Annotated in this window: 47 protein-coding genes, 3 tRNA genes and 2 pseudogenes; 18 read left to right on the plus strand and 34 right to left on the minus strand. The window is 51.8% G+C overall.

Features of this window, described 5'->3' with window-relative positions:
* Positions 1-3: 3 nt before the first annotated feature.
* A complete protein-coding gene (gene fabB, locus JSN25_RS20570; protein WP_085047802.1) occupies positions 4-1,218 on the minus strand; it encodes a beta-ketoacyl-ACP synthase I in 1,215 nt (404 codons plus the stop codon).
* Positions 1,219-1,377: 159 nt separating this feature from the next.
* On the opposite strand from fabB, the gene mnmC reads away from it, so the two are divergent.
* Positions 1,378-3,378, plus strand: a complete 2,001-nt coding sequence (mnmC, locus tag JSN25_RS20575; protein WP_199965605.1) for a bifunctional tRNA (5-methylaminomethyl-2-thiouridine)(34)-methyltransferase MnmC2/FAD-dependent 5-carboxymethylaminomethyl-2-thiouridine(34) oxidoreductase MnmC1 — start codon at positions 1,378-1,380, stop codon at positions 3,376-3,378.
* Positions 3,379-3,504: 126 nt separating this feature from the next.
* Here the strand turns inward: mnmC and JSN25_RS20580 are convergent, their stop codons facing one another.
* The 6 genes from JSN25_RS20580 to prmB are packed head-to-tail and all read right to left on the minus strand — an operon-like array spanning position 3,505 to position 8,055.
* Positions 3,505-3,780: a YfcL family protein gene (locus tag JSN25_RS20580; RefSeq protein ID WP_038642363.1), complete on the minus strand. Its 276-nt coding sequence runs from the start codon at positions 3,778-3,780 to the stop codon at positions 3,505-3,507.
* A 32-nt stretch (positions 3,781-3,812) separates the two neighbouring features.
* Complete coding sequence (locus JSN25_RS20585; protein ID WP_204525307.1) at positions 3,813-4,361, minus strand: elongation factor P hydroxylase; 549 nt, start codon at positions 4,359-4,361, stop codon at positions 3,813-3,815.
* Positions 4,361-5,170 (minus strand): sulfite exporter TauE/SafE family protein, encoded by an 810-nt coding sequence (locus JSN25_RS20590; protein ID WP_038642367.1) that lies wholly within the window; start codon positions 5,168-5,170, stop codon positions 4,361-4,363. The genes JSN25_RS20585 and JSN25_RS20590 overlap by 1 nt, the downstream gene beginning before the upstream one ends.
* Entirely contained in the window at positions 5,170-5,994 is an 825-nt protein-coding gene (mepA, locus tag JSN25_RS20595; protein WP_038642368.1) for a penicillin-insensitive murein endopeptidase, read from the minus strand. Before mepA ends, JSN25_RS20590 begins: the two co-directional genes overlap by 1 nt.
* 3 nt (positions 5,995-5,997) lie before the next feature.
* Positions 5,998-7,083, minus strand: a complete 1,086-nt coding sequence (gene aroC / locus JSN25_RS20600) for a chorismate synthase (protein WP_038642369.1) — start codon at positions 7,081-7,083, stop codon at positions 5,998-6,000.
* Positions 7,084-7,122: 39 nt separating this feature from the next.
* Positions 7,123-8,055 carry a 50S ribosomal protein L3 N(5)-glutamine methyltransferase gene (prmB, locus tag JSN25_RS20605; protein ID WP_038642381.1) on the minus strand — a complete coding sequence of 311 codons (933 nt, stop codon included), beginning with the start codon at positions 8,053-8,055 and terminating at the stop codon, positions 7,123-7,125.
* Positions 8,056-8,221: 166 nt separating this feature from the next.
* On the opposite strand from prmB, the gene smrB reads away from it, so the two are divergent.
* Positions 8,222-8,773: an endonuclease SmrB gene (gene smrB / locus JSN25_RS20610; protein WP_006683613.1), complete on the plus strand. Its 552-nt coding sequence runs from the start codon at positions 8,222-8,224 to the stop codon at positions 8,771-8,773.
* A gap of 74 nt (positions 8,774-8,847) precedes the next feature.
* On the opposite strand, the gene sixA is transcribed toward smrB, so the two are convergent.
* From sixA to JSN25_RS20630, 4 genes are all read right to left on the minus strand, one after another.
* On the minus strand, positions 8,848-9,333 hold the full coding sequence (gene sixA / locus JSN25_RS20615; protein ID WP_038642383.1) for a phosphohistidine phosphatase SixA: 486 nt from the start codon (positions 9,331-9,333) through the stop codon (positions 8,848-8,850).
* Between the two features lie 209 nt (positions 9,334-9,542).
* Positions 9,543-11,690, minus strand: a complete 2,148-nt coding sequence (fadJ, locus tag JSN25_RS20620) for a fatty acid oxidation complex subunit alpha FadJ (RefSeq protein ID WP_204525308.1) — start codon at positions 11,688-11,690, stop codon at positions 9,543-9,545.
* Positions 11,690-13,000 (minus strand): acetyl-CoA C-acyltransferase FadI, encoded by a 1,311-nt coding sequence (fadI, locus tag JSN25_RS20625; RefSeq protein ID WP_087857348.1) that lies wholly within the window; start codon positions 12,998-13,000, stop codon positions 11,690-11,692. Before fadI ends, fadJ begins: the two co-directional genes overlap by 1 nt.
* A 176-nt stretch (positions 13,001-13,176) precedes the next feature.
* Positions 13,177-13,461 carry a YfcZ/YiiS family protein gene (locus tag JSN25_RS20630; protein ID WP_038642389.1) on the minus strand — a complete coding sequence of 95 codons (285 nt, stop codon included), beginning with the start codon at positions 13,459-13,461 and terminating at the stop codon, positions 13,177-13,179.
* 371 nt (positions 13,462-13,832) lie between these two features.
* Here JSN25_RS20630 and fadL point away from each other — a divergent pair, with 371 nt between their 5' ends.
* Positions 13,833-15,113 carry a long-chain fatty acid transporter FadL gene (gene fadL / locus JSN25_RS20635; RefSeq protein WP_038642391.1) on the plus strand — a complete coding sequence of 427 codons (1,281 nt, stop codon included), beginning with the start codon at positions 13,833-13,835 and terminating at the stop codon, positions 15,111-15,113.
* A 62-nt stretch (positions 15,114-15,175) separates the two neighbouring features.
* Here the strand turns inward: fadL and mlaA are convergent, their stop codons facing one another.
* A complete protein-coding gene (mlaA, locus tag JSN25_RS20640) occupies positions 15,176-15,931 on the minus strand; it encodes a phospholipid-binding lipoprotein MlaA (RefSeq protein ID WP_038642393.1) in 756 nt (251 codons plus the stop codon).
* Between the two features lie 297 nt (positions 15,932-16,228).
* On the opposite strand from mlaA, the gene JSN25_RS20645 reads away from it, so the two are divergent.
* Positions 16,229-17,161, plus strand: coding sequence for a formate/nitrite transporter family protein (locus tag JSN25_RS20645; RefSeq protein WP_204525755.1), 933 nt, complete (start codon positions 16,229-16,231; stop codon positions 17,159-17,161).
* Positions 17,162-17,236: 75 nt separating this feature from the next.
* Positions 17,237-17,308, plus strand: a tRNA-Arg gene (locus JSN25_RS20650).
* A gap of 431 nt (positions 17,309-17,739) precedes the next feature.
* Here JSN25_RS20650 and JSN25_RS20655 read toward each other — a convergent pair.
* The 4 genes and pseudogenes from JSN25_RS20655 to JSN25_RS20670 form a co-directional block, all read right to left on the minus strand.
* Positions 17,740-18,267, minus strand: a complete 528-nt coding sequence (locus tag JSN25_RS20655; protein ID WP_204525309.1) for a hypothetical protein — start codon at positions 18,265-18,267, stop codon at positions 17,740-17,742.
* A gap of 1,694 nt (positions 18,268-19,961) precedes the next feature.
* Positions 19,962-21,278 (minus strand): annotated as a pseudogene (locus JSN25_RS20660) (DUF2345 domain-containing protein); the annotation flags it as partial.
* Positions 21,275-21,469 (minus strand): annotated as a pseudogene (locus JSN25_RS20665) (type VI secretion system contractile sheath small subunit); the annotation flags it as partial. The pseudogenes JSN25_RS20665 and JSN25_RS20660, both read right to left, overlap by 4 nt.
* A gap of 1,005 nt (positions 21,470-22,474) precedes the next feature.
* Entirely contained in the window at positions 22,475-23,107 is a 633-nt protein-coding gene (locus tag JSN25_RS20670) for an ECs1377 family protein (RefSeq protein ID WP_085047793.1), read from the minus strand.
* A gap of 282 nt (positions 23,108-23,389) precedes the next feature.
* Between JSN25_RS20670 and JSN25_RS20675 the strand changes: the two genes are divergently transcribed.
* Entirely contained in the window at positions 23,390-23,998 is a 609-nt protein-coding gene (locus JSN25_RS20675) for a DUF1062 domain-containing protein (RefSeq protein ID WP_204525311.1), read from the plus strand.
* Between the two features lie 75 nt (positions 23,999-24,073).
* Here the strand turns inward: JSN25_RS20675 and JSN25_RS20680 are convergent, their stop codons facing one another.
* A complete protein-coding gene (locus tag JSN25_RS20680) occupies positions 24,074-25,972 on the minus strand; it encodes a methyl-accepting chemotaxis protein (protein WP_204525312.1) in 1,899 nt (632 codons plus the stop codon).
* Positions 25,973-26,353: 381 nt separating this feature from the next.
* Between JSN25_RS20680 and JSN25_RS20685 the strand changes: the two genes are divergently transcribed.
* Entirely contained in the window at positions 26,354-26,893 is a 540-nt protein-coding gene (locus JSN25_RS20685) for a DUF2058 domain-containing protein (protein ID WP_204525313.1), read from the plus strand.
* A 100-nt stretch (positions 26,894-26,993) separates the two neighbouring features.
* Here the strand turns inward: JSN25_RS20685 and pgtA are convergent, their stop codons facing one another.
* From pgtA to pgtC, 3 genes are read right to left on the minus strand one after another with little or no spacing between them, the layout of a single operon-like run.
* On the minus strand, positions 26,994-28,241 hold the full coding sequence (gene pgtA, locus JSN25_RS20690) for a two-component system response regulator PgtA (protein ID WP_204525314.1): 1,248 nt from the start codon (positions 28,239-28,241) through the stop codon (positions 26,994-26,996).
* The gene (gene pgtB, locus JSN25_RS20695; RefSeq protein WP_204525756.1) at positions 28,231-30,222 is read right to left on the minus strand and encodes a two-component system sensor histidine kinase PgtB; all 1,992 of its coding nucleotides are present in this window, start codon (positions 30,220-30,222) and stop codon (positions 28,231-28,233) included. Before pgtB ends, pgtA begins: the two co-directional genes overlap by 11 nt.
* 11 nt (positions 30,223-30,233) lie before the next feature.
* Positions 30,234-31,427, minus strand: coding sequence for a phosphoglycerate transport regulator PgtC (gene pgtC / locus JSN25_RS20700; protein WP_121530023.1), 1,194 nt, complete (start codon positions 31,425-31,427; stop codon positions 30,234-30,236).
* A 421-nt stretch (positions 31,428-31,848) separates the two neighbouring features.
* Here pgtC and pgtP point away from each other — a divergent pair, with 421 nt between their 5' ends.
* A complete protein-coding gene (gene pgtP / locus JSN25_RS20705; RefSeq protein WP_038642412.1) occupies positions 31,849-33,240 on the plus strand; it encodes a phosphoglycerate transporter PgtP in 1,392 nt (463 codons plus the stop codon).
* 108 nt (positions 33,241-33,348) lie between these two features.
* On the opposite strand, the gene JSN25_RS20710 is transcribed toward pgtP, so the two are convergent.
* Entirely contained in the window at positions 33,349-33,591 is a 243-nt protein-coding gene (locus tag JSN25_RS20710; RefSeq protein ID WP_038642414.1) for a DUF2545 family protein, read from the minus strand.
* A 440-nt stretch (positions 33,592-34,031) separates the two neighbouring features.
* Between JSN25_RS20710 and lpxP the strand changes: the two genes are divergently transcribed.
* Positions 34,032-34,952, plus strand: coding sequence for a kdo(2)-lipid IV(A) palmitoleoyltransferase (gene lpxP, locus JSN25_RS20715; RefSeq protein ID WP_038642416.1), 921 nt, complete (start codon positions 34,032-34,034; stop codon positions 34,950-34,952).
* A 41-nt stretch (positions 34,953-34,993) separates the two neighbouring features.
* On the opposite strand, the gene JSN25_RS20720 is transcribed toward lpxP, so the two are convergent.
* Positions 34,994-35,608 carry a lysozyme inhibitor LprI family protein gene (locus JSN25_RS20720; RefSeq protein WP_204525315.1) on the minus strand — a complete coding sequence of 205 codons (615 nt, stop codon included), beginning with the start codon at positions 35,606-35,608 and terminating at the stop codon, positions 34,994-34,996.
* 342 nt (positions 35,609-35,950) lie between these two features.
* Here JSN25_RS20720 and ypdK point away from each other — a divergent pair, with 342 nt between their 5' ends.
* Positions 35,951-36,022 (plus strand): membrane protein YpdK, encoded by a 72-nt coding sequence (gene ypdK / locus JSN25_RS20725; RefSeq protein ID WP_010723117.1) that lies wholly within the window; start codon positions 35,951-35,953, stop codon positions 36,020-36,022.
* A gap of 67 nt (positions 36,023-36,089) precedes the next feature.
* Here the strand turns inward: ypdK and alaC are convergent, their stop codons facing one another.
* On the minus strand, positions 36,090-37,328 hold the full coding sequence (gene alaC / locus JSN25_RS20730) for an alanine transaminase (protein WP_042306985.1): 1,239 nt from the start codon (positions 37,326-37,328) through the stop codon (positions 36,090-36,092).
* A gap of 386 nt (positions 37,329-37,714) precedes the next feature.
* Here alaC and JSN25_RS20735 point away from each other — a divergent pair, with 386 nt between their 5' ends.
* From JSN25_RS20735 to JSN25_RS20750, 4 genes are all read left to right on the plus strand, one after another.
* The gene (locus tag JSN25_RS20735; RefSeq protein WP_071888159.1) at positions 37,715-39,412 is read left to right on the plus strand and encodes a sensor histidine kinase; all 1,698 of its coding nucleotides are present in this window, start codon (positions 37,715-37,717) and stop codon (positions 39,410-39,412) included.
* A gap of 14 nt (positions 39,413-39,426) precedes the next feature.
* On the plus strand, positions 39,427-40,161 hold the full coding sequence (gene ypdB, locus JSN25_RS20740) for a two-component system response regulator YpdB (RefSeq protein ID WP_085047785.1): 735 nt from the start codon (positions 39,427-39,429) through the stop codon (positions 40,159-40,161).
* A 15-nt stretch (positions 40,162-40,176) separates the two neighbouring features.
* The gene (locus tag JSN25_RS20745; RefSeq protein WP_038642425.1) at positions 40,177-41,040 is read left to right on the plus strand and encodes an AraC family transcriptional regulator; all 864 of its coding nucleotides are present in this window, start codon (positions 40,177-40,179) and stop codon (positions 41,038-41,040) included.
* Positions 41,041-41,141: 101 nt separating this feature from the next.
* Positions 41,142-41,330, plus strand: coding sequence for a hypothetical protein (locus tag JSN25_RS20750; RefSeq protein WP_071888160.1), 189 nt, complete (start codon positions 41,142-41,144; stop codon positions 41,328-41,330).
* A gap of 77 nt (positions 41,331-41,407) precedes the next feature.
* Here JSN25_RS20750 and ptsP read toward each other — a convergent pair whose 3' ends face one another.
* From ptsP to glk, 6 genes are all read right to left on the minus strand, one after another.
* Positions 41,408-43,903 carry a phosphoenolpyruvate--protein phosphotransferase gene (gene ptsP / locus JSN25_RS20755; RefSeq protein WP_204525316.1) on the minus strand — a complete coding sequence of 832 codons (2,496 nt, stop codon included), beginning with the start codon at positions 43,901-43,903 and terminating at the stop codon, positions 41,408-41,410.
* A gap of 23 nt (positions 43,904-43,926) precedes the next feature.
* Positions 43,927-44,967 carry an aminopeptidase gene (gene ypdE, locus JSN25_RS20760; RefSeq protein WP_150345272.1) on the minus strand — a complete coding sequence of 347 codons (1,041 nt, stop codon included), beginning with the start codon at positions 44,965-44,967 and terminating at the stop codon, positions 43,927-43,929.
* The gene (gene ypdF, locus JSN25_RS20765) at positions 44,967-46,052 is read right to left on the minus strand and encodes an aminopeptidase (protein WP_204525317.1); all 1,086 of its coding nucleotides are present in this window, start codon (positions 46,050-46,052) and stop codon (positions 44,967-44,969) included. The genes ypdE and ypdF overlap by 1 nt, the downstream gene beginning before the upstream one ends.
* A gap of 17 nt (positions 46,053-46,069) precedes the next feature.
* The gene (locus tag JSN25_RS20770) at positions 46,070-47,317 is read right to left on the minus strand and encodes a PTS fructose transporter subunit IIC (RefSeq protein WP_038642433.1); all 1,248 of its coding nucleotides are present in this window, start codon (positions 47,315-47,317) and stop codon (positions 46,070-46,072) included.
* A gap of 20 nt (positions 47,318-47,337) precedes the next feature.
* On the minus strand, positions 47,338-47,664 hold the full coding sequence (locus JSN25_RS20775) for a PTS fructose transporter subunit IIB (RefSeq protein WP_003028254.1): 327 nt from the start codon (positions 47,662-47,664) through the stop codon (positions 47,338-47,340).
* 954 nt (positions 47,665-48,618) lie between these two features.
* A complete protein-coding gene (gene glk / locus JSN25_RS20780; RefSeq protein ID WP_042306971.1) occupies positions 48,619-49,584 on the minus strand; it encodes a glucokinase in 966 nt (321 codons plus the stop codon).
* A gap of 204 nt (positions 49,585-49,788) precedes the next feature.
* Between glk and JSN25_RS20785 the strand changes: the two genes are divergently transcribed.
* A complete protein-coding gene (locus JSN25_RS20785; protein WP_085047780.1) occupies positions 49,789-51,024 on the plus strand; it encodes an ion channel protein in 1,236 nt (411 codons plus the stop codon).
* On the opposite strand, the gene JSN25_RS20790 is transcribed toward JSN25_RS20785, so the two are convergent.
* Positions 51,025-52,677, minus strand: a complete 1,653-nt coding sequence (locus JSN25_RS20790) for an alpha-keto acid decarboxylase family protein (protein WP_204525318.1) — start codon at positions 52,675-52,677, stop codon at positions 51,025-51,027.
* Between the two features lie 184 nt (positions 52,678-52,861).
* Here JSN25_RS20790 and mgrA point away from each other — a divergent pair, with 184 nt between their 5' ends.
* Both mgrA and ypeC read left to right on the plus strand, forming a co-directional pair.
* Positions 52,862-53,851 carry an L-glyceraldehyde 3-phosphate reductase gene (mgrA, locus tag JSN25_RS20795; RefSeq protein WP_204525319.1) on the plus strand — a complete coding sequence of 330 codons (990 nt, stop codon included), beginning with the start codon at positions 52,862-52,864 and terminating at the stop codon, positions 53,849-53,851.
* A 137-nt stretch (positions 53,852-53,988) separates the two neighbouring features.
* Complete coding sequence (ypeC, locus tag JSN25_RS20800; RefSeq protein WP_003834889.1) at positions 53,989-54,315, plus strand: DUF2502 domain-containing protein YpeC; 327 nt, start codon at positions 53,989-53,991, stop codon at positions 54,313-54,315.
* 32 nt (positions 54,316-54,347) lie between these two features.
* Here the strand turns inward: ypeC and JSN25_RS20805 are convergent, their stop codons facing one another.
* Positions 54,348-55,586 (minus strand): Nramp family divalent metal transporter, encoded by a 1,239-nt coding sequence (locus JSN25_RS20805; protein ID WP_038642443.1) that lies wholly within the window; start codon positions 55,584-55,586, stop codon positions 54,348-54,350.
* Positions 55,583-55,657, minus strand: coding sequence for a hypothetical protein (locus JSN25_RS22525; protein ID WP_422678879.1), 75 nt, complete (start codon positions 55,655-55,657; stop codon positions 55,583-55,585). Before JSN25_RS22525 ends, JSN25_RS20805 begins: the two co-directional genes overlap by 4 nt.
* A gap of 273 nt (positions 55,658-55,930) precedes the next feature.
* On the opposite strand from JSN25_RS22525, the gene nupC reads away from it, so the two are divergent.
* On the plus strand, positions 55,931-57,133 hold the full coding sequence (gene nupC / locus JSN25_RS20810; RefSeq protein ID WP_038642445.1) for a nucleoside permease NupC: 1,203 nt from the start codon (positions 55,931-55,933) through the stop codon (positions 57,131-57,133).
* A 150-nt stretch (positions 57,134-57,283) separates the two neighbouring features.
* On the opposite strand, the gene JSN25_RS20815 is transcribed toward nupC, so the two are convergent.
* Both JSN25_RS20815 and JSN25_RS20820 read right to left on the minus strand, forming a co-directional pair.
* A tRNA-Ala gene (locus tag JSN25_RS20815) sits at positions 57,284-57,359 on the minus strand.
* A 42-nt stretch (positions 57,360-57,401) separates the two neighbouring features.
* Positions 57,402-57,477, minus strand: a tRNA-Ala gene (locus JSN25_RS20820).
* Between the last annotated feature and the right edge of the window lie 194 nt (positions 57,478-57,671).

A 57,671-nucleotide genomic window follows, 5' to 3' on the forward strand; every position in this document is an offset into this window, starting at 1 on the left:
CGCTTACAGCTTACGCATGACCAGCGTCGCGTTAGTGCCGCCAAAGCCGAAGCTGTTGGACATCACGGTGGTCAGCGCCTGCTCGGTCGGTTTGGTCACGATGTTCAGACCTTCCGCCTGCTCGTCCAGCTCTTCAATGTTGATGCTCGGCGCGATAAAGCCGTGTTCCAGCATCAGCAGAGAGTAGATAGCTTCCTGTACGCCAGCCGCGCCCAGAGAGTGACCGGTCATGGCTTTGGTTGCCGAGATTGCCGGGCTCTTATCGCCAAACACTTCACGGATTGCGCCCAGCTCTTTCACGTCGCCTACCGGAGTAGAAGTACCGTGGGAGTTCAGGTAGTCGATAGGCGTGTCTACGCCGTGCATCGCCATCTGCATGCAACGTACTGCGCCTTCACCTGACGGTGCAACCATGTCTGCGCCATCAGAGGTTGCGCCGTAACCGACGATTTCCGCGTAGATGTGCGCGCCACGAGCCAGAGCATGTTCCAGCTCTTCAACCACCACCATACCGCCGCCGCCCGCGATAACAAAACCGTCGCGGTTTGCATCATAGGTACGGGAAGCTTTCGACGGGTCGTCGTTATATTTGGTAGACAGCGCGCCCATTGCGTCGAATTCACACGCCATTTCCCAGCACAACTCTTCGCCGCCACCAGCAAACACGATGTCTTGTTTGCCCAGCTGAATTTGTTCTACTGCGTTGCCGATGCAGTGCGCAGATGTCGCACAGGCAGAGCTGATGGAGTAGTTTACGCCGTGAATTTTGAACGGCGTTGCGAGGCAGGCAGAAACACCGGACGCCATCGCTTTGGTGACCACATACGGGCCAACCGCTTTCAGACCTCGCGGGCTACGCATTGCGTCAGCGCCGAACACCTGAAAACGCGGGGAGCCGCCGCCGGAACCTGCAATCAGGCCAACGCGCGGGTTATTCTGGTAATCTTCTGCAGCAAGACCGGCATCCGCCACAGCCTGCTCCATGGAAAGGAATGCATAGATGGATGCGTCGCTCATGAAGCGCACTACTTTGCGGTCAATGAGGCCAGTGGTATCCAGTTTTACGTTGCCCCATACGTGGCTACGCATGCCGGAGTCCTTCAGCTCCTGAGAGAAAGTGATCCCTGAACGTCCTTCACGCAGAGATGCCAGGACTTCCTGCTGGTTATTACCGATGCTGGAAACGATGCCCAAGCCAGTAATCACTGCACGTTTCATTCAATACCTCTGTAAGTCGCACTATTTTAAAGTTTCGAGTGGCACAATAGCGTACACTTGTACGCCGAACAAGTCCGATCAGCCATTTAATGTGGAAATTTGCGCAGCCAGGCACTCATCGCTAAGATCGGGGCACAGCCTGCCAGACGAGTAACTTACGTGAAACAATACGCTATACAACCTGCCAACCTTGAATTCAACGCTGAGGGTACACCTGTTTCCCGAGATTTTGATGATGTCTATTTTTCCAATGATAACGGGCTGGAAGAGACACGTTACGTCTTCCTCGGCGGGAATCATCTCGCACAGCGATTTCCTGCGCATTCACGTCCCCTTTTCGTGGTGGCTGAAAGCGGGTTTGGCACCGGGCTTAACTTCCTGACGCTCTGGCAGGCATTTGCCGATTTTCGCGATACCCACCCTGACGCTACCCTGGAAAGATTACATTTCATCAGTTTCGAAAAATATCCGCTGACGCGTGAAGATCTGACCCTGGCCCATCAGCACTGGCCGGAGCTTGCTCCATGGGCCACGGCACTGCAAGAGCAGTGGCCGCTGCCGCTGGCGGGATGCCATCGTCTGCTTCTTGATAATGGGCGCGTCACGCTGGATCTGTGGTTTGGCGATATTAATGAACTGACCAGTAAACTGGATGACTCTTTGAATCAAAAAGTGGACGCCTGGTTCCTGGACGGTTTCGCACCGGCGAAAAATCCGGACATGTGGACGCCAACGCTGTTTAACGCGATGGCCCGACTGGCTCGCCCCGGCGGCACGCTGGCCACCTTCACATCGGCAGGCTTTGTGCGACGGGGGTTGCAGGAAGCCGGGTTTACAATGCAAAAACGCAAAGGCTTTGGCCGCAAACGCGAAATGCTTTGTGGCGTCATGGAACAAACTCTGGCGCTCCCTTCATCGGCTCCGTGGTTCACGCGCACGGGCACAGATAAGCGCGAAGCCGCTATCATTGGCGGTGGCATCGCCAGCGCATTGCTGTCGCTGGCGCTACTGCGCCGCGGCTGGCAGGTCACGCTCTATTGCGCGGACGCAAAACCTGCCGCAGGCGCATCAGGTAATCGTCAGGGCGCGCTCTATCCGTTACTCAGCAAGCATGATGCGGCCATTAATCTCTTTTTCCCCACCGCGTTTACCTTCGCCCGCCGACTGTATGACGCCCTTCCGGTTGAGTTCGCACATGACTGGTGCGGCGTGACGCAGCTCGCCTGGGATGAAAAAAGCCAGCAGAAAATCACTCAAATGCTGTCTCTTGAACTGCCAGATGCGCTCGCCGTCGGCGTAGACGCACAGCAGGTGTTGCAAACGACAGGCGTGGAAACCGGATGCGGCGGGATTCAGTATCCAGCAGGTGGATGGTTGTGCCCGGCGCAGTTAACCACCGCCGTACTGGACTATGCCACAACGCTGGGATTACGTACCCGCTACCAACACACGTTGGTCTCACTGACGCGCCAGACAGCAAGCTGGCAATTGCAGTTTGCCTGTGGAGAAACCGCCACTCACGAAGCGGTGGTTCTGGCTAACGGCCATCGCATTAACCGCTTTGAGCAGACGCAGTCGTTACCGGTCTATTCCGTTGGCGGTCAGGTGAGTCATATCCCCACCACGCCTACGCTGTCAGCGCTGCGCCAGGTGTTGTGCTACGACGGTTACCTCACGCCGTATGACCCGCAAAACCAGCAACACTGCATTGGCGCCAGCTATCATCGTGGGTGTGAGGAGACTGAGTATCGCGAGGACGACCAGCAGCAAAATCGTCAGCGTTTAATCGACTGCTTCCCGCACGCCGCATGGGCAAAAGAGGTGGACGTCAGTGCGCATGCCGCCCGCTGCGGGGTCCGCTGCGCTACGCGCGATCACATCCCGATGGTGGGCAATATCGCGGACTATGACGCCACGCTCAGCCAGTACGCCACGCTTGCCGAAGACAAAGCGCACGCGGTAAGCGCCCCGGTGTATGTCGATCTATTTATGCTGGGCGCGCTGGGGTCACGCGGGTTGTGCTCAGCCCCGCTGTGTGCAGAAATTCTGGCAGCGCAAATGAGCGATGAACCTATTCCTATGGATGCCAGTACGCTGGCGGCACTGAACCCGAATCGGTTGTGGGTCAGGAAGTTATTGAAGGGTAAAGCGGTGAAATAAAATACTCTCTCATCATTGCCTGATGCGCTGCGCTTATCAGGCCTACAAACTGAACCCGAATCGTCAGTCCACGTAGGCCGGATAAGACGCCTTAGCGTCGCCATCCGGCACAATCCACTGCAATTATTATTGCGTTGCCTTTTGAAATAAAGCGTCCCACATCTCTTTCACTAACGCCTGATCACGCGGCGAAAGTTCGCCTGCGCTAATCGCTTTTTCCAGGCTGCTGGTCACATTGGTGTACAATGCCTCAGCGGAATGGTCCTCGCCAGCGTCCAGCTCTGCTACGGCCAGCGTCAGGTGCCCACGCAAATAGCCACTGGCAAACAACTCATCATCGCTGGCGTGCTCTACCATATCGTCGATTAATGCCAGAATGCGTGATTCAAACTCCGCGATCATCTTCTTTCCTCATTGTAAACGTGGCGGCGGCTTCAGTTGAGCGCTTTGGGCCACGGGAATTGTTCCGCCTTAAGTTCAGGCGTGTGATAATAATTCTGTAACGCGTTAATAAAGCGCGCTGGCCGCTCCGGGATCCCCTTTTCCAGATATTCCATCACCTGGGCATGAACACGACGTTGGAATACCACGCGATCCGGTTCAAAGTCGCCGTTCAGATTGTCGCAACTGACGTTAAACGGATAACCCGCCGCCATGCAGAACAGCCAGTCAAACGCCTGCGGCTTCACTTCCACATCTTCAAACTGGCATTGCGTGTTCGCGTCGCGTCCGTCCGGGCAGTACCAGTAACCAAAGTCAACCAGTTCACGACGCGCTTTACCCGCAATACACCAGTGCGAAATTTCATGTAACGCGCTGGCGTAATAACCATGCGCAAAAACGATACGGTGATACGGTACTTCCGCATCAGCAGGAAGATAGATCGGTTCGTCATCGCCTTTAATCAGACGGGTATTAAATTCATCGGCAAAGCAGCCGTTAAAAATCTCAATTAACTGTTCGTAGTGATGGGTGTTATTCATTAGTTCATCCCCAGCCAGTGGAGAATCTCCTGTCCATGATTATCGTAAAGTAGCTTGGCGCTCATCACGGCGGAGACAATGACGATCATTGGCCGAATGAGTTTTTGTCCTTTGCTGAGCACCAGTCGCGATCCCATCCGTGCGCCAATGAACTGGCCAATGAGCATCACAAACCCGGTCGCCCAAATCACTTTGCCGCCGAGGGCAAACAGCAACAGTCCACCGATATTCGAGGTGGCATTTAATACTTTGGCGTGGGCCGTCGATTTTGCCAGGTTATAGCCGCACAGCATGACAAAAGCCAGCGCGTAGAACGAACCCGCCGCCGGGCCAAAAAAGCCATCGTAAAACCCAACACAGCCCCCGGCCACCAGCGCGAAAGGCAAACCGTGCAGCCGACGCTGCCGGTCTTCTTCGCCCACTCTGGGCATCAACAGAAAGTAGAGGCCAATACAGATAACCAGCACCGGCAGGATCTGGCGTAATATGTCGGACTGCACATGCTGGACCAACAACGCGCCGCTCATGGAACCGACAAAAGTCATGAAGATGTTGAGCTTCTGATCCGCCAGATTCACCACGCCCCGGCGAATAAAATAGATCGAGGAAGAGATGGATCCCCCGCAGGCCTGTAGCTTATTGGTGGCCAACGCTTGCGCGGGCGGCATTCCGGCCGCCATCAATGCCGGGATGGTGAGTAAACCGCCGCCTCCGGCCAGAGAGTCAATAAAACCTGCCAGCATTGCCACAAAAAAAAGCACACCTAACAGCAGTGGCGACACCATAAACAGAGAGACAAAATGATCCATTAGAGTACATGCTCATCCAGTAGCGCCTGGCAGGAAGGCGGCAACGGCGGCGGTGTCTTCTTCTCAGGCTTGGTGGTTCCAGGTTTAGGAGGTTCGAACCAGCTTTGCAGCTCTGCGCCACAGCCATCGCCTGGAGGAGGCAACGGTTGATCTTCGCACTCAAGGCTGTCAGCAGGACAACGTAATCGTACGTGCATATGCGCACGATGCTGGAACCACGGTCGCACTTTACGCAACCAGTCCCTGTCAGTCCCTGCATCCAGACACAGCTGCTGCTTAATCGCCGGATTCACAAAAATGCGCGTGACTTCATTATCTTTTGCCGCCAGCCTAATCAGGCTGAAAATCTCCGGCTTCCACAGCGACGGCACGACATGTTTGCCATCCCGTGAGACCAGATCTAACGCCTGAGGACGCAGCAGTTGCGACTGGGTCCAGCGCGTTTTCGGCAACTGCAGGAAAATATCGACATCCAGTCCCGTCTGGTGGCTGGCGTGACCGCCATTGAACCGCCCACCGGCCGGCATACCCATATCGCCGATTAACACCGTGCCCAGCCCCAGATTATTCGCCTGATTACTCAGACGCTGGATAAACATCACCAGATCCGGATGACCAAAATAACGTCGCTGATCGGTGCGCATCACCTGATAGTGTTCAGACTGTACAGGCAGCGTCTCGGCGCCAACAATACAGCCATTGGCGAATGCGCCGATAGACTGCGGGCTGCCCGCCACCGGATGGGTAATTTTCTGCCAGGGCGTCGCCGCCAGGCAGGCGGTGCTGGCAAAAAGAGCCAGCGCCGCAAGTGCCGTTTTTTTCATGTCTTACCAGCGTGGAATGTCAGTCTTCACGTCCGCGTTTTGCGCCCGCTGACGCAGCAGGTGATCCATTAATACGATCGCCAGCATAGCCTCTGCGATCGGCACGGCGCGGATCCCAACGCACGGATCGTGGCGTCCTTTGGTGATCATATCGACTTCTTCGCCAAAGCGGTTAATCGTGCGTCCAGGAACGGTAATACTGGACGTCGGTTTCAGCGCCATATGTGCAACAATTTGCTGCCCGCTGCTGATCCCGCCCAGAATGCCGCCCGCATGGTTACTCTGGAAACCGTCTTTGGTGATTTCATCACGGTTTTGGCTGCCGCGCAGCGCGACAACGTCAAACCCGTCGCCAATCTCTACGCCCTTAACGGCGTTAATGCTCATCAGCGCATGGGCAATGTCGGCATCCAGGCGGTCAAATACAGGTTCACCGAGACCCGCAGGTACGCCGCTTGCCACCACGCTGACCTTTGCTCCGATGGAGTCGCCCTCTTTTTTCAGGCCGCGCATCAGTTCATCGAGCGCCTCGATTTTATCCGGGTCCGGGCAAAAGAACGGGTTAAGCTCTACCTGAGACCAGTCTTTAATCTCCAGCGGGATATCGCCCATCTGCGTCAGACAGCCGCGAATTTCAACGCCGAATTTTTCCGCCAGATATTTTTTGGCAATCGCCCCGGCCGCCACGCGCATTGCTGTTTCACGTGCGGATGAGCGTCCACCGCCACGATAGTCGCGCAGACCGTATTTTTGCTCATAGGTATAGTCGGCGTGGCCAGGACGAAAAACATCCTTAATCGCGCTGTAATCCTGTGAACGCTGATCGGTATTTTCGATCAGCAGACCAATGCTGGTACCGGTGGTCACGCCTTCGAACACACCAGAGAGGATTTTCACCTGATCCGGTTCACGGCGCTGCGTAGTGTAACGCGACGTACCTGGGCGACGTCTGTCGAGATCGTGCTGCAGGTCAGCTTCTGTCAGAGAAATGCCCGGCGGAACACCATCGACAATACAACCGAGCGCCAGCCCGTGTGATTCGCCGAATGTGGTTACGCGAAAGAGTTGCCCAATTGTGTTTCCTGCCATCACGGCTCCGTTATGAGTGTTGTGTTTGTGCGCGTGTATTTAGTCTTTATAAATGCTGAAGTGCTCGCGAGCAGCAACTAACTGTTCTTTGGTCAGCATGAATACACCGTCACCGCCGTTGTCAAACTCCAGCCAGGTAAACGGTACATCCGGGTATTGCTCTATCAGATGTACCATGCTGTTTCCGACTTCACAAATCAGAATACCGTTATCTGCCAGGTAATCTGGAGCGTTCCCCAGAATGCGGCGAGTCAGTTTCAGCCCATCGCTACCGGACGCCAGACCCAGCTCAGGTTCATGACGATATTCGTTTGGCAGATCGGACATATCTTCCGCATCGACATACGGCGGGTTGGTCACAATCAGGTCATACTGCACTTTCAGCAGATCGCGGAACAGATCGGAGCGGATCGGCGTCACGTGATGGATCAGACCATGTTCTTCAATATTGTGCTCAGTCACCGCCAGCGCGTCAGTGGAAATATCCACCGCATCCACTTCGGCTTCCGGGAAAGCATACGCGCAGGCAATAGCGATGCAGCCGCTGCCGGTACACATATCGAGGATATGCTGCGGCTGCTCATTGATGAGGCCCGCAAAACGATTATTGATCAGTTCGCCAATCGGTGAGCGTGGAACCAGCACGCGTTCATCAACATAAAACTCATGCCCGCAGAACCAGGCTTTATTGGTCAGATAAGCAACCGGGATACGCTCGTTGACGCGGCGAATCACGCGTTCAACAATACGATGGCGCTCGCTGGAGGTCAGACGCGCGGTGCGCATATCTTCAGGTATATCCAGCGGCAAATAGAGCGACGGCAGCACCAGTTGTACGGCCTCGTCCCATGGGTTATCCGTGCCATGGCCATACCAGATATTCGCCGCGCTAAAACGGCTGACCGCCCAACGCAACATGTCCTGAATGGTATGCAGTTCACTCACTGCTTCATCGACGAAAATTTTATCCACGTATTCCTCCAGGGCATGCTCGTATTAATTTCGGCGGCTAGTTTGCCACGAAGACGGCGATAAATCAGCATCCACACCGGGCCTGAACGCGAAAATTGCGTTTTAAGCGATCGGATGCCCATCGAGTCGGGTTAAACTAACGGAAAATAAAAGATGAGACTCTCGAATGAAAAAGAAAACATCGCTCAGCGAGGAGGATCAGACGCTGTTTCGCCAGCTGATGACCGGCACGCGTAAAATTAAGCAAGACACTATTGTTCACCGACCGCTACGTAAAAAAATCACCGAGGTCCCGGTTAAAAGGCTGTTGCAGGAACAGGCTGATGCCAGCCACTATTTTTCTGACGAATTTCAGCCGTTGCTGAACACAGACGGCCCGGTAAGATATCTACGTGCCGACGTCAGCCATTTCGAACTCAAGAAAATGCGCCGTGGCGACTACTCCCCGGAGCTGTTTCTTGATTTGCATGGACTGACCCAGCAACAGGCCAAACAGGAATTAGGCGCGCTGATCGCCGCCTGTCGTCGTGAGCATGTGTTTTGCGCCTGCGTTATGCATGGCCACGGAAAGCATATTCTTAAACAGCAAACGCCTCTCTGGCTGGCACAGCATCCGCACGTGATGGCCTTTCATCAGGCACCAAAAGAGTATGGTGGCGACGCCGCACTGCTGGTGCTGATTGAAGTGGAAGAGTGGCTGCCGCCAGAACTTCCCTGATGCAGAAAAACAGAAAGAGCCGCGTTTGCGGCTCTTTTATTTTCCGGATGGCGGTTGTGCCTTATCCGGCCTACTTATATCGCTTTCGCCATTTTGAGATTACACGGGCTCATCTGCCAGTTGAAAACCCCTTTTCCGCTTTCATCAAGCGTAACGCTGGCAATCGCTGACGTGGTAAACATCGGCGGAGTTTCGCCTGGGCAAAGCTCAGACACCAGATACCCCACTAAAGGTAAGTGAGAAATCACCAGCGCCGTGGTGATACCTTCATTGGCCAGAGCCTGTAAATAGGCGCTGACCAGACCAACATCGCCGCAGGGAGTCAGCTCCGGCAAAACATCCACGCCGCTTGGCAGGTTCATGCATTCCCCCACCACATCCAGCGTTTGTTCGGCTCGCAGGAACGGGCTCACCAGAACACGTTCGATATCCACTTTTTGACCTTTCAGCCAGTTCGCCATCAGGCGAGATTCGTCACAACCACAAGAGGTTAAAGGACGAACCGAATCACTGGCGGCATCGAGGGCCGCGTCGCCGTGACGCATGATAAAAACTTGCATATTGCACCGCTTTTGTTAACCAGAATCACCAACACCAGTTAATCACGGCCCCTATTGACCGTGGTAACGATATGGTGGCCGGCATTGTGCCTTATCCATTCACCGAATGAAACGCTGTTTTTTACCTCAACGGCGTAAGTATAGTCAATCTCTGTTTACATTTTGAGCATGAGCCATACATTCAGTGCGGATTCATCCTACCTTTGACCTCATGAATTCAGGTCAGTTTCCCTACTATTCCAGAATCTTTCACCGCGTTCCGCCATCAGCAATAACTGCTCACACGGCGTAAACCGCGAGCCATATTGTGTTGATAGCCGTTGCAGAACCGCAACTACTTCACCCGCGCCGAGGGAATCCATATACCGGAACGGGCCGCCGAGGAATGGCGGAAAACCAATACCAAATACAGCGCCGATATCGCCATCACGGGCGCTGCGGACGACCTTCTCGTCGAAACAGCGAGCTGCTTCATTGAGCATTAACATGACACACCGCTCAGCAATTTGCGTGGCGGTGAGTCGAGCCTGGCCCTGAGCGCTAATAAGCGTATAAATTGCAGGGTCGACCTGTTTTTTGCTTTTACGCCCTTTCGCCCCATAAAGATAGAAACCACGACCATTTTTTCTACCTTTGCGATCGTCATTCAAAATTGAAGCAACAACATTTGCAGGCGCGCTAAAACGTTCTCCATACGCCGCTTCAAGCACAGGTATAATTTTAGTGCCCGTATCAATTCCGACCTCATCCAAAAGTTGGATTGGCCCAACCGGAAAACCAAACTTAACCAGCGCGGCGTCAATGGCTTCAACCCGCTCGCCTTCGGTTAACAGGCGTATAGCTTCATTGATGTAAGGCGCTAAAATGCGGTTAACGTAAAATCCGGCCTTATCTCTGACGACTATCGGTGTTTTACCCTGTTTTTTCGCCAACTTGACGGTTGTTGCAATAGTTTGCTCAGAGGTCGTTGCATGCGGAATGACCTCAACCAGCGGCATTTTTTCCACCGGGCTAAAAAAGTGCAAACCAATCACTTGTTCAGGTCTGGCAGCCTTAGCCGCAATATCACTAATTGGTAAAGATGAGGTGTTGGAAGCAAAAATAGTGTGAGGTGCGCAATTTTGTTCAACTTCTGCCACCATCTGTTGTTTTAACGCCAGATCTTCGAACACGGCTTCAATAACCAGATCGCGATGCGCAAAACCGCGATAATCGGTAGATCCAGAAATTAACGCCAGCTGTTTATCGCGCTCGCTGGCTTTGATATGACGGCGACGAACTTTCGTTTCAAGCTGATCCCAACTGTACTTCAGCGCGTGGTTGATTCCCTTAGCAGTAATATCCTTGATACGTACTGGCAAGCCACCTTTACAGGACGTCACATAGGCGATACCTCCGCCCATCAGACCGCCACCCAGAATGCCGACACTGTTTAGCGGACCGGGCTTTGCATCACTACCAGGATCCTTTTTCACGTCGGTATTGGCAAAAAAGATGTGTCGCAGCGCCTGAGACTGGGGTGTCATCGCCAATTCCCCAAATGCGCGGGCTTCTGCGTCATAACCGCTACTGCTTCCCTGGGCAAGGCCGGTTTCAATGACCTCAAGGATACGTTCCGTCGCGGGATAATTTCCCTGCGTTTTTTGCGCCGTCTTTTTACTGGCCATACGGAATAGCAGCGCTCGCCCCAGCGGCCCCGCTAATACCCGCTCACGTACGGGCAGACTCCGATGTGAGGAATTGTCTTTTTTAGCCAGTTCAACGGCAGCTTCCAGCAATATGGACTGCGGCACGACTTCATCCACCAGCCCCACTTTAAGCGCCTGTTTTGCGCGCAATTGTTTCCCTGTGAGGATCATATCCAGCGCAGTACTGACGCCAATAAGGCGTGGCAAGCGTTGCGTGCCGCCGGAGCCGGGCAACAGACCAAGCTGGACTTCCGGCAAACCCAGTACGGTTTTAGCATCATCGGTACAAATACGGTTATGGCAGGCCAGCGCCATCTCCAGGCCACCACCCAGACATGCGCCATGAATCGCGGCGATAACCGGGATCGGCAACGCATGGATTTCCGCCATAATCTGCTGCCCCTGGCGGGCCAGCGTTTCGGCTTCCTGCGCGCTGCGGCAGCTACCAATCATGTTGATATCTGCTCCGGCGATAAAATTATCGGGTTTCGCTGAAATGAACACCACACCGCGCAGCGCTTTGTTGTCGCGAATTTGTTTCAGGATGGCCCGAACCTGAGAAGCAAACTCCGCTTTCAGGGTATTCATTTTCTCTCCGGGCACATCAATAGTGACAACAGCAATGTTATCCAGACGCACGTTTAGCGTAAAAGCCGATGTCATTTCCATTATTCCGCCTCCAGAACCATTGCCGCCCCCAAACCACCTGCCGCACAGGCGGTGACTAAACCAAAGCCGCCGCCACGCCGGCGTAATTCATTGAGGGTTTGCGTGATCATTCGCGCACCGGTAGCAGCGAAAGGATGTCCATAGGCAATAGACCCACCCAGCACGTTAAATTTACTGTCATCAACCTCGCCAGTGGCATGTGCCCTACCCAACACTTCGCGGGCAAAACGTTCGCTGCCCAGCAACTGAAGATTCGCCAGCGTTTGTGCGGCAAAGGCTTCATGCATATCGATCAAGGTTAAATCCGTCATCGTCAGTCCAGCTCGCTCCAGCGCAAGCGGTGTTGACCACGCCGGTCCCAGCAGCATGTCCTGCCAGACATCAATTGCGGTGAAAGCATAGCTGCGTAAATACCCCAGCGGCACCAGTCCCAGCTCTTTCGCACGCGACTCCGTCATCAATATCACGGCGGCTGCGCCGTCCGTCAGCGGGGTACTGTTCGCCGCAGTAACGGTGCCGTGCTTTCGGTCAAACGCCGGACGCAGTTTGGCGTAATCGGCCAGCGTAGAGTTGCCGCGAATATTGTTATCTTCGGAAAGAGGATCTTTAAACGGTGGCGCGTAGGTGGTCATCACCTCATCGGCGAGCTTTCCTTCAGCCCATGCCTGAGCGGCACGTTGGTGAGAACGATGCGCCAGGGCGTCCTGCTGCTCGCGCGTAATGCCATAGGTTTTCGCCATTTGCTCGGCCGTATCCCCCATGCGCAAGCCGGTGGAATATTCAGCGACAGCGGGGGGTACAGGCATCAGGTCACGTAAACGCAGCCGGGAAAACAGTTTCAGGCGTTGCCCTGTTGTGCGGGCTTTATTGACATCCACCAGCACGCGCGCCAGCTTTTTGCTGACGCCAATCGGCAGGACAGACGACGAGTCCGCCCCGCCGGCAATTCCGGCGCGAATTGTCCCCGCCATCAGGCTTTCCGCGACATTCACTACTGCCTGGAAACTGGTAGCGCAGGCTCGGCTTACGCTGTAGGCATCCGTGTGCACATTCATACCGGTTCCCAGTACGATTTCACGAGCAATATTGGGGGCTTCAGGCATTTGTACCACCTGGCCAAAGACCAGTTGCTCGATCACATCAGCGGGTATTTCGCTACGCGCCAGCAGTTCACCAACAACCATTTTCCCCAAATCTACGGCGGGAATGCCATGAAATGCGGTTGCCTGACGGGCAAATGGCGTACGCAATCCGCTTACAATGGCGATGCGATCGCCCTGGCGGGTAACCAGCGGTAAAGCCTGACTCATAACACTCCCCTGTAAAAAATAAAAATAAGTGGTCTGACCTGATCACAGTCTTAACCAATTTTTTACATTTAGCCAAGCGGAGAGAAAAGAAAGTGGGAGCTAAGACACAGTGAATAATCACTGACTGTTACGAAAATACCCTTGCTACCAGGCAGCAAGGGTATAAAGAGAAGGGATTAACGCAGGCCCAACTGGAAAATCAGCGTTTCAGCTTCACAAGCAAAAACAAAGTCAATATCCAGACGCACACCATCTGATTCTTCGGTAAAGGTAGAGGTGATTTGGCAAGGCTCAGATTCCACGCCACGCGCCTTTTCAGTCAGAGCGGCCAGCGTTTCTTCTGCCTCTGCGCGATTCGCGAACACACGGCTGTATGACGCGGTGCAATCGGAGTTGTCCATGATGGTGCCAACATCCATACAGCAGCAAACCGGGGTTTCATCAGCACTGCATTTACTCATTGTAGATTTCCTCTGTATTCGCACCTGAGGTGCCAGATAAACGATAGGGATATTTTACGCTCCCCTCTTTCGCCTCTCCAGTCGTTAATTGTATGAAATGCGATAAGTGACCGAAATCACACTTAAAAATGATCTAAAACAAAAATCACCCAAACAGGTGAGTGCGCATACCCGCAATTTTGCCAGCTGGATCGCGTTTCCGAGATCAGAATTGAAAATATTTATAAACATACTTGCAACATTTCAGCTGGTCAGACCTATACTCTCGGCACTGGTCTGATTTCTATGTCGTACCTCAGACCCTACACTTCGCGCTCCTGTTACGGTATGTAACATTGTTTGTATAAAAATAAATCTATGAGGTTATGGTCATGAGCCAGAAAACCCTGTTTACAAAGTCTGCTCTCGCAGTCGCAGTGGCAATTATCTCCACACAGGCCTGGTCTGCAGGCTTTCAGTTAAACGAATTTTCTTCCTCTGGCCTTGGCCGGGCATATTCGGGTGAAGGCGCTATTGCAGATGATGCAGGTAACGCCAGTCGTAACCCGGCACTGATTATGATGTTCGATCGCCCCACTTTTTCTGCGGGCGCGGTGTATATCGATCCAGACGTTAATATTTCCGGTAAATCGCCATTCACCGGACGTAGCACCGACGCAGATAACATCGCCCCTACAGCGTGGGTTCCCAACGCTCACTTCGTGATGCCTATCAACGAGCAGTTTGGTTGGGGCGCTTCTGTCACCTCAAACTATGGTCTGGCAACCGAGTTTAATGACAGCTATATCGTCGGTGAGTACGGCGGGAAGACTGATCTTAAAACGGTCAACCTTAACCTGAGCGGTGCCTACCGTCTGAATGACAGCTGGAGCTTTGGTGTTGGTTTTAATGCCGTTTACGCCGATGCTAAAATTGAGCGTTATTCCGGTGAGCAGACCGCCGCACTGCCGAAAGTAAGCCAGAAGATCGCCAGCCTGAAGGGTGACGAATGGGGCTACGGCTGGAACGCCGGTATTTTGTACGAGCTGGATAAAAATAACCGTTACGGCTTGACCTACCGCTCTGAAGTTAAAATCGACTTCGATGGTGATTACAAAAGCGGTATTCGTTCCCAGGCCAATGCGTTACCTGGCGCAGGCACCGCGTTCCCATGGGGAACAACCAATGCCACCGTCCCGGGTTCTTTGACGCTGAACCTGCCGGAAATGTGGGAACTGTCGGGCTATAACCGCATCGCTCCGCAATGGGCTATTCACTACAGCATGGCTTATACCAGTTGGAGCCAGTTCCAGGAGCTGAAAGCAACCGGCACCAACGGCCAGACACTGTTCTATAAAGAAGAAGGCTTTAAGGATTCTTACCGCATCGCGCTGGGCACGACCTACTATATGGATAAAAGCTGGACCTTCCGTACCGGTATCGCCTATGACGACAGCCCGGTTCCTGCAAGCAAGCGTTCCATCTCCATTCCAGACCAGGACCGCCTGTGGCTGAGCGCGGGTACGACTTACGCATTCAATGATGACGCATCTATTGATGTTGGTGTTTCTTATATGCACGGTCAGAAAGTGACCGTCAAAGAAGGCCCGTATACTTTCGATTCTGAAGGTAAAGCCTGGCTGTTCGGTACCAACTTCAACTACGCATTCTGATTTTCTGCAGACATTAAAAAAGGTGAGCTTTTTTAGCTCACCTTTTTATTTGCCTCAATTCCTTACTCGGAATCAATATCTTTTAAATCATCCTGAATGGCTTTCGCGTTCGGGTTTTCTTCTGGTTTAAGTTTCCCGCCGTTCGCGATGAAGTCATGACGCTGGAAGTAGGCTTCACGTACCATGATGTAAGGATCGGAAGACTGACGCAGCAGACCGTCGGAATCAAGCAGCTGTGCGCGAGTTTCAATCCCTTCGACTGTCCATTTACCTATCGACAACGGCCAGGTCAGCCAGGACAGTACCGGATACAGCGTATCCACCATATCGCCACCATCATCGCGCAGCGTGAAGCTACCGTAGAACGGAAGCTGCATATACGGTCCGTAACCCACGTCATAGTGGCCTAACGTACTGCCAAAGCGGTGTGGTTCAACGCGCTGTAGCTTCGGATTCGCCATACCCGCCACATCGATAAAGCCGCCCATACCCAACAAGGTGTTCAGGAAGAAACGGGTAAAATGCACCATCCCCTGATAAGGATCGCCTTGCAGGAAATAGTTGACCATGACGGCCGGCTCTTCAAGGTTGCCCGTAAAGTTGCTCAAACCATTACGCGCCGGCTGCGGGACATAATCACGCCAGGCTACTGCTACCGGTCGAACAACATAGGGATCTAACACATTAAAGTTAAAGTTGTACATTGTGCGGTTGAACCCTTCAAATGGATCCGAACGCCCCTGCTGTTCAGTACCGGAGCTCGCACACCCCACCAAAAGTGTGGTTCCCAGCGCAAGCGCCGACAGGCGAAGCTTCATAAGTGTCTCCCTGTGTAATATGGCTATCGCTGATTGCCATCCATGACGGAACGATGACGTATCCGCCTGTTAAGATGTGAGCGATTGTAACAGCACGTCAAACGATGTCTATATACCCGGTCTTACTGATTTGATCATAGCCTGGTTATGCACACTACGCGGCGGTTCTATTTTAGCTAACCCGATAAAAACAAACGTTACCATTTTTGCTATCTCAGACTTTCTCCCGCTGATTTTCGGATAAAAACCGCTACGCTTTAGCAATACGTGCTTATGCAGGATTCGGCTATGAATGATATTGAGAAAGAAAAAATTGATCGGCACAGCGACGAAATCCAGGTCGAAAGTGATGAAAAGTTAGAAGGTAAAAAGATAGAGGTCGATGAGGACAGACTCCCCTCGCGCGCCATGGCGATTCATGAACATATCCGCCAGGATGGGGAGAAAGAGATGGAACGCGATGCGATGGCGCTGCTGTGGTCGGCCATCGCTGCCGGGCTGTCGATGGGCGCTTCGTTACTGGCAAAAGGGATTTTTCACGTGCAATTAGAAGGCGTGCCAGGTGGATTTCTACTCGAGAACCTTGGTTATACCTTCGGGTTTATCATCGTCATCATGGCCCGCCAACAGCTTTTTACCGAAAATACCGTCACTGCCGTACTACCGGTTATGCAAAACCCTACCCTCGGCAATTTTGGTCTGCTAATGCGCCTGTGGGGTGTAGTTTTACTGGGTAATATTATCGGTACCGGCATTGCGGCGTGGGCCTTTGAATATATGCCGATTTTTGATGAAGAGACCCGCGACGCCTTTGTCAAAATCGGTATGGACGTGATGAAAAACAGCCCAACAGAGATGTTTTCTAACGCGATTATTTCTGGCTGGCTGATTGCTACAATGGTCTGGATGTTCCCTGCGGCCGGTGCGGCGAAGATTGTGGTCATTATTCTGATGACCTGGTTGATTGCGCTGGGCGATACCACACATATCGTCGTCGGCTCGGTGGAAATTCTCTATCTGGTCTTTAATGGTACGCTGCACTGGAGTGATTTCTTCTTGCCCTTTGCGTTACCGACACTCGCCGGAAATATCTGCGGCGGTACGTTTATCTTTGCGCTGATGAGCCACGCGCAGATCCGCAATGATATGAGCAACAAACGCAAGGAAGAAGCCAGGCAGCAAGCAAAACGCGAAGAATCGAAACAGAAAAACCAGAAAAAACAGGCTTGAATGGTGACTGTTTGAGCAGTCAGGCGGCTTGAGACTTACCGTTGAGGGTAAAAAACGCTATACTCGTGCCGCTTCGTCCCCTTAGTTAAATGGATATAACGAGCCCCTCCTAAGGGCTAGTTGCAGGTTCGATTCCTGCAGGGGACAATCTGAGCGCTTATGTCCCCTGCTAAATAATCCTACGAACCCCGTACCACGCAAGGCTTAGAGCCGAAATCAGTATCCAACCATTTCCAGCCGATAGCTTTCGCAGCCACGAACAAAAGTATCTCTTTTCGTTACTCTGACACAGTCAGAACGTCGGGAGAGATATCTATGGCCTTAACTAATATTCAGATTAAAAATGCAGCTCCCGACGAGAAGGACTACACCCTTTCAGATGGGTCAGGATTATTCATTATCATAAAACCTCAAGGTTCCAGGCTCTGACGCTTTCGTTACCGACAGGATCAACTGTTCTTTTTTGCTGACGATATAGCTCGGTAACTCCCCATGAAAACTGCTGGTAAGCAGTTCATAAAGAGAAGGTGAATTTCTGCGCGTGTAGACTTCGTTTTTCTGTTATGGATATGATAAATTCATTTCATCCCATCAGCCGCAGAAGTAATGTGCACCTCCTGTTCAAGACTTGCGATTAAAGAGGCCCATATTGCTGTAATATATTCATTTAGCATCGCATCACTTAATGGCTCTTCCGCACACTGGTTCTGAGCACAGAGATTCTCAATATAAAAGTCCAGTGAACGATAAAAATCTCCGACATTATATTCCAACGCAAATGCCAACAGGTAACAGGCGCTAATCATTGCATATTGAGCAAATGTTCCTTCTTTAGCAGGGAAAGTGTCCGTATCAGGAACTCTCCTTATACAGGCATCCCGTAAATGGCATAAGGATGAAGCAGGCAATCCAGAAGCCGAAGCTAATTTCAACGCATTAATCATATTTTCATAAAACGGGAGAAGCTTCTCATCATAAATACCATCAAAGTGCGCGACACAATTACTTAGATCACGCAAAACTAAAACACCCAGCATTAACTTTCGGTGAAAATCGAGTTTCTCGATATCTTCAGCATACTTACCAAAATAGTGATTGCTATACATTTCAACTTCCTGACTATGTGATGATTCGTTAAGAGTAAGTTACCGTGTCGGCTTACAATAATAGCACTGAGAGACATTGCCTCTTTCTATTCTGGTAACGGGCGCCCTGTCGCGTTCCATGCACTGATAAAATCGTTAATATTAAAATCGATTTCTTCCTCTTCCAGCACATCCAGTATGTCATGGTAAGAATGTTGACTCATACCGGGTTCCTGAAGCCAGCGAAGTAATCCTTGCTGATTAAGGCCCTCCGATGCTACGCGAATTTCACTTCGCAATGAAGACTGCATGTGCGCACGCGTGGTGTGACTGAGCCCCTGCCGCAAAGCTGCTCGTTTACCTGAGGTCGTAGGCATGGCGTAGTCAGTATTCTTTTGTTTAGACTCTTTTATCCACTGACTTATCTTGGTTTTTGAAGTTTTGAGCTTGTTTGCAATTTCATTCTGGCTAATCCCCTCCAGGGACATTGCTAATGCCTTAGCTTTCCTTGGATCACCTGCTTTACGTTTTTTCTGTTTCTCCACCCAGATTTTATGTTCTGGCCATGAAACCATAGTACTTTTATTAACTCCGGTCTGCCTCCCAATATCGGTGAGAGATAAATCACCTTCGACTAAAAGGCGTCTTGCTTTGGCTACATTATTTGCTTTTATCGAAGATTCTGCCTTCATGGTTTTAGCGAACTGGCGTTCTTCCTCGGTATAAGACTTTCCGGTGCGTTGGCCTTTGCTAAGTTTATGTGAAAAAGGCCGACTGGTGGTGACATGATGCTTCAGCATCTTATGCTCGCATTCAAGACAAACATCCCGGGAGGGTTCAATGTGTTTTATTTTGCTGACCTTATTAACCAAAACGGCCTCGGCATGCCCGGCATCTTCCACCACAGTGATACGATGACTACGTGCCCAGATTTTTAATTTCTGACAAACAGGATAGCTACTTGATGAAAGGTAATATTGATTGTTGTTATCCACCCCAATTGCTGTTGTTGTGCAGTCCCGAACAAAGGGATCCAATTCGTCAATAGCTGAACTCAATAAGGCTTTCATTTTTATCTGAACAGATTGAACAGCATTACACTCCTTGCCGATCACCTGTTTTATTGTCGCAATTTGCTTCATCAGTACATTTTCTCTTTCAGAGACTGAGGCAGCAACATCATTTGTTTTTAAATTCTTAAGATCATGCTTCCAGTTATGCAATGTTCTTTCGGCAACCTGAGTCTCTTTTGCAATGGCTCTCACCGACCGCTTTTCAAGCAAGAGTTTCTTCGCTTTTTCTTTATCCTGTATCCTGGTTTCTTTTTGTTTCTCAGGCCTCCGGGCGCGATATTCGTCCATACGCCGCAAAGTGCCCGTTGGAATACCGGTTTTCCTTGATATCACGATAAGATCTTTATGGGTAACGATATCTTTATCACACATAAGTTGAGCGGCTTGTTGTCTCCCCTGGGTTTTCTCTGCTTTGGCCTGATTTTGTTCTTCTATAATTTTTCGGTAGATGGGCCATTTAGCGATACGGGAGCGAGGAATCCCGGTTTTCTGCTCAATAAGTCGGGCAGCTACGTTTAGTTTCACCAGACGTTCAGCCCACTGAGTATCGGTTTCTCCTGGTTTGCGTAATAACATGTCGCTGCTGATTTTTTCGTCCGATACTGCTGCTGGCAACGCTACTGGATGTTGCTCCAGAGTCGCGCTGCCAGCCGCCATCGTTTTTTTTACCTTACGCTGATAGGTTGCAGTCGTACCGTATTCAACCTTTCCAGCATCAAGCCGCAGGTAGCTGCCGCCGCCAATTAATGTAATTCGCTTCTTCCCGGTAATCGAAATATCACTTGCCGAACCCAGAGTCAGCTTCTTCTCTGCAAACAAGCTCATGCTGGCATTTTGCGCCTGTACTTCTACTGGCCCCTCGCCGGATTTCAGGCTCAGTTGTCCGCTCCGGGTAAACACCCCCAGCTTATCCTTGGCAAGCGCTGTCATATTGCCCATCGCTCCGACACTGATATCACCTCCTGCGTTGACAGCAACATTCTTCGCGGCTGTCATTTGCAGATGCTCCCCGCTGGTCAGAGTCACTCCTTCAGGCGCCGAGAAAAGCACGGCTTCATTGAGCGGTTTCAGTCGTTGCTCAAACATCTGTATCTGGTTGTCGATATCCGCCTTCAGGGACTGCGCCTGCTCTGCCGCCATTCCCAGCTGTTGCAAATGCTGATTAAGCTGACCGATTTCCTTCAGCGCGGCGTCCCTGTCCAGCGCGTCACCCTGCGCCTTTGCCTGTGCATCCGCACTGACAAACAGCCCCTTCCCGGCGCGTATCGTTCCCCACTCATCGGTACGCAGCTCAGCTCCTGTGCCGCGAAGTTGCCGCTGGCTGTCCACCAGGTGCCCGCTGTTGAGCTGCGTCCTGCCATACTCCGTGGCGAGCTTGATGTGCTCCTCACCGCGCTTGTCTTCCATGCGTAATTTTGAGTTGGCCGGTGTCCGGAGGATGTTCCGGGTGTGATTGTCCCGGTTCACGAGGTCGGGATGTTCGGAGTCGTGCAGCGCATATGCTATGTACGGCAGGTCAATATCACCGTTGCTGTACGCTATCGCCACTTCAGTCCCGTCAGTGAGCGGCGTATGCCAGCCCAGCGTTTCACCGGCAGTCGGCTTCGCCATTCGCAGCCACAAATAGCCGTAACCTGGCTCCGTATTTTCACGGTCGAAGTCCAGCTTCACCCGATAGCGCCCCTGATCATCCATATGGGCGTAAATGTCATTTTTTTCCCGGCTTTCAATCCGGGCCGGAAGCGTGCCGTGAATTTCCGGACGCGGGATTTCCGCCGGGCGGAAACAGTAACGCTCAGTGTAAGGCATTCCCCAGACAGACACGTGCAGACGGGAATCACGAGCCCCCTCGAAGGTCACCAGGGTGAGGATCATGCCTTCTTTCAGGTCGGCTATCACATTCCCCTGCGGCTCGAGTACCTGCCCGGGGGTGAGTTGGGCAGCGTTGCTGTACAGGTGTCGAAATTGCTCTTCGAAATGTTTACCTTTTCGCGTTCAGACAACGGACGATTTTCCCGGCCATGACAGAAGCCCCTAACTGTCAGCAGTTTCAGCGGCAGCTCGGTTTTTTTCTGGGCCCCACCGGTGTGCAGGGCTAAATATAAGTTAATACGAGCTTTGGGTATTTCTTCCTGGTACGAACCGGACATGCAATGTTCCTTCATTTGACGTGTCTACGACAGCAGAAGAAGTGAAAGCCAAAGGGGCTTTCCACAGAACGACTCCACCGCCCTGACAGCGATAAATAATGATGAATAAAACAGAGGGTTACGATGAAAATCGTACGCCGGTTGATGGCGTTAACAAGTCTGCACGCCCAATGCAAATGTAAATAATAATTTCACTTAAAGTCCGTCACTGCTATTTTCCATTTCAGAAAATGAACAAATATTTCTTTCCGGATCCATTGCCCATAAAGGATTTAAGCGTATACAACCTGCCATCGCGCCACTTAATTCCCGTTATTAATTATTTCGGTTAAGTAACAATTTAGCGCCCAGCTCCGATTAAGTTTTGCCAATCTGATGATTATTCAATCCGCAAACTTCACCCCATAAATACAAACAACATAAACAATATCTTTTGACAATTATTAATTACCACCATGTACATCAAGCAGAGAATTCAGAGTGGGTTTTATGTATATTTTAAATGTTAAACCATTTTCCAGAAAATAAAATTATTTATTCCAGGAACTTATTCTCCATTGAAAAATAATTCTTCACAACAATAATCATGAATGCGTCAAAGTATTTATAAAATAGATATATATTCCAGCAATCATTGATTAATCGCCGAAAAAGATCGAATTTTAAAAATTGAAGTGTGAAAATGGTCTGGCTTTTCAAAATACCTCTGCCAGCATATGCCATAAATTCCCATTAAGCCGAGAACGGTTATTAATGAATCCAACTTTTACGCTGCCGGCCAAACTGTCGCCCCTGGCTTGTCGTCAGGTTGCCAATCAGGCCTGGTGCCCTGTCACAACCGGCGAGCCATTGCTGAATTCTGCCCGTGATATTGCCGAAAGCTAGCTGAATGCTGTCATATCTGCTGCAACGATGCCATGATTCAGTCCCACATCGTCCGGGCGCTGTCTCCCCAGGATGCGATTAACTATCTCATTGAACGTTGCAGGAAAATATCTTTTTAGCTCAACCCTGAGCCAGGCGATAAAACGGTACAGGCCTCATTGTTGCAGTGAGATTATCAGACACCAATATCTGGCCCGTCGCTACCCGCATCCCTGATTTTCTCAACCTCAGTACGTCAGCGGCTATACGCTGGCTGCCAAACCAGAAAAGCCCGTCCAACGCCGTGACATCAAGTCCTGATTCGAGCGCCATCTTCAGGCGTTCCCGTGGAGATTTCACCGCTTTTGCGATCTGCTGGTAAGGGGCTTCGGTCAACCCTTCTGGATCTATGCGCCGGATACGATGCGACAGGCGATACTGAAATTCATCCGGTATACCGTCAAGGCTCGCTTTCAGGGTATATACACACCCAAAGCGTTTACCATTAAAGATGACGTTTTTCTGGCTAAGCTGTAGCGCGTCACGCACGCTGGCAATCAATTGCGGGGTGCGAAGTAATAACAACCGAAAAGGCAGCTCAAAGCTGGTCACATAGTCCACGTTCAGTAAGGCAATACGCAGACGCTCTTCCGGTCCAGCCTTCATTTCCCGACATTCAGCAATGACGTCAGCCCATTGGCCGGTAAGACGAGAACTTTCAGCAGCCTCTGTAAAGCTGTACTTTTCAGTCTGATAATCAATACGTCCGCTCAAACGGCATTCCCTTCTGGCCACATTTCGTGTATTTGCTGCTCACTTTACCAGCGACAAACGACTACCGAAAGCCCGGCAACCTAACAAATATTGATTCAACTCATATACTTAATTGTTATCACACTGATAATCTCATGGAATTCATTGGCTGGCGGACAGGGTCACCGTGTTAGAAATCTTTTCTTAACCCACTGAAAAATATCTAACAAATATTTTTCTCATATAAAAACGATGGTTCGTTCAATACGGATCCGAATTTATTTGGGTTAAAAAAGGTACGGTATGAAAGTCACATGGACTGTCACTCCTGCCGGGTACCAGCGTATTACCAAACGCTGTCCCGCATGTAATGTAAAACGCGAGTTTGCACCTTCCGGGTCCTTCAGGGTCAATTCACAAAAAAAAGTGCTCGATATCTGGAGCATTTATAAATGTACGCATTGTGAATATACGTGGAATATCTCGCTGTTCTCACGGCTTCACATCAGCAAAATTAACCGAGAGCTGTACCAGCGGTTTATCACTAATGATGCCAGTACGGTTCACTATTATTCTCATGATAAAGCCACTCTGAGCCGAAACAACGCTGAGCTTGCGGGTAAGCCTGATTTTCGTGTTCAGGAACAATGGCAGGCCAGCATCAACATTGACCAGCACTTCACCGTCAGCATCAGGCTTACCTGTGCTTTTCAGATCAGTGTGCTATCGATATTGAAGCGCCAGCTTTTACTCAGCACGGCGGAGATTAAGAGCCTGATAGATGAAGGTCATATTCGCGGTATCACCATGAAAGAACTCAAATCCCGAAAGTTACGGACAGCAAATGTCGATTTTCACTTGTCTGCGGTAACGTTGTATGCCCGGCGAAGGGTGGTTCTGGCGCCACGTTAATAGAATAAGGCTCATCCTGAGGTAATGAGCCCTCCCGATCCGACACCTTTGCCGGATCGGGATAGCGGTGTCATGTCAGACAACAAAACGATTAACCAGATCCCTCATGGTTACTGAGAGATTATCCAGCCGCTGGCTGTCATTCGTGGCCTGAGAAACCAATGCCGCGTTTTGCTGTGTAACCTGCTCCATGGGTCTCAGCGCCAGGTTTATCTGGGAAACACCCTGCGATTGTTCCGTCGCTACCCGGGCGATATCGCCGATATATTGCTTCATACTGGTGGTATTATCCGCCGCCGCTTTTAGCGCGGTAGCTGATGCGGTAACCCGCTCAACGCCCTCGCTGATTTTTACCATATTCTGCGCCACCAGCTCACGGATCTGATTCGCTTCTTTAGCACAACGCTGTGAAAGGTTACGCACTTCACTGGCTACTACCGCAAACCCCCTTCCCATCTCTCCGGCGCGAGCCGCTTCAACAGCCGCATTCAGCGCCAGCAAATTCGTCTGAAAAGAAATATCATCAATTGAGGTAACGATAGTTGAGATTTTCTCACTGGAGGAGCGAATATCCCCCATGCTCTGATTTGCCGCGCTGGCGACGTTACTGGCCTGGCGAACCTCTTTTTCCAATCTTATTGTCAGGAGCTCCGCTTCGCGGGCATTGTCCGCCGTTTGCGTAATCGTCGTTGAGAGCTGTTCCATACTGGCCACGGCTTCTACAATCGATGCGGCCTGTTCATCGGTGCGCTGGGCCAGATCCTGATTTCCCGCCGTAATACTACTGCTGGCATCGTACAGCACCAGAGAGCCTTGTTTAATCTCCTGCACGATGTGCTGAATATTTTCCAGCATCGTGTTATAGGCGCGATTGAGCGAAGAAAGCTCGTCTTTACCTGGTGTCGCCAGACGTTGAGTCAGATCGCCGTTCATACCCGCAATCTTGTTTAGCGTGTCGCTGAACTGACGGTGCATATTGAGTGCGATGGCCCCGGCGAACGCCAATGATGCCAGTAGCGCCAGCAGGCTCACGGCCATATATATCTGCCAGTTCTTACGCGCATCCTGCGCGAGTTTTATCGCACTTTCCCACAGAAGATTCGCTGCCACATTTTCAATCTGTCGCATCACTTCAATACGCTGGGTTTGTACTTTAAACCAGACGGTAGGATCGACGTCAAATCCACCATTCGCCGCATGACTAAACGCAGCTTCGCGTAATGAAAGCGCTTGGGTAGCATCGGTGGATTGTAAGCGACTGTTGAGCATGGCGGCCTGTTCAGGTGGACTCAGGCGCAAAGATTGCGCCAGCCAGACATTCTGTTTACTGACCACATCGCTAAGCTGATGTAATTGTCCGTCGGCGAAATGACCAGAGGAAAAGATATTTGCCAGCAGCGCCCGCTCAATACCCGCTTGTTCCTTCAAATTCAGCAGGTTGTAGTAGGCTGCGAATGAATTCGCCATATCGCCGGAATCCGTCAACGTCCCTAACCGGCCAACAAAATTCAGTACATCAGCGATAACGTTGGTATAAAACTTAACCACCTCAGAGGCTGGCAGACCCAATTGCGTCACCTTTTCCCGGAGTGTCGCCAGTGACAGAATATTTTTCTTAAACGCGGCGACCGAGGTAGTGACATCGCCTGCCTGTAAGGCGGTATCGGACAGCGAATCCACAAATACCTCGATCTCGCGATCGGTTAAGGCCCGTTGTGCGTTTAGTTCATCTTTGAACGTCTTCCCTTCGGCCCCAAGAAACCCGACACTCATTCCACGCTCTTTTTGCAGTTCATGCACCACATTTCCGGCACTGCGCGCGAGGGCTGTCAGTTGGGCAATATTCTCCATCTGTCGCTCTGTTTCGATGCGCGTCCATATTCCTGAACCAGCAAACCAACATAACGCCAATAATAGTGGTTGCAGCGCGATTATTAACTTCATTTTCATCGGCATTCGATAAACCCACCACATGCCACTTACCTCCCTTATCCATATTTTCGTCATGGTTATCGGCGTGGTGTTGCTGCACTTTACATCTTTTCAAGAGATACATGGCTATTTATTTGGTTTAATATTGTTCAATACACCTCTATATAATTAGAACAAACAGGATAAACATCCATTTATATTACATTCCCAAATCTATATTTTATTATTTGAGAATATATAGCATGTTATATCTTATTCTAAGGAGGGTAATGATTAACTTGATGCTCAACGGCAGAAAGACACAAGATCGCTCCCACCGCGAGTGGCGCCCAAAGAGCTACCTGCAGAGCGCGCCTCATCTGGCTTCCCACCGAACCTTAAGGTTATAATCCTTACAACGATTTTATTGGATTAGAAGCGACGATGACAAAACTTACCCTACAGGAACAGATGCTTAAGGCCGGTCTGGTCAGCAGCAAAAAAATGGCAAAAGTGCAGAGAACGGCGAAAAAATCGCGCATTCAGGCTCGTGAAGCCAGAGAAGCGGTGGAAGAGAATAAAAAAGCACAGGCCGAGCGTGATAAACAGCTCAGCGAGCAGCAAAAGCAGGCTGCGCTGTCTAAAGAGTATAAAGCGCAGATCAAACAACTTATTGAAATGAATAAAATCACCATTTCTCGTGGCGATATTGGTTACAACTTCACTGATAATAACCTAATCAAAAAAGTCTATGTTGATAAAGTGACCCAGTCGCAGTTAATCAAGGGCCGTCTGGCCATTGCGCGTCTGACGGCTGAAAGCAGCAGCGATAGCGAATATGCCATCATTCCGGCTGTCGTCGCCGATAAAATCGCCCAGCGCGATGCAAGCTATATTGTATTAAATTGCGAGCTTAGCCAGGAAGCGAAGGGCGAAGACGATCCGTATGCTGATTTTGTCGTCCCTGATGATTTGATGTGGTAAGAAAAACAAACAGATAATTCAGACTTCCGTCGCGTATTTCGGTGAGCGCTCGCGCCGCCACCGAAATACTGTCAACGTCTCTTCTTCTGGAACCTCGCCACTAAAACTTATAGTGTTCTTTGCTCAGCCCGTATTTTCTCATGCGTAAATACAGTTTTTTACGCGGGATTTGTAAATACTCCGCCACTTCATTAATGCGTCCCTGATGAATATTTAACGCCTCGGTAATAATCTGTCGCTCGTACTCCTCCACCCGGCGATCGAGCGGCGTCGGTTCAGGCATATGCAGCTGCGGATTTGCGGTTTCAGCCAGCGGAAGCAGCCCAACGGCAAAAAGCTCAGCGGCGTTCGCCAGCTCCCGAACATTACTTAACCACACGCGGCGCCGCATGCCTTTCAGGAGTTCCCCGTCAACGTCAGGTACCGGATGATTCAGGCGCAGACAGGCTTTCTGCAGATAATGGCGAAACAGGGGCTCAATATCATCGGGACGCTGTGATAACGGCTGACAGGCGATTTGCGTCATCGCGAAACAGTAATAGAGTTCGGCCACAATCTGGTTAGTTGCCGCCAGTTCCACCAGCGATGTGGCGCCAATGCCGATTAAGCGAAAAGGACGCCGCTCCTGGCTTTGCAGGTGCACCAGTTGGTGCTGCTGTTCACGCGTCAGGCATTCAATATGGCTCAGGACCAGCGTACCGCCTTGCGCCAGGGCAATAAGGTCATTGAGTTGTCCCGCATTGCCTGGCGTCAATTCACCGCGGATAAACGGTTCCTCGGTGCTGCGCCCAAGCTGATGCAAATAACGGGCTCCCGTCATACGCCCCGTTCCCGCCTCGCCATAAAACCAGACGGCAATATCCGTTTCCGCCAACTGCTGCAGACGCTGGCGGTACTGATTGACCCATTCGCTGTAACCGATCAGCTCAACCTGCAGCTTTTGCTGACAATAGTGGCGACGCGCAATCACCGATTTTCGCTGACGCAGCGCATCTTCTACCAACAACAGCAGTTTGCCGGGGTCGACCGGTTTTTGCAGAAAATCCCATGCCCCTTTTTTCACCGCTTCCACGGCCATCGGGACGTCGCCATGGCCGGTGATCAACAGGATCGGCAGCTGATTATCATCCTGATGAAACAACGTCATGAGATCGATTCCATTGCAGCCAGGCATACACACGTCGCTCAGGACAATCCCCGGCCAGTCGGCCTGTAGCCAATTTCGGGCGTCAAAAGGGTTACTGCATGCGTATACACGATAACCCTCCTGTTCAAGCAACAGCGTGTAAGCGTCGAGAACATCGGCATCGTCATCAATCAGCAAAACAGCATATTCATCACACAACATCGTTTACATCCGTCAGATTAAATTGCAGCACGACGCAGGCATTGCGCCCCGGCGTCGAGGCCAGGCGCAGCTCGCCGTTCATTTGCGTCATTAACGATACACAAATCGATAAACCAATACCGAGACCCACATCCTTACTGGTGGTAAACGGCTTTAATAGTGATGGCAACAACGCGCCTGGCCAGCCGGGGCCGTTATCACAGACTAAGACACACAATCGGTGGCCTTCAGCCTGCCAGTGAACCTCTATTTCCGCGGCAGCCGGACAGGCATCCAGCGCATTTGCCAGTATGTTTACCAGTACCTGCTGAATACGCACTTCATCACCTGCCACCCACACACTGTGAGCAGGAAGCGTCAGCGTGCCCTGCTGCTTATGGCGCATAGCCAGCAGTTCCCAGGCAGCAGTAAACGTTTGTCGTAGATCGACCGGATGTAAAGGCGCGCCCGGCTCAGCCCGGCGCGCAAACTGACGCAGCGAACGGATAATGGCATCGATGCGGGTAATCAGCCCCTCCGCTTTGGTTAACGTGCTTCTGGCCTGAGCGGATTGCCCCTGCTCAATTGCCCTTCCCGCCGTAAACAGGTACATCGACAGCGCATTCAGCGGTTGATTAATTTCGTGTGCCAGAGTGGTCATGGTCTGGCCGACCACCGCCAGTTTAGCCGTCTGGATCAGCTCATCCTGCGTCGCCCGGAGATCGGACTCAATCTCCTTACGCTCCGCCACTTCCTGCTCAAGCTGATTTTTTTGCGCATTCAACTGGCCCAGGGTATGGCGCAGCAGACCCGCGATACGCCCCAATTCATCGCGCCCGTAAACCGGGATAGTGGCGTCCGTTCGCCCCAGACCGATTTGCACCACAGCCTGGTTGAGCGCGGTAAAACGCTTCACCAGCCGGGAACGAATGAAGTAGTGGTTAAGTCCCCAGGCGAGAAGGAGCGCCAGCAGCGTCGCCAACAGAATAAGTCCGCCGCTGACGCGAACAATTTGTTCCAGCCGCTGGTTAAACATCTGCATTTGCTGATGGCTACTTCCCAATTGCGCTTCAAGCAGTGTTCGAAAGCGCCCGAGCGTTGCCTCTCTGGCATGGTTGGCATCAATGAGCGCCTTTTGCGCAGCGACATAATCGCGCATCGTATCGGGCATTTTATTTTTCATCATCCCGATTTCCAGCAGTTCATCAATGGTTTGCCGCAGGGTGATGGTACTGGGCCAGTCATCGAGGGTACGGATGTTTTCATCGGCGGTTTTCTTCAGATTCTCCAGGTAGCGGATATGGTTCTCCACCAGCATCCCGTCGTCGCTGCCCGATTTCAGTTCATTAAGCCTGTCGCGTAAATCATCGACGATCTGATTTTCAATTCTTGCCAGGGTGTAAACCTGCTGCTGCTCGTTTTGCACCTCTCTGGCACGTTTGAGATACAGCGCCGCATCGCCACTTTTTGCCTCGATTTGATCCAACAACGTCCCCTGTTGCCAGGTAAAATCCTGCACCAGTGAATTCAGCTCGGTGTTAAAATCATCGTGTAGCCAGTCGATGCGTGCGGAGAGTTCACTCACTTTTTCACGCACGAGGAACATGTTGTAGAGCACCCGGTCCAGTTCCGCCATCAGCGCCCGGCTGTCCTGCAAAATCACCGCCAGCTGCTGTTGTTCTGCGGGTTGTAGCCCCCGGCTCAGTGTCTCGATTTTATCCAGATGCGAAATTATCTGATTGCGCAGTTGCAGCCTCACCGTCGTGTTGGGGGCCAGCAGGAATTCATTAAGCTGATCCACAACCAGGTTAAGATTCCCTTCAATCAAAAAAGCGGAATGCACGCGCGGGAAGTAATCATCAAGCGAATAGCGTATCTGCGAGCTCTGCTCATGCCATGAGTACAAACTGACGCAGCTTACGCTCAATGTCAGTAGTGCGCCCGTCAGAAAGGCTCCCCGCAGGCTGCTGCTGATGTTGAGCTGCCGCAGGCGTTGCATTATCGATCCACCTTTCATTTTAATTCTTCCAGTTTTGCTATCGCCTGACGTTGATTTTTAAGAAACCACAGTTGCCATTCCATCATCTGCTGTTCGGCAAAGCTTTTGTTATCGAACTGAGCAAGCCAGGCCTCATCTTCACTACGCCTGGCATCTATCGGGACGCTGGTCAGTAAGGCTCTGATTTCGGGTAACGGGCGTTTCAGGCGCGCTTCCGCACTGTATAGCGCTCGCCAGGCATCTTTCAGTTGTGCGAGACGAAAACTGATGGCGGTATCAAACATCCGTTGCACCAGCCGCTGCCGCTTAAGGATCAGCCGATAATTAAGCGCAGGCTGATTCATCAACATAGCCTGTTGAGCGGCCCGTGGGTTATCTGGCGCGAGCTGGGTAACCGGATATTTTCCCGTATTCGCATCCGCAAGGATCCGCTGTCCTTCCGGACTTAATAAGTAGCGGATAAAACGACGCGCTTCACTGGCGTGCTGGCTGTTCTTGAGAACGGCGACATAGGTTGGCGACACTGCGGAGCGAGGAAAATAGGTAAAGGCCAGATGCGGATCGTTGAGCAACAGGTTGGCATAGTTATCAATGACCGGCCCGGCAACGCCAAGACCGCTCTTAATTTTGTCGGCGACGCCAAAACTGCGTGATGAAATCGTCACCAGATTACCCGCGCTCGCTAACAGCGTCGCCCAGCCCTCTTCCCACCCTTTTTGCTGCAACAGCGACTCAACCATCAGATGATTGGTATCGGAACGTGACGGACTGCTCATCAACAACGCATTCTGATATTTAGGCTGCGTTAAATCCGCCCAGTCAGCAGGAGGAGAAAGGTGTCGCGCCGCCAGCGCGGAACGGTTAATTAGCAGGCCAAAACCGGATATCGCCACCGCCACAGAGGTAGAACGAATAGACTCAGGCACCAGCCTCTGGCTTTCCGGCAGCGCATTATCAAAGGGCGCCAGCTTCTGATGCTCCTGAAGATGCTGTAACAGCATGGGCGATGAGGTCAAAATGAGATCGACGTTTTCCGCATTCGCGGTATCAAGCAGTTGTTCCAGCGAGCTGCTGGTCCGGTTTAACGTGCGAATCATCACCGATCCCGGCTGCGTCTGCCAGCGCTGGATAATCCAGGCCGTGGCACCGGGAGAAAAGGTTGTGGCCATCACCAGCTCTTTACTCAACGCCTGGCGACTCGCCAACAGCGACATGAAACAGAGCGAGATTGCCCAAAAACGCCGCCAACAGAAAAGTCTGTTTGTGATCCCGTTCATAAATACCAACATGTGCAAAAAATAATATTGAGACAAAACTTACCCGTTTATCACTACAGCAGAGAGGAATAAGGTTATTCGCAAGTTTACCAAACGGAAAGTGACTACATCAGCAAAGAATACCCGAAAATACAGTATGAATTTGTTAATATCCGCACATGCCAGCAATAAAAGTCCGCGCAAAAGAACAGAAATAAAATATCATTATTTAAAAAGAGTCAAAATCCGCCGCACTACCCGCAAAATGGGTCAATAATGACACATTTCATCGACTTGAGTTTCTCTCCTGCCTATTTCACTCTTCACCACGAAAACTCCTGATATTCACATCAATATAAATTTAGGTGATGATATGTTATCAATATTTAAGGCAGGGCCTGCGGCAAATAAAGTCCCGGCGGAGAAAGTCCAGGAAACTTATGGCCGCTATCGCATTCAGGCATTACTCAGCGTATTCCTGGGCTATCTTGCGTACTATATTGTGCGTAATAACTTCACGCTCTCAACGCCTTATCTGAAGGAGCATCTGGATCTCAGCGCCACGCAGATCGGTTTACTCAGCAGTTGTATGCTTATCGCCTATGGGATCAGTAAAGGCATTATGAGCAGCCTGGCAGACAAAGCCAGCCCCAAAGTCTTTATGGCATGCGGTTTGATTCTGTGCGCCATCGTCAACGTAGGTTTAGGGTTCAGTACCGGATTCTGGATTTTTGCCGCGCTGGTTGTCTTCAACGGCTTGTTCCAGGGGATGGGCGTCGGCCCTTCATTTATTACTATCGCCAACTGGTTTCCGCGTAAAGAACGTGGACGCGTTGGCGCATTCTGGAATATCTCACACAATGTCGGTGGTGGTATTGTTGCCCCGATCGTTGGTGCCGCCTTTGCCATTTTGGGAAGTGAACACTGGCAAAGCGCCAGCTATATTGTTCCGGCCGGCGTTGCCGTCCTGTTTGCATTTATCGTGCTGATGCTGGGGAAAGGTTCACCACGCCAGGAAGGTTTACCGGCTCTGGAACAAATGATGCCGGAAGAAAAAGTTGTATTAAATGCCCGACACGCTGTCCAGGCGCCAGAAAATATGAGCGCCTTCCAGATCTTCTGCACTTATGTCCTGCGTAATAAAAATGCCTGGTATGTTTCACTGGTAGATGTTTTTGTCTATATGGTACGTTTTGGCATGATTAGCTGGTTGCCAATTTATCTGTTAACCGAAAAACATTTCTCGAAAGAGGAAATGAGCGTCGCTTTTTTATTTTTCGAATGGGCGGCAATCCCTTCCACATTACTGGCGGGTTGGCTTACCGATAAACTGTTTAAAGGCCGTCGCATGCCATTGGCCATGATTTGTATGGCACTGATTTTCGTCTGTCTGATCGGCTACTGGAAAAGCGAATCGCTGTTGATGGTGACTATTTTTGCCGCCATCGTTGGCTGCCTGATTTATGTTCCTCAGTTCCTGGCCTCCGTTCAGACCATGGAAATCGTACCCAGCTTCGCAGTGGGTTCCGCAGTAGGATTGCGCGGATTTATGAGCTACATTTTTGGCGCGTCATTGGGCACCAGCCTGTTTGGCGTAATGGTCGACAAAATGGGATGGCATGGCGGTTTCTATCTGCTGATGGGGGGAATTGTCTGTTGCATCCTGTTCTGCTACCTCTCTCATCGCGGGGCGCTGGAACTTGAGCAACAGCGGAAAAATGCTCAGCAAGAAGAAGCATCACTCCAGTTGGCTGACGCCCGTTAATCGATTTCAGTCTCGCAAAAAGTGCCAGCGCAGCTGGCACTTCCCTACTCTCAGCTAAATAAAAAACAGCTAAACGTGAAAATTCATTTCCAATCGTAACACGCCGGATTATTGCCTACCGTCCCCCACCATAAAGCGAATGATCAAACCGCATGTTGGGGCAAGAAAAAGGAATAATCCGGTTACCATTTCGTTACCATTAGTCAACCGCATAGTAAAAACGTAAATTAAGGCGGTGAGTATGACCATGCCGATAAAAGCGCTTATTGACGCCGCAGCGCCCATTACCTGCCAGATGTAGCAACTGACGCTCAGAATACTCAATGCGAGAAAGGTCCAAAAATAGAGCATAGCGATACCTCCTGTTTGCCATAAAACTTTACGTAAGTCCTTACACTCCCTTGTTTTTATATTCTAAGATAATTTCCATCAGTTCGCAATTTAAGCAACATTTACGTTACAAAAATCACTCATCTGCTTACTATTTAGATATACACTTGGAGTTTATTTATTCATCATAAAAACAATGAATTATAAATAGTCTTTTTTTTGTTCTTAATCGCCCCCAAAATATTTACGAAACTTGAGTAATTATTTCTGGCTGACATTAATCTTCGGGTGTACATTGTGCGTCCGATCATTCATGCCCCTCGTGGTTTTGTCCTGACTCAGTTTTACACTCTTTGCAGGAACCAATGTCGTTTATGGCGGCCTAACGATCTGTGCAGAGTGTAACGCGCCAGACCCAGCGTCTTCGCGATACATCTATTTCGTATCAACAACAGGTGCTTATGTTTCCCCAATGTAAATTTTCACGCGCGTTTTTACATCCGCGCTATTGGCTCACGTGGTTTGGCGTCGGTGTGCTCTGGTTACTGGTACAACTTCCCTATCCCGTATTATGTTTTCTTGGTACCCGTACAGGAACACTGGCTCGTCCATTTTTAAAGCGCCGTGAATCTATTGCACGTAAAAACCTCGAACTCTGTTTCCCCAATCTGTCGCAGGAAGAGAGAGACAAACTGGTCGATGAGAACTTCCGTTCACTCGGCATGGGACTGCTTGAAACAGGTATGGCCTGGTTCTGGCCGGATCACCGCGTTCGCAAATGGTTTGATGTAGAAGGGTTGGACAACCTGAAACGCGCCCAGATGGAAGACCGTGGCGTGATGGTCGTAGGCGTACACTTTATGTCGCTCGAATTAGGTGGCCGCGTAATGGGGCTGTGCCAGCCGATGATGGCAACCTATCGCCCGCACAACAATAAGTTGATGGAGTGGATCCAAACCCGCGGTCGTATGCGTTCCAACAAAGCCATGATCGGCAGAAATAATCTGCGTGGCATTGTCGGCGCCCTGAAAAAAGGGGAAGCGGTATGGTTTGCTCCCGATCAGGACTACGGCCGTAAAGGAAGCTCGTTCGCGCCTTTCTTCGCCGTTAAAAACGTGGCAACCACCAATGGTACTTACGTGCTGTCACGCCTGTCGGGCGCAGCGATGCTGACCGTAACCATGGTGAGAAAAGCAGATAACTCAGGTTACCGCCTGTTTATCACACCACAAATGGAAGGTTACCCGGCAGATGAAAGCCAGGCTGCGGCTTATATGAATAAAATTATCGAAAAAGAGATCATGCGCGCGCCCGAGCAGTATCTCTGGATCCACCGTCGCTTCAAAACCCGCCCCATGGGTGAAGCCTCGTTATATATCTAACAAGAAAGGCCTTACGGCCTTTCTTTTTGTCTGTGGCTGAATTACTTAACGCCCCACTCGTTCTGTAGTTCAGTCATGCGCTCATTGTAGTTACGAGCAATACAGGCTGGTTTATCCTGCTCTTTCCAGCACTCGTTTCGTCCTTTAACCCAGCCGCGCTGCTCCGCTTTCAGCGTTGGGTTATTTTTCGATTTAACCAACGCCTGTTTGTAGACCCCGTTCAACTTAACATCCAGCGCGGAGAGTGATGGGCTCTGGCAAATAACCTCTTCAATACTTCCCTTTGCCACCGCTGAGCAGGAGAAAGAAGGACCGCTGTGGGGCGATTTTTCCACCGGGGCGTAGTCAATATTGTCTTCAGGCTGACAAATTCCGTGCTTACGATTTGGCCCTGACCATGAAACTTCCGGGTTGCCGTCATCTTTACGGGAGATGGAAAGCGTGTTTTTGCCGCTTTTGGCTTCCCAGTAGTTTTCATTGAAGCTCTTTACGGTCGCCTTGGCACCGTCAATCCAAACGTTACCTTTACCATCACTATTCACACCACCAATACTTGCGCAGCTGAAATTAAACGCCAACGGTGAGGCCGCCATCGACGTCACTGGCGTAAGAACGAGTGCTAACATCATTAATCTGGTCATTTTTAACCTTTTCATTATTGAATTCCGCGAAAAATTAACCGCATTCATACTATGGTGATATGAGAATTCTCCGACTAATCATTACGTCGCTCAATAGCAATTTATTACCGGCAGAAATTAAACTGTCGCCGAATCACGACACTTGTAAGTTATTAAAATTAAATAGAAAAATGCCTCTTGTCTCACCTCATTTTTAGGCGTACATTAGCGCCGTCTGGAGCACTAAAGCTCAGAATTCTGAGGTGATGCCGCCAGGCAAACGAGGGATATTCTCCATTTCGTTTGCGCGTGCATCAGCTCTCTGTCAGGTAAGCATATGTTCATTCAGACGTACCCAGGTACGCGGAGAGATGAAAAGTGAAATATTTCTTTATGGGCATTTCTTTTATGGTCATCGTTTGGGCCGGTACGTTCGCCCTGATGATCTAAATAAAAGACGCAGCAAAAAAACAGGAGCCATCAGGCTCCTGTTTGCTTTTGGAGATCTCACGATCGGTTAGTCGGTACTTTCAATAGCCGATTTCGCACTGGCAGGCAGTAAGCCATCTGCGCGGAACATCGCTTTGATGCCGCGGATCGCCTGGCGGGTACGGTCACGGTTTTCAATTAAGGCAAAACGCACGTGCGTATCGCCATAATCACCAAAGCCAATCCCCGGCGAAACGCATACTTTCGCTTCGTTCAGCAGTTTCTTGGCAAACTCAAGTGACCCCATCGCGGCATATTGCTCAGGAATTTTCGCCCAAACGTACATTGAGGCCTTTGGCATCTCAACCATCCAACCGGCCTCATGCAGTCCTTTAACCAGCACATCGCGACGGCGTTTATACTGCTCGGCAATATCCCGTACGCATTGCTGATCGCCTTCCAGCGCCGCGATTGCCGCAACCTGCAACGGTGTAAACGTCCCGTAATCGTGATAACTCTTGATGCGTGCCAGCGCGTTGACCAGCGTTTTATTGCCAACCATAAAACCGATACGCCAGCCCGCCATGTTGTAGCTTTTCGACAGGGTGAAAAATTCAACCGCGACATCACGAGCGCCAGGTACTTGCATAATCGATGGCGCTTTCCAGCCATCGTAAACGATATCGGCATAGGCGAGATCGTGAACCACCAGCACGTCATAGCGTTTAGCCAGCGCGACGACTTTTTCGAAAAATTCCAGCTCGACGCACTGTGCTGTCGGGTTGGACGGGAAACCTAAGATCATCATCTTCGGTTTCGGGTAGCTTTCACGGATCGCGCGCTCCAGCTCATTAAAGAAATCGACACCTTCAACCAGCGGCACTGACCGTACCTGCGCCCCGGCAATCACCGCGCCATAAATATGGATCGGATAGCTCGGGTTGGGTACGAGAACCGTATCACCATGATCGAGCGTTGCCAGCATCAGGTGCGCCAGTCCCTCTTTGGAACCAATAGTCACAATCGCTTCGGATTCGGGATCAATTTCAACGTCATAGCGTTCCTGATACCAGCGGGAAATCGCCCGACGCAGACGCGGAATGCCGCGAGACGTGGAATAGCCATGCGTGTCCGGGCGCTGCGCCACGGTACACAGTTTTTCAACAATGTGAGGAGGCGTGGCCCCATCCGGGTTCCCCATACTGAAATCGATAATATCTTCGCCGCGCCGACGCGCAGCCATCTTCAGTTCAGCGGTAATGTTAAAAACGTAAGGGGGAAGGCGATCAATACGCGTAAAGCGACGTTCAGGGCGGGAGTCAGCCATAATATCCTCAGATTAACGTTAGCGCCCGGACCGTCCGAGCGACGCTGCCACGATGGTGGCACGTTTAGAAAATAGCCTGAATAATTTCCTTCTGTCGAGAGGCAAAACAAAATATTTTTTTCGACACAAATGAGGAACAGGCAAAAAAAATGAGGAAATATTCATTTTCACACACCGCTAAAAATTACCATCATTTAACATTTTGTTGTTGAAAACATTACCTTGATCTTTGCGCTTAGAAGACAGGTATTGTAAATACAACAACAATGCAACAATCCCCTTTTAATATTAAGGTTTTTCCTCATTAGCCGCAGGCTGCGCGGGCGCTGGTCATCCAGACTCAGGTTGCCTATCATAGAGGTTTAACCCCTGCGCAAGAGTCACCCGTGCACGAAATATTTAATATGCTGCTGGCGGTATTTGACCGGGCAGCGCTGATGCTGTTTTGTCTGTTTTTCCTGATTCGTATCCGCCTGTTTCGCGAACTGTTGCACAAGTCAGCTCACTCCCCGAAAGAGTTGCTCGCCGTCACCGCGATTTTCTCGATGTTTGCCCTGTTCAGTACCTGGTCCGGCGTACCGGTTGAAGGCTCACTGGTAAACGTACGTATTATCGCGGTCATGTCAGGGGGAATTTTGTTCGGTCCGTGGGTCGGCATCATTACGGGACTCATCGCCGGCACCCACCGCTACCTGATTGATATTGGCGGCGTAACCGCCCTACCCTGCTTTATTACCAGTATTCTGGCAGGCTGCATTGCCGGGTGGATCAACCGTAAGATCCCCAAAGCGCAACACTGGCGCGCAGGTATTTTAGGCGGAATGCTGTGCGAATCCCTGACCATGATCCTCGTCGTTGCCTGGGCACCTACGACCGCGCTGGGGCTGGATATCGTCTCGAAAATCGGTATCCCGATGATCCTGGGCAGCGTCTGTATTGGTTTTATCGTCATGCTGGTTCAAAGCGTGGAGGGCGAGAAAGAAGCCAGCGCCGCGAAACAGGCCAAGCTGGCACTGGATATCGCCAACAAAACTCTGCCGCTTTTCCGTCACGTCAACAGCGAGTCGCTCCGCCAGGTGTGTGAAATTATTCGCCATGACATCCATGCAGACGCCGTCGCGATTACCAATACCCAGCACGTTCTGGCCTACGTTGGCGTGGGTGAACTGAATTACCGCGATAACGATGACTTCGTCAGCCCGACCACGCGACAGGCGATCAATTACGGAAAAATCATCATAAAAAACAATGATGAAGCACATCGGACACCGGAAATACACTCCATGCTGGTGATCCCGCTTTGGGAGAAAGGCGTTGTCACCGGCACGCTGAAGATCTACTACTGTCACGCTCACCAGATCACCTCCTCGCTACAGGAAATGGCCATCGGCCTGTCGCAAATTATCTCGACTCAGCTTGAGGTTTCTCGGGCGGAACAGCTACGCGAAATGGCAAATAAGGCAGAACTGCGGGCACTGCAGAGTAAAATAAATCCTCATTTCCTGTTTAACGCCCTGAACGCTATTTCGTCGTCGGTGCGACTTAACCCGGATACCGCGCGCCAGCTCATTTTTAATTTGTCGCGTTATCTTCGCTATAATATTGAATTAAAAGATGATGAGCAGATCGACATCAAGAAAGAGCTGTACCAAATCAAGGATTACATCGCCATCGAACAGGCCCGTTTTGGCGACAAGCTGACGGTTATTTATGATATTGATGAAGAGGTAAGCTGTTATATTCCCAGCCTGCTGATTCAGCCGCTTGTCGAGAACGCCATTGTTCATGGTATTCAACCCTGCAAAGGGAAAGGCGTGGTGACCATCAGCGTTGCAGAGTGCGGAAATCGGGTACGAATTGCCGTGCGGGACACCGGTCATGGGATCGATCCGAAAGTGATTGAGCGGGTCGAATCCAATGAAATGCCGGGTAATAAAATTGGCCTGTTGAATGTCCATCATCGCGTTAAGCTGCTCTATGGCGAAGGATTACTGATCCGCCGTCTGGAGCCGGGCACAGAGATTGCCTTTTATGTGCCTAATCAGCACTCGCCCGCAGCCGCACCGGCCACATTATTGCTTTAACCGGGAGTGAAGTCGTGAAAGTCATCATTGTCGAAGATGAATTCCTGGCCCAACAGGAACTAAGCTGGCTGATAAAAGAGCACAGCCAGATGGAGATTGTCGGCACATTTGACGACGGTCTTGACGTGCTGAAATATCTCCAGCACAACCGCGTTGACGCTATTTTTCTGGATATCAATATTCCCTCGCTGGATGGTGTACTGTTGGCGCAAAACATCAGCCAGTTCGCGCATAAGCCCTTTATTGTGTTTATTACCGCGTGGAAAGAGCACGCTGTTGAAGCTTTCGAACTGGAAGCTTTTGACTATATTCTGAAACCGTATCAGGAATCGCGCATTGTCGGCATGCTGCAAAAGCTGGAGGCCGCCTGGCAACAGCAGCAAGCGGGAACCTCGCCAGCCAGCCCGGTGATCCGTGAAAACGATACGATCAACCTGATTAAAGATGAGCGGATCATCGTAACCCCGATCAACGACATCTACTACGCTGAAGCCCATGAAAAGATGACCTTCGTCTATACCCGGCGCGAGTCGTATGTGATGCCAATGAACATCACCGAATTTTGCAGCAAACTGCCTGCTTCACATTTCTTCCGCTGCCACCGCTCATTCTGTGTGAATTTGAATAAAATTCGCGAGATCGAACCCTGGTTTAACAACACCTACATTCTGCGCTTAAAAGACCTGGAATTTGAAATCCCGGTGAGTCGGAGTAAAGTGAAAGAGTTCAGACAGTTAATGCACTTATAGCGCAGAGAAAGAGCAATGAAAGAGCCAGGCCTGCCCGCCGACCAACAGTTTTTTGCCGATCTGTTCAGCGGCCTGGTGTTAAATCCGCAGCGTCTGGGGCGCGTATGGTTCGCTACGCCGCGAACCACATTACCGACCGGCAGTTTATGTATTGACCTGCCCCGCCTGGATATCGTGCTGCGCGGAGAGTACAGCAACCAACTGGAAAAGCAGCAGCACAGCCTGGCGGAAGGCGACATGTTGTTCATCCCGGCGAAAGCGGCGAATTTACCAGGCAACGATAAACCGGTGATGCTCTTGAGCCTGGTATTTTCTCCGGCCTGGTTGGGCCTCTCTTTTTACGACAACCGAACCGCATCGCTGTTACGTCCCGTACGTCGCATTGAGTTACCACATCCGCAACGCGGTGAAGGCGAGGCGATGCTTACCGCATTGACCCATTTAAGCCGCTCACCTCAGGCCCAGGATATTATTCAACCGCTGGTGCTGAGTCTGCTGCACCTGTGCCGCAGCGTGGTCAACACCCGGCCTGATATAGCGCGCCCGCGCTCTGAATTTCTCTATCACAGCATATGTAATTGGGTCCAGGACAACTATGCCCAATCGCTGAGCCGGGAAAACGTAGCGCAGTTTTTTAATATCACGCCGAATCACTTATCAAAAATATTTACCCAGCATGGCACCATGGGATTTGTCGAGTACGTGCGGTGGGTGAGAATGGCGAAGGCGCGCATCATCTTACAGAAATATCATCTGTCGATTAGCGAAGTCGCACAGCGTTGCGGGTATCAGGACAGTGATTATTTTTGCCGCCTGTTCCGCCGTCAGTTTGGCCTGACGCCGGGCGAGTACGGCGCGCGTTTTCAGTCAGCACGTTGATTGAGACAACACCAACGCGTTAGTCATATCCACTTATATCGTTGTAAAATAATGCCCCTTCGCACATAACGTGCAGACTGACTCAACAAAGTGAATATTCGATGAAAAACAGACGTGCACTTTCCCTGATGTGTCTTCAGATGCTGGAATCAGGTGCGGATCGTCGGACCGTGAAAAGAGCGCTCACCGCCCGACGCGTAAAAGGTCGTCAGGCGGTAGTACTGCTCTGCAAACAAGAGATGACGTTATTAAGGGCCGGGAAACTGCCGATTCAACACACCATAAATTAATAATTTCTCTATCAGAAGCGTTTACGCAGCCTGCAAGCGCCTCGCTGCAGGCTGGAAAGCGTTCCTCTCTGTAGAATTTAAAACGTCAGTTCCGCCTCCAGCAGCGCCAGAATGCTTTCGGCATCGGTAGCGGCAAACAACGACTGGCGGAACTGCTTGTTCACCAGCTTACGCGCCAGCTGCGAGAAGACCTTCACGTGGTTAATGCCTTCATCGGCGCCTAGCGTCAGCATGATCACCAGTTCAACGTCGCCCATCTCGGACTGCCAGTCTATCGGCTGAGCAAGCCGGGCAATACTGATACTGGAATGGCTGATCCACTGGGATTTAGTATGTGGGATAGCAACCCCGAAACCTACGGAGGTAGTGACTATCTCTTCACGCTGCCAGACATCTTCCTCCAGCTCAAACGGATGTTCGGTGCGTCCATTTACCCCAAGATTGCCACATAAGAACTGGATCGCCTGCTCTTTGTTGGTAAGGGGCTCACCAACAAAAATATTCTCCAGCGCCAGTAGCGGCCGCACCTCTTTCTGTGGCGCAAACTGGTTCAGCAGATCTTCAATCTCCTGAGCGCTGCGACACTCGCAGGCCTGCATAGCGAGTTCGCGACACGCCTGGCAGTCCAGTTGACGAAGCTGGCTTTTCACTGCCGGAATCCGTGGGCTGCTCATACTTAGTTCGTCAAGCCCTAAGCCCAACAGCAGCGGCAAGTAACGTCCTTCGCCGCCCAGTTCTCCGCAAATGCCCACCCATTTACCACGTTCGTGCGCCACGCGAACAATCTGCTGCAACATCCGCAAGAACGAGGGCGTAATCGGGTTGTACAGTGGCGACACGCGAGGATTATTGCGATCGACAGCGTACAGATACTGGGTCATGTCATTGGAACCAATGCTGAAGAAATCCACCTCATCGCAGAAGTGGTCGATGATGTAACACACCGAAGGTACTTCAACCATAATGCCCAATGAAATTGTCGGAGCATGACGTAAACCCTCTGCTTTCAGCTCCACCAGCGCTTTTTGCAATTCGCTTTTTACCCATAAAATCTGGTCGAGGCTATGCACCATTGGGATCATCAACTGCGCATTACCGAAGGTCGCCGCGCGTAAAATGGCGCGCAACTGCGTGCGAAACAGTCCGGCAAACTCAGGATAAATCCGCACCGCACGATAGCCCAGGAATGGGTTCTCTTCTTGCGGAATATTGAGATAGCGGATGTTCTTATCGCCACCAATATCCATCGTGCGAAAGATAACTGGCTTGTCGCCTGCGGCCAACAACACCTGCTGGTAGGCCTCAAACTGTTCCTGCTCGTCAGGAGCGCTGTCGCGATCCATAAACAGCATTTCTGTGCGAAACAACCCGATCCCTTCCGCGCCATTGGCAAACGCTCCCGGCGCTTCCAGCGCGGTGCCAATATTCGCTGCGACGTCAATTCGTTGATTGTCTTTGGTTAACGCGGGCTGGGCGGCGTCAAGCGCTTGCCGACGCTGGCATTCGTCAGCCAGCTTCTGCGCAATCGCATAGTAGCCGCGAACCGCCTCGTCTGGATTAATGGCCAGGACCCCACATCGGGCATCCAGGACTGCGGGTTGCCCGGCATAGCGGCTAATCGCTGCCAGCGGCAAGCCGCTAAGCACCGGAATCGCCGACGCCCGAGCGAGGATCAGCGTATGCGAGGTGCGCCCTGTTTTCTCAAGGATCATGCCTGACAGATGCTGCAAATCGAGACTCAAAAACTGACTGGGCGTCAGATCTTCAGCCACCAGAATCGTTGGTTTTTCCAGCACCAGCGCATGGCGCGGCCGCTTTTCAGGCCACGTAATATGTAGCAATTGTTCGCTGATATCACGGATGTCGCTGACGCGTTCACGCAGGTAATCGCTGCCGGAAGCCGACAGCTTGTCGCATACTTGCTCCATATTGGTAATAATCGCCTCCCCCAGCCCCAGATGCTGCTCCAGCATTAAGCGGCGAATATTCCCGGCAAACTCGTCGTCCTGAATCAGAGACAGATGCGCGCTGAGAATGGTTTTACTCTCACCATCGCGCTCACGCAGTTGCTGATTGAGCAGCTCCGCCAGCGTCGCCAGACTGTGCTCCAGCCTGGCGTTGTCTTCCGCACTCGCCGCAATCGCGCGATAGCTCTCCAGATTATCACTCTGCCACAGCGTGAGCTGACCTGCCCCCACGCCGCCTGCCAACACAGTGCCATACAGCAAATCCGGGTTGAGCCGAATCAGCGAACGCGGCAACGGATGCGCCGCCAGTTCCGCCGCCCCTGGCTGAACGCTGTCGCTGTCGATAAACCGCTGCTGAATGTACTCCTCCAGAACCCGCCTGGCCTGCTCTTCATCCTGACCGGTGATGGTTAAGCTACAGCTGTCATTAAACAGCGTCCCGGTGCCAATCAGCGCCAGCGAGCTTTTCGCATCCGCTTTGGCGTTTTGACGATGGTTGAAAAACATCACCTCACTTTGCCACTGGCTGCACTGCTCTTTCAGCTCCCATGCTGGACGCGCATGCAGTCCATTGGGTAACGGGCAAAGAAATTGAATCGTTAGCATAACAACTCCTGATTAGCGCGAAATCAGCACCTGAAGTCCGTCAGATGAGCCACGGTTTCGCACGTAAGATGTGAAATAAGCGCCGACAGCAACTGCTGCGTCTGGATGATGTCACGACAGTCGGCAATTGATGCCGCACAGTGCCCATACCGCGTAGCTGGCCCCATAACAACCGTCGGGATCCCCGTTCCGCTGACGTGTACGGCCCCGCCGTCTGTGCCGCCATTACTGAACATATCGAGCTGTAACGGGATGCCCGCATCAGTGGCTACACTTTCAATCCATGCCGTCAGCTTTGGCGGCGCAATCAGCGATTTATCGCTCAGCACCAGCATCGGGCCTTTGCCGAGCTGTCGGTGGTTGGCCGCGCCATAATCAAAATTTTTCGCCCAGCAGGCTGTATCCAGCACGATCGCCACATCGGGCGCAACCGCACGCGCTGCCGTTTGCCCTCCGCGCAGTCCCACTTCTTCACTGGAACTGGCCACCAGCCACACCTCGCAAGGAAGGATGGCGTTATGCCATTCGCGCAGCAGCGCGATCAGCAAATAACATCCAAGTCGGTCATCAAAGGCTTTGCCCATGACGCGTTGGTGCGGCAAAACCTGAAAAGTCGTGTCAAAGGTGACGCGATCGCCTGGACACACGCCGGCCTGAAGTACTTCGTCATAAGACCGCGCGCCAATATCCACCCGCAGCGCATTCACCTCATTGCCACTGCGATCTCCGTCGAGCAGCCCCGGGATTTTGCTCTCTTCGCGGGTGGTAATCCGCACTGGCTGCAACTGTCTGGCCGCCATACGCACATTTCCCACCGGCAAGACATCGATCGCCCCTTCCCTGGAAATACTGCGCACAATAAATCCCACTTCATCCATATGCGCGCAGATCATTACCTTCGGACCGGTTGATTCATTCAGGCGGATCAACACCGATCCCAACCCATCGAAGCGCACTTCTTTGTGCAGACGATCTGCTTCTTCGAGCAAGATCTGTCGCACCTCCTGTTCTGAGGAGGCGATCGCATCAGCCTCGCTCAGCGCCTTCAGTAGCGATAAGTCCATCACGCCTCTCCCGTGTGTAACAATGTTTTCGCCATGGTGTAGAGCACCTCGCCGCCGTCTGGCGTAACCAGCACCACGTCCTCGATACGCACTCCGCCCTGCCCCGGCAGATAAATACCTGGTTCAACGGTGAGCAGCATTCCCGCCGCCAGAGGCGTCTCATCGGTAGGGGAAAAACGTGGGTTCTCATGGACTTCAATGCCGATAGCGTGTCCGGTATTGTGACCAAACGCATTACCATAGCCCGCCTGTGTAATAACTTGCCTGGCTGCGGCGTCCACCTCATTGCAACGCGCGCCAGGTCGAATTGCCGCTACCGCCGCCAGTTGCGCTTCCAGGACAACCTGATAAATCGAAAATAGCGCACTGTCTTCTGCTGGTTGCCTGGCGTCAGGTATGCGAAACGTTCGCGTCATATCCGAACAATACCCTTGATACTGTGCGCCAAAATCCAGCGTAATGAATTCACCTGCTGCAACCCGTTTATCGCTGGCTTTGCCATGCGGCAGCGCCCCGCGCCAGCCGCTGGCGACAATGGTGTCAAAAGAAGCTTTGTCTGCGCCAAGCGTGCGCATAAACCACTCCAGTTCGGCGGCAATCTCGCGCTCACTCAGACCGGGTTGAATAAAACGCCGTATATGTTCAGCGCTGAGGTCGGCAATCCGACAGGCTTCACGGATACAGGCTATTTCCTGGGCCGTTTTCACCTGCCGAAGCACGTCCGGCACGGCGCTGACCAGCCGTCCATGCAGTTTGCCTGCCCAGGCCTGTGCCGTTTCCCAGCTTACCTGCTCGCCTTCGAACCCCACCATCTGCAGCTTTTCGTCAGCAATGATGTGATTCACCCGCGAATACAGCGTCTGTGTGCCATCGAGGAGATGGATCTGGTAGCCCTGGGGACGCGTAGCGACATCAGTGTAATAACGGGCATCGACCAGGATATGCGCGCTTTCATGGCTGATAAACACATACCCTGAACTGCTGGAGATCCCCATATGTGGCTGTTTATTCTGCCGCGATGACAGCAGCATCGCATCGAGATGTTGCGCCGTTAACCAGTTACGCAGCGAGGCAAGTAAGCTCATGGTTACAATCCTTTTGATCAGAGGCTTTCAATCAGCAATTTGCCTTTGCGGTACATCAGATGGCGCAGGAACACCACCATCAGCGCCGTAATCACCGCACCTAACAGGATCCCTGCCATATAGACACCGAGATTGGTCACCAGCGGCCATGCCCAGATAGCCGACTCAGGGAACCATTGCACCGCACCCAGCCAGACGGCAGCCGTCGATCCGACAATGGCGCCAACCATGTAAGAGGGAATTGCCGTGATGGGGCTTTCCAGCGCAAACGGGATAGCCCCTTCGCTGATGCCCATAAATGCGAGGAACATTGCCGTTTTTCCCTGCGGGTAGAGCTGGGCGCTGAACAGACGTTTCCCCGTTAAGCGGCGGTCAAGCAGCGTTGCCAGCCCGAGACCAATCGGCGGAATCACAATCGCAATAGAGCGCGCGGTGACCGGCAGAACGTGATCGGTGGTAAAGCTGAAGGCGACAAATCCAGCGGCTTTATTAATCGGCCCCCCGAGGTCGATGGCCGTTGCCGCGGAAATCCCCATCGCATACATCAGCGTCCCTTTCTCTCCTGCTGCGGTCAGCAGAGTACGAATTCCACCGTTGATCCAGCCGCCAAACGGCGTGATTACGTAATACATCGCCAGCATGACGAAAATGGCGGAAAGAATGGGTAGCAAAAAGGTGGTTTTGAACGCCAGCAGGAAATCAGGGAGCTGAATTTTTTGGTTCATCCACTTCACCAGATATCCGGCAACGATCGAGATAATGAGCGCGCCAATAAAGGTGGAAGGCACGGGAGCACTGGTTACCCATTGCAGCGTCGATGGGTCAAAATTCAGCATCTGGGTAGGCTGAGTAGACATCAGCCCACCGATGAACCCCGCCGGAAACGCCAGTTTGCCGCCAATCGAATTGGCAACGAACGCGGCAAACATCGGAATAGCAAAACCAAACAGCACGCCGCCAAAAGATTGCGACAACCAGGCAAACTTCAGTAATGAGAGATTAAAACCGGTAAATTTTCCGCTGTTCAACGCATCCATGATGCCCGTGTCAGCAGGAATATCGAGCCAGCTATAAGCGATCAGTTGCGAGAAGGCGAGAATTACCCCGCCCATAATCAATGTCGGCACCATGCGTGAAATACCCGACATCACATGTTGCGGAAGTTCGCCCCAGAAGCTGTTGCGGGAGGCCGGTGGATTTTTTATTGCCGCTGTCGCACCAGATGCGCCTGGCACAACGGTTGCACTGCGTTTTTTAATGGCCATACGTAGTTCCCTGTCGATGATTATTGTTGTTCAGCGGCAACCATCTCTTCGATCTCTTTAATGATCCCGGCCGCATTTTTTATCGCGTCCTGTAGCGTAATTTCGTAGACGTCACGCGACTCGAAACGCTCGTTATCTTCCGGGGTAACGGCAACTGAATGGATGATTAACGTCGCCTCAGCGATATCCTGCGCCGTCAGTCGATTTTGAATTCCGTCAGCGCCCTGAGTTTCGATTTTCACTTCATAACCGGCTTCAACCGCCGCTTCTTCCAGCGCCTGCGCCGCCATAAAGGTGTGAGCCAGCCCCATTGGGCACGCACAAACAGCAATCAATTTTTTGCTCATATTCATTTCCTCGTAATAGTTAACGAGAGAAATTATGGTCCGAGGCAAGTAGCGACCGTTATCAGACAAATAATGCTTTTACTGGACATATAATCCAGTAATCAGGAAGTGTGACGAAGGTCGGAAAGCTGGGCGGCAGGCATAAAAAAACCGCGTCAGAAGCGTAATGCTTGTCAGTTAATCATTATGGAGAACATGTGATTGCGACTCAGGGTTCCGTTCACTTCAGCTTTTCACTTTTCTGAAGCACAGGTACCCGTGAACGTGCAAGGGAGGCTCACCGCCGCCTCCCTTGCAACCCAGGCTCCCGGCGGGAAAATCGTCGCTGCGCGAGTTATTCGTCTTATGCCGTCTGCCTGTCGGGTCGGGGCCGAGCCTGCGTCCCTGCAGGCCATCCCCTCTGCCCGCATCCCTGCGGRCAGMCCCGRTCAGCCGTCAACGACTCATCGATTTTCAGCCGGACCKGAGTCATCGCTTCAACGCTCTGACTTCCAGTTAAATCTGTTTTGCTGTTTAAACAAAAAACGCAAATGGTCAGGTGTGGGCTGGTCCGGCTGAAAATTGCCGACGTGTTTCCGTAAGGCCGGGAGAGCCAGCATGGATGCTGGCTCAGGGCGCGCTTTGCAAGGACGCTACCTCGCGCCCGGCCCGGTAGCCTGGAGGAATAAGCGGAGGGAACCACGAAGTGGCAATTTTCCCGCCGGGAGCCGGGATTGTTAAGGGTACGGCGATAGTACCCTTAACACGTTCACTGGGAGTAATCGTTTCAGAGAAGTGAAAAACATAAGGTGAACGTAACAAATACCGGGGGCAACAAATTCATTACCTCCGGATATGCCGCTCTTAGCTATAGTTACGACGATTGCTCGTCGTTAACTGATCGTCATTACGTCAGAAGCGCGGTTTAGTGGGAATACAGGCCGGATGATTGCTAAATACCATCCGACATTGGCCTTACAAAATATGCCCCAGCGTCTGACGCAGATGTGCGCCAGAACCAAGCAGGCCCGGATTATCATGCACAATCAGATACACCGGAATATCCTGAACGTAGGCTTTAAAACGTCCTTTATCTTCAAACCCACCGCGGAAACCGGAAGCTTTAAAGAATTCAAGGAAGCGCGGCACGATCCCGCCAGCGATGTACACGCCGCCAAATGTGCCCAGCGTTAACGCCAGATCGCCGCCAAAGCGGCCCATGATCACACAGAACAGCGACAGCGCGCGGCGGCAGTCGATACAGGAATCTTCCAGCGCACGGGCGGTGATATCCTTCGGCTGCAGATTTTCCGGCAGGCGGCCGTCTGATTTGACGATGGCGCGATACAGGTTCACCAGTCCGGGTCCTGAGAGCACACGCTCAGCAGAAACATGACCGATTTCCGCACGCAGAACCTCAAGGATAATCCCCTCTTCTTCGCTGTTAGGCGCAAAATCCACATGCCCGCCTTCACCCGGCAGACTTACCCAGCGTTTATCAACGTGCACCAGATGCGCCACGCCGAGGCCAGTTCCCGCGCCATACACCGCAATCGGTTTACCTTCGACAGGTTCCGCGCCGCCAAACTGGATCAAATGATCTTTTTTCAGCATAGGGATTGCCATCGACACGGCGGTGAAATCATTAATGATTTCCAGATGGCTAAAGCCCAGATTTTTTTTCATCTCAGCAATAGAGAATGCCCAGGTATGGTTGGTCATTGCCACCCAGTCGCCGGTGATCGGACAGGCAATGGCAATGCAACCATCTTCGACGCTGACGCTATGCTCATCCAGGTACACGCGCACCACAGCCTCCAGACTGGGGTAATCCAGCCCGGAATAGGTTTTTGCCTGCGATATCTCGCCACTGGCAATGTCGCACAGAGCAAGACGTGCGTTGGTGCCGCCAACATCACCTACTAAAGCATATTTTGTCATTCTTCCACTGCTCCGCTAAAGTCAGAATAAATCTTTGCCACACTGTAAATTCATGGGGGCATAACAACAACGGCCTGAAGGCTGATGCCCGTAGAAAATCGATCCAGATCACACAATTACTTTATCGTTTCAGCACCATTTGCAGCGATGCGGTCGCGCAGGCTGTGCAAACTATATCTATGACTCTGTTTGAAGGAATTGAAAATGCTCCATCCGCGAGCCAGAACGATGCTCTTGCTATCAACTCCCGCGATAATCATTGGCATAGCGTCCAGCCTGGTGTTGATCGTTGTGATGAAAGTCGCTTCCGTTTTACAGCAATTTTTATGGGAGCGTCTGCCGATTAGCATCGGAATTGCCCAAGACTCTCCGCTGTGGATCATCGGTATGCTCACGTTAACCGGACTGATGGTCGGGCTTGTCATCCGCTACAGCCGGGGCCACGCTGGTCCGGATCCGGCTTGTGAACCGTTAATCGGAATGCCGGTGGCCGTTTCGGCGCTGCCAGGCCTGCTGGCGGCGCTAATCCTCGGTCTGGCGGGCGGCGTCAGTTTAGGGCCGGAACATCCCATCATGACCGTGAATATCGCCCTCGCAGTGGCGCTTGGCAGCCGCCTCTTTCCGCGCATTGCTAAGCTGGACTGGACCATTCTCGCCTCTGCCGGCACCATCGGGGCGTTATTTGGTACTCCCGTGGCCGCCGCGTTGGTGTTTTCGCAAACGCTGAATAGCTCGAACGATGTTCCTTTATGGGATCGCCTGTTTGCGCCGTTAATGGCCGCCGCCGCAGGTTCACTGACCACCAGCCTGTTCTTTCATCCCCATTTTTCATTGCCCATCGCGCACTATACGCAAATGCATCTGATCGATATCCTCAGCGGTGCGGTCGTTGCTGCTATCGCCATTGCCGCGGGCATGGTGGCCGTCTGGTGTCTACCGCGCTTGCATCATTTAATGCATCGGCTTAAACACCCGGTACTGATCCTTGGGGTTGGTGGTTTTATTCTCGGTATTTTGGGTGTAATTGGCGGACCGCTTACCTTATTTAAGGGACTGGATGAAATGCAGCAAATGGCGTTTAGCCAGACGCTGGGGACAACGGATTATTTGCTGCTTGCCGTGATCAAACTGGCGGCATTGGTGGTCGCCGCAGCGAGCGGTTTTCGCGGCGGGCGAATTTTTCCGGCGGTCTTCGTGGGTGTCGCGCTGGGTCTGATGCTGCACGCCCATGTTGAAGCCGTTCCGGCAGCCATCACGGTCTCCTGCGCGATTCTCGGGCTGGTGCTGGTCGTTACCCGCGACGCGTGGCTGAGCCTGTTTATGGCGGCAGTCGTGGTGCCAGACACCACTCTGCTGCCGCTGCTTTGCGTCGTTATGCTCCCTGCCTGGCTTTTATTGGCCGGAAAACCAATGATGATCGCCAGCCGTCCCGAGGAGTAGCTATCCTCCGTTGCGAGATTCCAGCGCACGGGTCACCGTGCGCAATAACTCAGGAAGATCGGCTTTCGGTAGCACCACTTCAATTAATGACAACCGTTGTGGACGGGACAGCCGGGCCAGCACTTCCTCCAGTTGGACCGCCTGCTTCACTCGCCAGCATTCCGCCTGACATTCATGACTTAACGCCTGCGGCACCAGCGTCCAGTTCCATCCGGCGATGTCGTTATAACGCTGATTTGCCCCGTGAATGGCCCTCTCCACGGTATAGCCGTCATTGTTAAGCAGTAAAATCACCGGTGATTGCCCGTCCCTGAGCATAGAGCCCAGTTCCTGGATAGTGAGTTGCGCTGCACCATCGCCAATAATCAGGATCACCCGGCGGTCCGGGCAGGCCGTTTGCGCGCCAAATGCCGCCGGGAGCGCGTAGCCGATGGAACCCCACAGCGGTTGGACCAGGACTTCCGCACCGCTGGGTAGCGAGAGCGCTGCCGCACCAAATGCCGCCGTTCCCTGGTCGACGAGGATGATGTCATCCGGCGCCAGATAGTGTTGCACCGTTTGCCAGAAATTTTCCTGGGTCAGCAGCCCCTTCTCAACCTGGATACGCCCAACTGGCGGGCGTTCGGGCGGCAGTGAAAACGACATCTCCAGACACAACTCGCGTAACGTAGTGACGGCCTGTTCCATCGGAACGTTAAACCATTGGGTACCAACACGTGACGCATGGGGCTGAACGTCAATCGTGCGCTCCGGTGGTAACCGTTGCGTAAACCCAGCGGTCAGGGTGTCGACAAATTGTGTACCGACGCAAATAATCGTATCGGCATCTTCAATGGCCTGGCGCACATAGTCGCTACTGGCTCCGGCGCTGTACGTACCGACAAACGCCGGGTGACGCTCATCAAATAACCCTTTCCCCATCAACAGCGTGGCGTGAGCCATCGGCGTTTCCGCCATCCAACGCTGCAATACAGGCTGTAAGCCAAAACGCTGCGCGAGAAAGTCGCCCAGCAGCGCTACGCGCGGACTGTCCAATAGCCGCTCGCGGGCATAATAGCGAAACGCTTCCGCCACGCTGCTTTCCGGTTCGCTCAGAGGAATAATCAGGGCGTCATTCGGCGGCGTGGCGGGCTGTTTTGCCACATCAGCAGGCAACATCAGATAGCCCGGCCTGCGCTCAGTTAACATCGCCCGTAGCACGCGATCAATTTCATAGCAGGCGTTTTGTTCATCCAGCACTGCGCTGGCCGTCGTTACAGCCTGCTGCATACGGTAAAAATGCTGAAAGTCACCGTCGCCAAGGGTGTGATGCATCAGTTCCCCACGACGCTGCGCACCGCGACAGGGCGCGCCGACAATATGCAGAACGGGAACATATTCCGCATAGCTTCCCGCGATACCGTTGATCGCACTTAACTCTCCCACGCCAAACGTGGTGAGCAAAGCTCCCGCCCCTGCCACCCGGGCATAGCCATCCGCAGCATAAGCCGCATTTAATTCGTTCGCACACCCGACCCAACGTACGCTGGGATGTTCAATCACGTGGTCAAGAAACTGCAAATTATAATCGCCAGGCACACCAAAGAGGTGGCCGACGCCACAGCCTGCCAGCCTGTCCAGCAGATAATCAGCAACGGAATATTGGGTTTGCATGACAGCTATCCTTCTGACGGTAACCTCAATGTTGAGTATCGAAGAACTGTGATGACTGTCCAGGAGAGTTGTTGTGRAGGGGGTGGAAAGCAAGATGTACAGTTTTGACGATTAAAAATTCATTACAGTCTGCTTTGTGTAAACGTATACACTCAATGACACACGTTATCCAACAGGAGGCTACATGGTTTATCAGGCTGATGAAAATCGCTATCAAACAATGGAGTATCGCCGCTGCGGCCAGAGCGGCCTCAGGTTGCCGATTGTCTCTTTGGGTTTGTGGCATAATTTTGGTGATGCCACGCAGGTAGAGAACAGTCGGGCGCTGTTACAGCGCGCATTCGATCTGGGAATTACTCATTTTGACCTGGCGAATAACTATGGCCCGCCGCCGGGCTCAGCGGAGCGAAATTTTGGCCGCATTCTGCAGGAAGATTTTTTACCGTGGCGGGATGAGCTGATCATCTCCACCAAAGCGGGCTACACCATGTGGGAAGGGCCCTACGGCGACTGGGGATCGCGCAAGTACCTGATTGCCAGCCTCGATCAAAGCCTCAAACGCCTGGGGCTGGAGTATGTTGATATCTTCTATCATCACCGGCCCGATCCTGAAACGCCGCTCAGAGAAACCATGCGCGCGCTGGATCATATTGTCCGTCAGGGGAAAGCGCTGTACGTCGGGCTGTCTAACTATCCGGCTGAGCTTGCCAGGCAGGCGATTGAAATACTCGACGATTTAGGCACCCCCTGCCTTATCCACCAGCCTAAATATTCCCTGTTTGAACGTTGGGTCGAAAGTGGCCTGCTGTCGCTGTTACAGGAAAAGGGTGTTGGCAGTATCGCCTTCTCACCGCTGGCGGGTGGGCAATTAACCGACCGCTACCTGAACGGTATTCCTGCGGACTCGCGCGCGGCAAGCTCCAGCCGTTTTCTTAACCCGGACCAGTTAACGCCACAAAAACTGGAAAAGGTCCGTGCGCTGAACGCGCTCGCAGAGCGCCGGGGACAAAAACTTTCTCAAATGGCGCTCGCGTGGGTATTACGGGAAGACAAGGTCACCTCCGTGCTGATAGGCGCCAGTAAACCCGCGCAAATTGAAGACGCCGTTGGCATGCTGGCAAACCGGCATTTCTCTGCCGAAGAGTGCGCTGAGATTGATGCCATTCTGAGCTGATTGAAATAAAGACACATTTATTAACAAAAAGTGCTCTCGCTCGCGATTTAAGAGTTAAGGCGATGAAACGGGGCTTTACTGCCCCGTAATATTACGTTAACAGGCCGGCTACGGCTCGATCGTGAAGGAGAGTAAACATGTTCAGGTCACTGATTCTGGCGGCAGTCTTATTGGCTTTTACCCCGCTGGCCGCGAACGCTGGCGAAATCACCCTGCTGCCATCAATAAAATTGCAAATTGGCGATCGCGATAATTACGGTAACTACTGGGATGGCGGCCGCTGGCGCGACCGGGATTACTGGCATCATAACTATGAGTGGCGCAAAAATCGTTGGTGGCGTCATGACAACGGCTATCATCGTGGCTGGGATAAACGTAAAGCTTATGAGCGCGGCTATCGCGAAGGCTGGAATGACCGTGACGACCATCGCGGTCGCGGGCGCGGTCACAAACATCATCATTAATGTAACAAAAGAGCCTGCGGGCTCTTTTGTTTTTACAAACCCAGCGCGGTTCCCACCAGTAGCCAGATATTGAGCGCGACCACTAACACCACAATCATCCAGCCAATGTATTTGACCCAGGCGGTGTTAACCAAATCCCCCATCAATGTGCCGTTGCTGGTAAAGATCAGTAGCGGCACCAGCGCAAGGGCAATCCCGAAACTGAGCAACACCTGGCTCATCACCAGAATACGGGTCGGATCCAGCCCCATCAGAATCACAATAAATGATGGCATCATGGTGACAGTACGGCGTACCCATAATGGGATATGAAAGCGGATGAATCCCTGCATCACCACCTGCCCCGCCAGCGTGCCGACCACAGTAGAAGACAGTCCCGCAGCCACCAGGCTTAAACCAAACACCGTCGCCGCCGCATGGCTCAACAGCGGTTCAAGGGTCAGGTACGCTTGATCGAGATCGGCGATACCGGTATGCCCGCTAAAATGAAATGCGGCGGCAGCTGTCGCCATCATCGCCAGGTTTACAAATCCGGCAATCGTCATGGCGATAGCCACATCCCATTTGGTGGCCGTATAGCGCTGTTGGCGCGTTCCGCCGTGCAGATGCTGGGTTAAGGAAGAGTGCAGATAAATGACGTGCGGCATGATGGTCGCGCCAAGTACGCCTGCGGCCAGGAACACAGCCTCCGAATTGGGCAGACTGGGAATAATCATCCCCTTGCTAAGCTGCGCGAAGTTCGGTTGGGAAAAGATCAGTTCCACAATGTAAGCCGCGGCCACAAACAGCAGCAGGCCGCCAATGACTTTTTCCAGCGGCTTTTGCCCGCGGCGCTGCAGCATCAAAATTAAGAATGTCGCGATGCCGGTAAGCACGGCCCCCTGCAATAACGAAACGCCCAGGATCAGTTTGAAACCAATCGCAGCGCCAATAAACTCAGCAAGGTCGGTCGCCATGGCGATAATTTCAGCCTGCACCCAGTAAAACCACACCACCGGGCGAGGATAATGATCGCGAATTTGCTCTGCCAGGTTTTTACCGGTGGCAATACCCAGTTTTGCCGACAGCACCTGAATCAGCATCGCCATCAGGTTTGCCCAGACCACCACCCACAGCAATTTATAACCAAAGCTGGCCCCTGCCTGGATATTGGTGGCAAAGTTACCTGGATCGATATAACCGATCGCCGCGATGAACGCAGGTCCCATTAATGCGAGCTTCAACTTGCGCGCTGCCCGTCCACTGCTACTCTCAACGCGATCGTTCGTCATTTTAGTGCCCCAGAAACATAGCCTTTGCTATATTTCAAGCTACGCCCATTGAGAATGATTATCAAATTCATTTTAATGGGTGAAGTTGATTTCTCTGATAGCGATTGTCTATGGATCGATAAAGATTCTGGAAATACCGGTGAGATGTTTAATTATTGTTATTAGATTAGCACAATGACATAACTTTTCACTTCCCTACTCAACATAACAGAAGTGTATCGCCGATCACTAATTTTGAATCTCGTCACAGGTCCTTATTATAGTGTGTGTTTGATCTCGTTTTCTTTATGGTTGTTACATAGAATGTGCACGAAAACTAAACCTGCCTCATATTTGGAGCAAATATGGACCGCGTTCTTCATTTTGTCCTGGCCCTTGCCGTGGTTGCGGTACTCGCACTGCTGGTAAGCAGTGACCGTAAAAAAATCCGCATTCGTTATGTTATTCAACTGCTTGTTATTGAAGTGTTACTGGCATGGTTCTTCCTGAACTCTGATGTCGGTCTGGGCTTCGTGAGAGGCTTCTCCGAGATGTTTGAGAAACTGCTCGGATTCGCTAATGAAGGGACAAACTTTGTCTTCGGCAGCATGAACGACAAAGGCCTGGCATTCTTCTTCCTGAAAGTGCTTTGCCCGATCGTCTTCATTTCCGCGCTGATTGGTATTTTGCAGCATATCCGCGTTCTGCCAATTGTCATCCGCGCGATTGGTTTCCTGTTATCTAAAGTCAACGGTATGGGTAAGCTGGAATCCTTTAACGCCGTCAGCTCCCTGATCCTGGGTCAGTCCGAGAACTTTATCGCCTATAAAGATATTCTCGGCAAAATGTCCCGCAACCGTATGTACACCATGGCTGCAACAGCGATGTCGACGGTTTCCATGTCTATCGTCGGCGCGTATATGACCATGCTGGAGCCGAAATACGTGGTTGCTGCGCTGGTTCTGAACATGTTCAGCACCTTTATCGTCTTGTCGCTGATCAACCCCTACACCGTTGATGCCAGCGAAGAAAACATTCAGATGTCTAACCTGCACGAAGGCCAGAGCTTCTTCGAAATGCTGGGTGAATACATCCTGGCAGGTTTCAAAGTGGCAATTATCGTTGCAGCCATGCTGATTGGTTTCATCGCGCTGATCGCCGCCCTGAACGCCCTGTTCGCTACCGTGACCGGTTGGTTTGGCTACAGCATCTCCTTCCAGGGCATCCTGGGCTACATCTTCTACCCGGTTGCATGGGTAATGGGTGTACCGTCCAGCGAAGCGTTGCAGGTGGGCAGTATCATGGCAACCAAACTGGTTTCTAACGAATTCGTCGCGATGATGGATCTGCAGAAAATCGCCTCTACGCTCTCTCCACGCGCTGAAGGCATCATCTCTGTGTTCCTGGTCTCCTTCGCTAACTTCTCTTCCATCGGGATTATCGCCGGCGCGATTAAAGGCCTGAACGAAGAACAAGGTAACGTGGTTTCCCGCTTTGGTCTGAAGCTGGTGTACGGCTCTACGCTGGTGAGCGTACTGTCTGCATCCATCGCAGCACTGGTACTGTAAGCCTAAGACAACATTGTCGTGTTAAGACCGGGGAGGTTTTTCTCCCCGGTTTTTTTATGCGTGTTATTCAGCAAACCAAAGAAATATAAGGTGAGAACTGGCAGGATGTAAAAACAAAAAACCCCCGCTTTTCAGCGAGGGTTTAAATTTTGGTGGAGCTAAGCGGGATCGAACCGCTGACCTCTTGCATGCCATGCAAGCGCTCTCCCAGCTGAGCTATAGCCCCACGATGCTTTTACGTACAGACCAAATTTATTGGGATTAAATTTGGTGGAGCTAAGCGGGATCGAACCGCTGACCTCTTGCATGCCATGCAAGCGCTCTCCCAGCTGAGCTATAGCCCCGTCACGTAAAGCTTGTCGAGTTGACGGGCGGCATCATATGAATTCCCTTCGCGTGTGTCAACGGCAAAATTAACTCATAGAATTCAATCGCTGAAAAAGCAGTCAAATGAAGAACATTGCGTAACAACTCGCATTCAGTAGTTAAACGCGTCACGGTTTCTACTAAAATGGTGCTATAAAATGAGCCACTAATT

This window comes from Citrobacter cronae, from assembly GCF_016893685.1.
In the GTDB taxonomy this organism is placed as follows: Bacteria; Pseudomonadota; Gammaproteobacteria; order Enterobacterales; family Enterobacteriaceae; genus Citrobacter; species Citrobacter werkmanii.

What these genes read in the sequence shown, in the direction of transcription:
- JSN25_RS20785 (WP_085047780.1), top strand. Translation starts at nt 49,789, where the DNA reads ATGCTCCATCCGCGAGCCAGAACGATGCTCTTGCTATCAACTCCCGCG.
- JSN25_RS20655 (WP_204525309.1), bottom strand. Translation starts at nt 18,267, where the DNA reads ATGTATAGCAATCACTATTTTGGTAAGTATGCTGAAGATATCGAGAAA.
- JSN25_RS20590 (WP_038642367.1), bottom strand. Translation starts at nt 5,170, where the DNA reads ATGGATCATTTTGTCTCTCTGTTTATGGTGTCGCCACTGCTGTTAGGT.
- JSN25_RS20775 (WP_003028254.1), bottom strand. Translation starts at nt 47,664, where the DNA reads ATGAGCAAAAAATTGATTGCTGTTTGTGCGTGCCCAATGGGGCTGGCT.
- aroC (WP_038642369.1), bottom strand. Translation starts at nt 7,083, where the DNA reads ATGGCAGGAAACACAATTGGGCAACTCTTTCGCGTAACCACATTCGGC.
- fadJ (WP_204525308.1), bottom strand. Translation starts at nt 11,690, where the DNA reads ATGGAAATGACATCGGCTTTTACGCTAAACGTGCGTCTGGATAACATT.
- glk (WP_042306971.1), bottom strand. Translation starts at nt 49,584, where the DNA reads ATGACAAAATATGCTTTAGTAGGTGATGTTGGCGGCACCAACGCACGT.
- smrB (WP_006683613.1), top strand. Translation starts at nt 8,222, where the DNA reads ATGAAAAAGAAAACATCGCTCAGCGAGGAGGATCAGACGCTGTTTCGC.
- JSN25_RS20790 (WP_204525318.1), bottom strand. Translation starts at nt 52,677, where the DNA reads ATGCAAACCCAATATTCCGTTGCTGATTATCTGCTGGACAGGCTGGCA.
- ptsP (WP_204525316.1), bottom strand. Translation starts at nt 43,903, where the DNA reads ATGCTAACGATTCAATTTCTTTGCCCGTTACCCAATGGACTGCATGCG.
- alaC (WP_042306985.1), bottom strand. Translation starts at nt 37,328, where the DNA reads ATGGCTGACTCCCGCCCTGAACGTCGCTTTACGCGTATTGATCGCCTT.
- JSN25_RS20585 (WP_204525307.1), bottom strand. Translation starts at nt 4,361, where the DNA reads ATGAATAACACCCATCACTACGAACAGTTAATTGAGATTTTTAACGGC.
- JSN25_RS20750 (WP_071888160.1), top strand. Translation starts at nt 41,142, where the DNA reads ATGAAAAACAGACGTGCACTTTCCCTGATGTGTCTTCAGATGCTGGAA.
- fadI (WP_087857348.1), bottom strand. Translation starts at nt 13,000, where the DNA reads ATGAGTCAGGCTTTACCGCTGGTTACCCGCCAGGGCGATCGCATCGCC.
- JSN25_RS20580 (WP_038642363.1), bottom strand. Translation starts at nt 3,780, where the DNA reads ATGATCGCGGAGTTTGAATCACGCATTCTGGCATTAATCGACGATATG.
- pgtA (WP_204525314.1), bottom strand. Translation starts at nt 28,241, where the DNA reads ATGTTGTGTGATGAATATGCTGTTTTGCTGATTGATGACGATGCCGAT.
- fadL (WP_038642391.1), top strand. Translation starts at nt 13,833, where the DNA reads ATGAGCCAGAAAACCCTGTTTACAAAGTCTGCTCTCGCAGTCGCAGTG.
- JSN25_RS20745 (WP_038642425.1), top strand. Translation starts at nt 40,177, where the DNA reads ATGAAAGAGCCAGGCCTGCCCGCCGACCAACAGTTTTTTGCCGATCTG.
- JSN25_RS20805 (WP_038642443.1), bottom strand. Translation starts at nt 55,586, where the DNA reads ATGACGAACGATCGCGTTGAGAGTAGCAGTGGACGGGCAGCGCGCAAG.
- nupC (WP_038642445.1), top strand. Translation starts at nt 55,931, where the DNA reads ATGGACCGCGTTCTTCATTTTGTCCTGGCCCTTGCCGTGGTTGCGGTA.
- mlaA (WP_038642393.1), bottom strand. Translation starts at nt 15,931, where the DNA reads ATGAAGCTTCGCCTGTCGGCGCTTGCGCTGGGAACCACACTTTTGGTG.
- JSN25_RS20710 (WP_038642414.1), bottom strand. Translation starts at nt 33,591, where the DNA reads ATGCTCTATTTTTGGACCTTTCTCGCATTGAGTATTCTGAGCGTCAGT.
- JSN25_RS20770 (WP_038642433.1), bottom strand. Translation starts at nt 47,317, where the DNA reads ATGGCCATTAAAAAACGCAGTGCAACCGTTGTGCCAGGCGCATCTGGT.
- pgtP (WP_038642412.1), top strand. Translation starts at nt 31,849, where the DNA reads ATGTTATCAATATTTAAGGCAGGGCCTGCGGCAAATAAAGTCCCGGCG.
- sixA (WP_038642383.1), bottom strand. Translation starts at nt 9,333, where the DNA reads ATGCAAGTTTTTATCATGCGTCACGGCGACGCGGCCCTCGATGCCGCC.
- JSN25_RS20675 (WP_204525311.1), top strand. Translation starts at nt 23,390, where the DNA reads ATGAAAGTCACATGGACTGTCACTCCTGCCGGGTACCAGCGTATTACC.
- fabB (WP_085047802.1), bottom strand. Translation starts at nt 1,218, where the DNA reads ATGAAACGTGCAGTGATTACTGGCTTGGGCATCGTTTCCAGCATCGGT.
- ypdE (WP_150345272.1), bottom strand. Translation starts at nt 44,967, where the DNA reads ATGGACTTATCGCTACTGAAGGCGCTGAGCGAGGCTGATGCGATCGCC.
- JSN25_RS20630 (WP_038642389.1), bottom strand. Translation starts at nt 13,461, where the DNA reads ATGAGTAAATGCAGTGCTGATGAAACCCCGGTTTGCTGCTGTATGGAT.
- JSN25_RS20680 (WP_204525312.1), bottom strand. Translation starts at nt 25,972, where the DNA reads ATGTGGTGGGTTTATCGAATGCCGATGAAAATGAAGTTAATAATCGCG.
- ypdF (WP_204525317.1), bottom strand. Translation starts at nt 46,052, where the DNA reads ATGAGCTTACTTGCCTCGCTGCGTAACTGGTTAACGGCGCAACATCTC.
- JSN25_RS20685 (WP_204525313.1), top strand. Translation starts at nt 26,354, where the DNA reads ATGACAAAACTTACCCTACAGGAACAGATGCTTAAGGCCGGTCTGGTC.
- lpxP (WP_038642416.1), top strand. Translation starts at nt 34,032, where the DNA reads ATGTTTCCCCAATGTAAATTTTCACGCGCGTTTTTACATCCGCGCTAT.
- JSN25_RS20720 (WP_204525315.1), bottom strand. Translation starts at nt 35,608, where the DNA reads ATGAAAAGGTTAAAAATGACCAGATTAATGATGTTAGCACTCGTTCTT.
- ypeC (WP_003834889.1), top strand. Translation starts at nt 53,989, where the DNA reads ATGTTCAGGTCACTGATTCTGGCGGCAGTCTTATTGGCTTTTACCCCG.
- mgrA (WP_204525319.1), top strand. Translation starts at nt 52,862, where the DNA reads ATGGTTTATCAGGCTGATGAAAATCGCTATCAAACAATGGAGTATCGC.
- mepA (WP_038642368.1), bottom strand. Translation starts at nt 5,994, where the DNA reads ATGAAAAAAACGGCACTTGCGGCGCTGGCTCTTTTTGCCAGCACCGCC.